Here is a 56,995-nt window from a genome sequence, read left to right as displayed (position 1 = left end):
CGGCTTACAGGCAGGCGAACACGTCTGGACTGCGGCATTCGGCTTCCTCATTACTGCCGTTGGCCTGCCGGTATTAACAGTAGTGGCGCTGGCAAAAGTTGGCGGCGGTGTTGACAGCCTCAGCACGCCAATCGGTAAAGTCGCTGGCGTACTGCTGGCAACGGTTTGTTACCTGGCGGTGGGGCCGCTTTTCGCTACGCCGCGTACAGCTACCGTTTCTTTTGAAGTGGGGATTGCGCCGCTGACGGGTGATTCCGCGCTGCCGCTGTTTATCTACAGCCTGGTCTATTTCGCTATCGTTATTCTGGTTTCGCTCTATCCGGGCAAGCTGCTGGATACCGTGGGCAACTTCCTTGCGCCGCTGAAAATTATCGCGCTGGTCATCCTGTCTGTTGCCGCGATTGTCTGGCCGGCGGGTTCTATCAGCACGGCGACTGAGGCTTATCAAAACGCTGCGTTTTCTAACGGTTTCGTTAACGGCTATCTGACCATGGATACGCTGGGCGCAATGGTGTTTGGTATCGTTATTGTTAACGCGGCGCGTTCTCGTGGCGTTACCGAAGCGCGCCTACTGACCCGTTATACCGTCTGGGCTGGCCTGATGGCGGGTGTTGGTCTGACTCTGCTGTATCTGGCGCTGTTCCGTCTGGGTTCAGACAGCGCGTCGCTGGTCGATCAGTCTGCAAACGGCGCTGCTATTCTGCATGCTTACGTTCAGCACACCTTTGGCGGCGGCGGTAGCTTCCTGCTGGCGGCGTTAATCTTCATCGCCTGCCTGGTAACGGCAGTTGGCCTGACCTGTGCTTGTGCAGAATTCTTTGCCCAGTACGTACCGCTCTCTTATCGTACGCTGGTGTTTATCCTCGGCGGCTTCTCGATGGTGGTTTCTAACCTCGGCTTAAGCCAGCTGATCCAGATCTCCGTACCGGTGCTGACCGCTATTTATCCGCCGTGTATCGCACTGGTTGTATTAAGTTTTACACGCTCATGGTGGCATAATTCGTCCCGCGTGATTGCTCCGCCGATGTTTATCAGCCTGCTTTTTGGTATTCTCGACGGGATCAAAGCATCTGCATTCAGCGATATCTTACCGTCCTGGGCGCAGCGTTTACCGCTGGCCGAACAAGGTCTGGCGTGGTTAATGCCAACAGTGGTGATGGTGGTTCTGGCCATTATCTGGGATCGCGCGGCAGGTCGTCAGGTGACCTCCAGCGCTCACTAAATCACTGAACATTTGTTTTAACCACGGGGCTGCGATGCCCCGTGGTTTTTTATTGTGTTGATGGGTTAGGAATTGATGGAAAGTAAGAACAAGCTAAAGCGTGGGCTAAGTACCCGCCACATACGCTTTATGGCACTGGGTTCAGCAATTGGCACCGGGCTGTTTTACGGTTCGGCAGACGCCATCAAAATGGCCGGTCCGAGCGTGTTGTTGGCCTATATTATCGGTGGTATCGCGGCGTATATCATTATGCGTGCGCTGGGGGAAATGTCGGTACATAACCCGGCCGCCAGCTCTTTCTCGCGTTATGCGCAGGAAAACCTCGGCCCGCTGGCAGGTTACATTACCGGCTGGACCTACTGCTTTGAAATCCTTATTGTCGCCATCGCCGATGTGACCGCTTTTGGTATCTATATGGGTGTCTGGTTCCCGACGGTGCCGCACTGGATTTGGGTACTGAGCGTGGTGCTGATCATTTGCGCCGTAAACCTGATGAGCGTGAAGGTATTCGGTGAGCTGGAATTCTGGTTCTCGTTCTTTAAAGTCGCCACCATCATCATCATGATTGTCGCCGGTTTCGGCATCATCATCTGGGGGATTGGCAACGGCGGGCAACCGACCGGTATTCATAACCTGTGGAGCAACGGCGGCTTCTTCAGTAACGGCTGGCTTGGCATGGTAATGTCGTTGCAAATGGTGATGTTTGCTTACGGTGGGATCGAAATTATCGGGATTACCGCCGGTGAAGCGAAAGATCCTGAGAAATCGATACCGCGTGCGATTAACTCCGTGCCGATGCGTATTCTGGTGTTCTACGTCGGTACGCTGTTCGTCATTATGTCTATCTACCCGTGGAATCAGGTTGGCACTGCCGGTAGCCCGTTCGTGCTGACGTTCCAGCATATGGGCATTACCTTTGCCGCCAGCATTCTTAACTTTGTTGTGCTGACTGCTTCGCTGTCGGCAATTAACAGTGATGTATTTGGCGTAGGCCGTATGCTCCACGGTATGGCAGAGCAGGGCAGCGCGCCGAAAATTTTCAGCAAAACGTCGCGTCGCGGTATTCCGTGGGTTACGGTGCTGGTGATGACTACCGCGCTGCTGTTTGCGGTGTATCTGAACTACATCATGCCGGAAAACGTCTTCCTGGTGATCGCTTCGCTGGCAACCTTCGCCACGGTGTGGGTGTGGATTATGATCCTGCTGTCGCAAATTGCCTTCCGTCGCCGTTTGCCGCCAGAAGAAGTTAAGGCGCTGAAATTTAAAGTGCCGGGTGGGGTAGCAACGACCATCGGCGGGCTGAGTTTCCTGCTCTTTATTATCGGGTTGATTGGTTATCACCCGGATACGCGTATCTCGCTGTATGTCGGTTTCGCGTGGATTGTTGTGCTGTTGATTGGCTGGATGTTTAAGCGTCGCCACGATCGTCAGCTGGCTGAAAACCAATAATACTTGCGTTCTGTAAGCCGGTTCAGGAGGAAATCCTGATCCGGCTATTCCGAAAGTTATCCGCCCCCGTCCTCCTCCCCCAAATATCCTTCAGATGATGAGTGATCCTGCATTAGGCTATGGCAAGGTGATCAGATTTTCATCACAGGGGAATTATGATGTTAAATGCATGGCACCTGCCGGTGCCCCCATTTGTTAAACAAAGCAAAGATCAACTGCTCATAACACTGTGGCTGACGGGCGAAGACCCACCGCAGCGCATTATGCTGCGTACAGAACACGATAACGAAGAAATGTCAGTACCAATGCATAAGCAGCGCAGTCAGCCGCAGCCAGGCGTCACCGCATGGCGTGCGGCGATTGATCTCTCCAGCGGACAACCCCGGCGGCGTTACAGTTTCAAACTGCTGTGGCACGATCGCCAGCGTTGGTTTACACCGCAGGGCTTCAGCCGAATGCCGCCGGCACGACTGGAGCAGTTTGCCGTCGATGTACCGGATATCGGCCCACAATGGGCTGCGGATCAGATTTTTTATCAGATCTTCCCTGATCGTTTTGCGCGTAGTCTTCCTCGTGAAGCTGAACAGGATCATGTCTATTACCATCATGCAGCCGGACAAGAGATCATCTTGCGTGACTGGGATGAACCGGTCACGGCGCAGGCGGGCGGATCAACGTTCTATGGCGGCGATCTGGACGGGATAAGCGAAAAACTGCCGTATCTGAAAAAGCTTGGCGTGACAGCGCTGTATCTCAATCCGGTGTTTAAAGCTCCCAGCGTACATAAATACGATACCGAGGATTATCGCCATGTCGATCCGCAGTTTGGCGGTGATGGGGCGTTGCTGCGTTTGCGACACAATACGCAGCAGCTGGGAATGCGGCTGGTGCTGGACGGCGTGTTTAACCACAGTGGCGATTCCCATGCCTGGTTTGACAGGCACAATCGTGGCACGGGGGGAGCTTGTCACAACCCCGAATCGCCCTGGCGCGACTGGTACTCGTTTAGTGATGATGGCACGGCGCTCGACTGGCTTGGCTATGCCAGCTTGCCGAAGCTGGATTATCAGTCGGAAAGTCTGGTGAATGAAATTTATCGCGGGGAAGACAGTATTGTCCGCCATTGGCTGAAAGCGCCGTGGAGTATGGACGGCTGGCGGCTGGATGTGGTGCATATGCTGGGGGAGGCGGGTGGGGCGCGCAATAATATGCAGCACGTTGCTGGGATCACCGAAGCGGCGAAAGAAACCCAGCCGGAAGCGTATATTGTCGGCGAACATTTTGGCGATGCACGGCAATGGTTACAGGCCGATGTGGAAGATGCCGCCATGAACTATCGTGGCTTCACATTCCCGTTGTGGGGATTTCTTGCCAATACCGATATCTCTTACGATCCGCAGCAAATTGATGCCCAAACCTGTATGGCCTGGATGGATAATTACCGCGCAGGGCTTTCTCATCAACAACAATTACGTATGTTTAATCAGCTCGACAGCCACGATACTGCGCGATTTAAAACGCTGCTCGGTCGGGATATTGCGCGCCTGCCGCTGGCGGTGGTCTGGCTGTTCACCTGGCCTGGTGTACCGTGCATTTATTACGGTGATGAAGTAGGACTGGATGGCAAAAACGATCCGTTTTGCCGTAAACCGTTCCCCTGGCAGGTGGAAAAGCAGGATACGGCGTTATTCGCGCTGTACCAGCGAATGATTGCGCTGCGTAAGAAAAGTCAGGCGCTACGTCATGGCGGCTGTCAGGTGCTGTATGCGGAAGATAACGTGGTGGTATTTGTCCGCGTGCTGAATCAGCAACGTGTACTGGTGGCAATCAACCGTGGCGAGGCCTGTGAAGTGGTGCTACCCGCGTCACCGTTTCTCAATGCCGTGCAATGGCAATGCAAAGAAGGGCATGGGCAACTGACTGACGGGATTCTGGCTTTGCCTGCCATTTCGGCTACGGTATGGATGAACTAACGTTTTATAACGCCTTGCGTGACGCCTGCGCCATCATCCGCGGATAAAACTGCCAGAAGCGGGTTTCGAGGGCGTCATAATGAGCGTCTAAATCGTACCAGGAGTCACGCAGGGCATCCAGACGTGGGCGGCGGCTTGCCATGCCGTTTAACACGTTCTGGATGAAATCCATATCGCGATAGCGCACCAGCCACTGCTCTGACCACAAGTAATTGTTCAGATTGATAAAACGTGGCGGTGAGTCCGGCAAAATCGTCATCACTTGCTCGCGGGCATAACAGACAAATTCCTGTAGCGGAAAGTCCGGCGACAGCTGCGACCAGTGGCGGGAAAGAAAGTGATCCCACATGACATCCAGCGTAATAGGCGCAACGCGGCGCGTTTCACTACGAAACCACTCCCGTGCTTCGCGGACTTCCGGCAGATTGTCAGTCAATACGTCGATACGTCGATGCATATGAATGCCAGCCACGACGTCGGGCGGAAAACTTTCTTCAGGATTTCCGCGTACGAAATCAGCCAGTAAATTGCCGGAAAGCGAGCTTTCCGCGAGATGGGCTAAATGCAGGTGAGCTAAAAAATTCATCGATTATATTCTATCCAAAAGGGGGTAAAGGTTGCAGGGAGAGCGCCCCGGCACTAGACTACCCGCCTCTTATTTTAGTCTGAGTCAGTGTCATGCGCGTTACCGATTTCTCCTTTGAATTGCCCGAATCCCTGATTGCCCACTATCCCATGCCTGAACGCAGTAGCTGTCGTTTACTGTCGCTGGACGGGCCGACGGGCGCGCTGACGCACGGTACTTTCACCGATTTACTTGATAAGCTCAACCCCGGCGATCTTCTGGTTTTTAATAATACCCGCGTGATCCCGGCGCGCCTGTTTGGGCGTAAAGCCAGCGGCGGCAAGATTGAAGTGCTGGTTGAACGGATGCTCGACGACAAACGCATTCTTGCGCATATTCGCGCCTCGAAAGCGCCAAAACCTGGCGCAGAACTGCTGCTGGGCGATGACGAAAGTATTAACGCAACAATGACCGCGCGCCACGGCGCACTGTTTGAAGTCGAATTTAATGATGAACGCTCGGTGCTGGATATTCTCAACAGCATCGGCCATATGCCGCTGCCGCCGTATATCGACCGTCCGGACGAAGACGCTGACCGCGAACTTTATCAAACCGTTTATAGCGAAAAACCGGGCGCGGTTGCAGCCCCGACCGCAGGTCTGCATTTTGACGAGCCTTTGCTGGAAAAATTGCGCGCCAAAGGCGTGGAGATGGCGTTTGTGACGTTGCACGTTGGTGCGGGCACCTTCCAGCCGGTGCGCGTCGACACCATTGAAGATCACATCATGCACTCGGAATACGCTGAAGTACCGCAGGATGTGGTAGACGCGGTACTGGCGGCGAAAGCGCGCGGTAACCGGGTGATTGCGGTTGGCACCACTTCAGTACGTTCGCTGGAAAGCGCGGCTCAGGCAGCGAAAAACGATCTCATTGAACCGTTCTTCGACGATACCCAAATCTTTATCTATCCGGGCTTCCAGTACAAAGTGGTCGATGCGCTGGTGACGAACTTCCACTTGCCAGAGTCGACGCTGATTATGCTGGTTTCGGCCTTTGCCGGTTATCAACACACCATGAACGCCTATAAAGCAGCGGTAGAAGAGAAATATCGCTTTTTTAGTTACGGTGATGCGATGTTTATCACGTACAATCCGCAGGCAATTAATGAGCGCGTCGGGGAGTAATTCCGCGGCGCTGGTTTAAAACGTTGGACTGTTTTTCTGACGTAGTGGAGAAAAAATGAAATTTGAACTGGACACCACCGACGGTCGCGCACGCCGTGGCCGCCTGGTCTTTGATCGTGGCGTAGTGGAAACGCCTTGTTTTATGCCTGTTGGCACCTACGGCACCGTAAAAGGGATGACGCCGGAAGAAGTTGAAGCCACTGGCGCGCAAATTATCCTCGGCAACACCTTCCACCTGTGGCTGCGCCCGGGCCAGGAAATCATGAAACTGCACGGCGATCTGCACGATTTTATGCAGTGGAAGGGGCCGATCCTCACCGACTCCGGCGGCTTCCAGGTCTTCAGCCTTGGCGATATTCGTAAAATCACCGAACAGGGCGTGCACTTCCGTAACCCGATCAACGGCGATCCGATTTTCCTCGATCCTGAAAAATCAATGGAGATTCAGTACGATCTTGGTTCGGATATCGTCATGATCTTTGATGAGTGTACGCCGTATCCTGCTGACTGGGATTACGCAAAACGCTCCATGGAGATGTCTCTGCGTTGGGCGAAGCGTAGCCGTGAGCGTTTTGACAGTCTCGGAAACAAAAATGCGCTGTTTGGTATCATCCAGGGCAGCGTTTACGAAGATTTACGTGATATTTCTGTTAAAGGTCTGGTAGATATCGGTTTTGATGGCTACGCTGTCGGCGGTCTGGCTGTGGGTGAGCCGAAAGCAGATATGCACCGCATTCTGGAGCATGTATGCCCGCAAATTCCGGCAGACAAACCGCGTTACCTGATGGGCGTTGGTAAACCAGAAGACCTGGTTGAAGGCGTACGTCGTGGTATCGATATGTTTGACTGCGTAATGCCAACCCGCAACGCCCGAAATGGTCATTTGTTCGTGACCGATGGCGTGGTGAAAATCCGCAATGCGAAGTATAAGAGCGATACTGGCCCACTCGATCCTGAGTGTGATTGCTACACCTGTCGCAATTATTCACGCGCTTACTTGCATCATCTTGACCGTTGCAACGAAATATTAGGCGCGCGACTCAACACCATTCATAACCTTCGTTACTACCAGCGTTTGATGGCGGGTTTACGCAAGGCTATTGAAGAGGGTAAATTAGAGAGCTTCGTAACTGATTTTTACCAGCGTCAGGGGCGAGAAGTACCACCTTTGAACGTTGATTAATATTAATAATGAGGGAAATTTAATGAGCTTTTTTATTTCTGATGCGGTAGCGGCAACGGGTGCACCGGCGCAAGGTAGCCCGATGTCTTTGATTTTGATGCTGGTGGTATTCGGTCTGATTTTCTATTTCATGATCCTGCGTCCACAGCAGAAGCGCACCAAAGAACACAAAAAGCTGATGGACTCCATTGCCAAAGGTGATGAAGTTCTGACGAACGGTGGCCTGGTTGGTCGCGTAACCAAAGTAGCGGAAAACGGCTACATTGCTATCGCGCTGAATGACACCACTGAAGTAGTTATTAAACGTGACTTCGTAGCTGCCGTCCTGCCGAAAGGCACCATGAAGGCGCTGTAATTAAAATTTTTCCCTAAGGGAATTGCCGTGTTAAACCGTTATCCTTTGTGGAAGTACGTCATGCTGATCGTGGTGATTGTCATCGGTCTGCTGTATGCGCTTCCCAACCTGTTTGGTGAGGATCCGGCTGTTCAGATCACTGGTGCGCGCGGAGTCGCCGCCAGTGAGCAAACGCTGATCCAGGTCCAGAAAACGTTACAAGAAGAAAAAATAACTGCTAAGTCTGTGGCACTGGAAGAGGGCGCTATTCTTGCGCGCTTCGACTCCACTGACACCCAGCTGCGCGCTCGTGAAGCATTAATGGGCGTTATGGGTGACAAATACGTCGTGGCGCTTAACCTTGCCCCGGCAACGCCGCGCTGGCTGGCAGCTATTCACGCTGAGCCGATGAAGCTCGGCCTTGACCTGCGTGGCGGCGTTCACTTCCTGATGGAAGTGGATATGGACACCGCGCTTGGCAAACTCCAGGAACAAAATATCGATAGCCTGCGCAGCGATCTGCGTGAAAAGGGCATCCCGTATACCACCGTTCGTAAAGAAAACAACTACGGCCTGAGCATTACTTTCCGCGATGCTAAAGCTCGTGATGAAGCCATTGCGTATCTGAGCAAGCGCCATCCGGACCTGGTGATTAGTAGCCAGGGCAGCAACCAGCTGCGTGCGGTAATGAGCGATGCTCGTCTGAGTGAAGCGCGTGAATATGCGGTGCAGCAGAACATCAATATCCTGCGTAACCGTGTAAACCAACTTGGCGTGGCGGAGCCGGTGGTTCAGCGTCAGGGTGCTGACCGTATCGTTGTTGAACTGCCAGGTATTCAGGACACTGCGCGTGCGAAAGAGATTCTGGGTGCGACGGCAACGCTGGAATTCCGTCTGGTAAACACCAACGTTGACCAGGCCGCTGCGGCATCCGGTCGCGTACCGGGCGACTCTGAAGTGAAACAGACCCGCGAAGGTCAGCCAGTTGTGCTGTACAAACGCGTAATTCTGACCGGTGACCATATCACCGACTCCACTTCCAGCCAGGACGAATACAACCAACCGCAGGTTAACATCTCGCTCGATAGCGCTGGTGGTAACATCATGTCTAACTTCACTAAGGACAACATCGGCAAACCGATGGCAACCCTGTTTGTGGAGTACAAAGACAGCGGTAAGAAAGATGCAAATGGTCGTGCGGTTCTGGTGAAACAGGAAGAGGTGATTAACATCGCCAACATCCAGTCTCGTCTGGGTAACAGCTTCCGTATCACCGGCATCAACAACCCGAACGAAGCCCGTCAGCTGTCACTGCTGCTGCGTGCCGGTGCGTTGATCGCGCCGATTCAGATTGTTGAAGAACGTACCATTGGCCCGACCCTGGGTATGCAGAACATTGAGCAGGGGCTGGAGGCTTGCCTTGCCGGTCTGCTGGTTTCTATTCTGTTCATGATCATCTTCTATAAGAAATTTGGTCTGATTGCGACCAGTGCTCTGATTGCCAACTTGATCTTGATCGTCGGCATTATGTCGCTGTTGCCAGGCGCAACGCTGAGTATGCCAGGTATCGCGGGTATCGTCTTAACACTTGCGGTAGCGGTCGATGCGAACGTACTTATCAACGAACGTATTAAAGAAGAGTTGAGCAACGGACGTACTGTTCAACAGGCAATTGATGAAGGTTATCGTGGCGCATTCAGTTCTATCTTCGATGCGAACATCACCACGCTGATTAAAGTCATCATCCTGTACGCAGTGGGTACCGGGGCAATTAAAGGGTTCGCGATTACTACCGGTATCGGTGTGGCGACGTCGATGTTTACCGCGATTGTCGGTACGCGTGCCATCGTAAACCTGCTATATGGCGGCAAGCGCGTCAAGAAGCTGTCAATCTGAGGAGTGCGATGTGGCACAGGAATATACTGTTGAACAACTAAACCATGGCCGTAAAGTCTATGACTTTATGCGCTGGGACTACTGGGCTTTCGGCATCTCTGGTCTGCTGTTAATCGCCGCTATCGTTATTATGGGCGTGCGCGGCTTTAACTGGGGGCTGGATTTCACCGGTGGTACGGTTATTGAAATTACGCTCGAAAAACCGGCTGAAATTGACGTAATGCGTGATGCATTGCAAAAAGCCGGTTTTGAAGAGCCGATGCTGCAAAACTTTGGTAGCAGCCATGACATCATGGTCCGTATGCCGCCTGCTGAAGGCGAAACCGGCGGTCAGGTGTTGGGCAGCCAGGTTCTGAAGGTGATTAACGAATCCACCAATCAGAATGCAGCAGTGAAGCGTATTGAGTTCGTCGGTCCGAGCGTGGGGGCAGACCTTGCGCAAACCGGTGCGATGGCGTTGATGGCAGCGCTGCTGTCTATCCTCGTGTACGTAGGTTTCCGCTTTGAGTGGCGACTGGCGGCAGGGGTGGTTATTGCGCTGGCGCACGACGTTATCATTACGCTGGGTATTTTGTCGTTATTCCATATCGAGATTGACCTGACCATTGTGGCATCGTTGATGTCGGTTATCGGTTACTCGCTTAACGACAGTATCGTGGTATCGGACCGTATTCGTGAAAACTTCCGCAAGATCCGTCGCGGTACGCCTTACGAAATCTTTAACGTGTCCTTGACCCAGACGCTGCACCGTACCTTGATCACATCCGGTACTACCTTGATGGTTATCCTGATGCTGTACCTCTTCGGTGGTCCGGTACTGGAAGGCTTCTCGCTGACCATGCTTATCGGTGTTTCCATCGGTACTGCATCTTCCATCTATGTGGCATCTGCGTTGGCTCTGAAACTGGGTATGAAGCGCGAACACATGTTGCAGCAGAAAGTGGAAAAAGAAGGGGCGGATCAGCCGTCAATTCTGCCGTAATCAAGTTCCCGTTGATGTTGAAAATCCCGGTCAGAAGATCGGGATTTTTTTGATGTATGGAGATTGCGAAAATCCCCGCATCTTGGGAAACTGCGCGTAACCCTACATTTCATCCAGGTAACTTTTCATGGCTATCATCCCAAAAAACTATGCGCGGTTAGAAAGCGGCTATCGCGAAAAAGCATTAAAAATCTATCCGTGGGTCTGCGGTCGCTGTTCCCGCGAGTTTGTTTATTCCAACCTGCGTGAACTTACCGTTCACCACATTGATCACGACCATACCAATAACCCGGAAGATGGCAGTAACTGGGAATTGTTGTGTCTCTATTGCCACGATCATGAGCATTCGAAATATACCGAAGCGGATCAGTATGGTACGACCGTTATCGCAGGGGAAGATGCGCAGAAAGATGTCGGTGAAGCGAAGTACAACCCATTCGCTGACCTGAAAGCGATGATGAACAAGAAGAAGTGATTAAAACGTAAAATTGCCTGATGCGCTACGCTTATCAGGCCTACGTTATTTCAGCAATATATTGAATTTACGTGCTTTTGTTGGCCGGACAAAGCGTTTACGCCGCATCCGGCATGAACAAAGCACACGTTGTTAACAATCAGAAATGCCGGGAATAAATCCCGGCATTTTCATAATCAGAAGTTGTAACCTACTACCAGGTAACCACCCCAGCCGGTAGAGCGAACGTTGAAGTTGCCGTTGCCGAAGTTCAGTTCTGCATCGTCGTTCCACTGACCACCGTCGTGCCAGTAACGAGCTACGACAGAGTAGTGCCAGTGATCGTAGTTCAGAGCCAGAATATGGCTGGAAGCGATAGAGTTATTAGTACGGGTCTTAATACCGTTGATTGCGTTACCGCTGTCATCCCCTAAATCGGAACCCCAGTCGAAGTTGGTGAAGCCGATGTAGCTCAGCTGACCGCCCCACAGATCGGTAATCGGCACAAAGTATTTAATTTTGAAACGGTAACCGTCCCACTCGTTTTCGTTCGCTGCGCCATAGTTCTGCCACTGGTATTTCGCATAGACGTTCATGGACAGGCTCATCGGCAGGCCAGTGTCGATATCGGTACCCAGACCCATGTACCAGGTGCTCTGGCGACCATCTTTATTACGACCCATGTCGTAAATGTAGTTGTTCGCGAAGTACCACTCTTTGAACGGACCGAAGCTAAGGTCAGTATTGGTCAGCTTGTCGATGGAGAAACGTGGTTCGATTTCCATAAACAGCGGAGAACCGTGGTTCCAGATACCTTTTGCATCGGAGTTACCGCCGAAGAATACCGGCGCATCCGCATAACCATAGAAGTCGAACCAGTCTTTTTTAGCGAATGCTTCGTACTCAAGGTAGGTATCGTTGCGGATCTGCGGTCCGAAACGGGTGTGATAGCTTCCGACAACGTTAACGCTCTGGTGCCACCAGTCGGAAAGATACTGCGGTTTGTCGTTTTCAGCTGCGTTGACAGTAAAAGACGAAGAGAGCGCCAGTACCGCACCGGCTGCCAGTAATGTTTTTTTCATATGTATGCCACTGTTTGAAAATCCCTTGCGGGAGTGAAAAAGGCGCAAATTGCGTTTCTAAATATTTCGTATACAGAGGAGCCTATTATAAAAATCATTGCTCACAAAAATATGTTTCGTTTCACAGTTCTATCATTTACGTAATCGATTGCGTTCACGTTTACACACATTCGGGCAGGGATTGTACTGACTTTCACCCTTGTTGCAAACTTTTACTATCAATCTGGGTGATGTAAGCGGAGTAACAAAATGACGGGGAAAGATGTTGCGGGACGCACAAAATTGCCCCGCAATACGTTTAATGCATAACAGGTTGAATGTCGTGGATACGTACAAAGCCTAATTGATCCACAGAAATCCCCTTTAACTGTAACGGAATATCAACATCGCTGGGGGCAAGGACGCTGGCAGGGGCATTAATCAATTGATTCTGCACATTGATTTCCTGAAAGTTGTCTATTGTTCCCTGAATTTGCCCATATTCAACAGTTCCGCTGAATGCGGGCAAGGGATCATTCGACTCGCCCTGAATACGTAGCGTCAGGGTGGTGCCATCTGTATCAGGCGTAATATTCACCAGCGACATACGTAAAGTACCGATCTGGCTTTCCAGTCTTGCCGGTGTTTTCGCTCCAGGCAGAAGGTAAACCCCACTGCTGGATTTTGCATTCAGCCTGTTTTGCTGAGTGATTTTGACTGTTTCTTGATTGAGTTGCGTCATCTCCTGGTTCAGCGTGCTGACGCTGTGTTTCATCTGTCGCACTTCACTTTGCTGCACACAGGCGCTAAGGCTGAACAGGCTTCCCAGCAGGAGCAGTCGAAAAACGTTAGTATTCATAGGTCGTCCCTTTCTCGTCGCAATTAGCCTAATGGTAGAGGGTAAAAGCAGCGAAAGCATCGATCCTTTATCTCAAAAGCGTTGCGCCTTTGTTGTATCGTCAGTTCAGGGTAAAATAGATTTCCGTTAACCACCTGGTCAGGACGCCGTATGCATTGCCCATTCTGTTTCGCCGTGGACACTAAGGTAATTGACTCTCGTCTCGTGGGCGAGGGTTCATCCGTACGCCGCCGTCGGCAGTGTCTGGTGTGTAATGAACGTTTCACCACCTTTGAAGTGGCGGAGCTGGTTATGCCGCGTGTTGTAAAAAGCAACGACGTGCGTGAACCGTTTAATGAAGAGAAATTGCGTAGCGGAATGCTGCGGGCGCTGGAAAAACGTCCGGTGAGTTCCGATGACGTCGAAATGGCAATCAATCATATTAAATCGCAGCTGCGCGCCACCGGTGAGCGCGAAGTGCCGAGCAAGATGATTGGCAATCTGGTGATGGAGCAATTGAAAAAGCTCGATAAAGTCGCCTATATCCGTTTTGCCTCTGTCTACCGCAGTTTCGAAGATATCAAAGAATTTGGCGAAGAGATCGCGCGCCTGGAGGACTAAGCCGTGCAGGACGAGTATTACATGGCGCGGGCGCTAAAGCTGGCGCAACGAGGACGTTTTACCACGCATCCCAACCCGAATGTCGGGTGCGTCATTGTCAAAGATGGCGAAATTGTCGGTGAAGGTTACCACCAACGTGCGGGTGAACCACATGCCGAAGTACACGCGTTGCGTATGGCGGGTGAAAAAGCCAAAGGTGCGACCGCCTATGTCACACTCGAACCCTGTAGCCATCATGGTCGTACGCCACCGTGCTGTGACGCACTCATCGCCGCTGGCGTAGCGCGCGTGGTTGCCTCGATGCAAGATCCTAACCCGCAGGTCGCTGGGCGTGGACTTTACCGTCTGCAACAGGCTGGCATTGACGTCAGCCACGGCCTGATGATGAGTGAAGCCGAGCAATTGAATAAAGGCTTTCTCAAGCGGATGCGCACCGGCTTTCCTTATATTCAGTTAAAACTTGGCGCATCGCTTGATGGTCGCACGGCGATGGCGAGCGGCGAAAGCCAGTGGATCACTTCGCCCCAGGCGCGGCGTGATGTACAACTACTGCGCGCGCAAAGTCATGCCATTTTAACCAGCAGCGCCACGGTGCTGGCGGATGATCCTGCCTTAACGGTGCGTTGGTCTGAACTGGATGAACAAACTCAGGCGCTCTATCCGCAACAAAATCTCCGTCAGCCGATACGTATTGTGATTGATAGCCAAAATCGCGTGACGCCGGTACATCGCATTGTGCAGCAGCCCGGCGAAACCTGGTTCGCGCGTACGCAGGAAGATTCTCGTGAGTGGCCGGAAACGGTGCGTACCTTGCTGATTCCAGCGCATAAAGGTCATCTGGATCTGGTTGTACTGATGATGCAACTGGGTAAACAGCAAATTAACAGCATCTGGGTGGAAGCGGGGCCAACGCTCGCTGGCGCATTGCTGCAGGCGGGTTTAGTCGATGAGCTGATTGTCTATATCGCACCTAAACTATTAGGCAGCGACGCCCGTGGATTATGCTCGCTGCCAGGGCTTGAGAAATTAGCCGACGCCCCCCAATTTAAATTCAAAGAGATACGTCATGTAGGCCCGGATGTTTGCCTGCATTTAGTAGGTGCATGATCTCCCGGCTCGAAAGGGAAGCAGCGCACGAAATATTATGCTAAAATCCGCCCCCCTGCGGGGCCATACTCGAACCCGAAGGAAGAAAATGAACATTATTGAAGCTAACGTTGCTACCCCGGACGCTCGCGTCGCCATCACCATCGCGCGTTTCAACAACTTTATCAATGACAGCCTGCTGGAAGGTGCAATTGACGCACTGAAACGTATCGGTCAGGTAAAAGATGAAAACATTACCGTTGTTTGGGTGCCTGGTGCCTATGAGCTGCCGCTGGCGGCGGGTGCACTGGCTAAAACCGGTAAATACGACGCGGTGATTGCGCTGGGTACGGTTATTCGTGGTGGCACTGCCCACTTTGAATATGTCGCTGGTGGTGCAAGCAACGGCCTGGCGCATGTTGCCCAGGACAGCGAAATTCCGGTTGCTTTTGGGGTTCTGACCACTGAAAGCATTGAACAAGCGATCGAACGTGCTGGCACCAAAGCTGGCAACAAAGGTGCAGAAGCTGCACTGACCGCGCTTGAAATGATTAATGTATTGAAAGCCATCAAGGCCTGAAATTAGTAAGGGGAAATCCGTGAAACCTGCTGCTCGTCGCCGCGCTCGTGAGTGTGCCGTCCAGGCGCTCTACTCCTGGCAGTTGTCCCAGAACGACATCGCTGATGTTGAATACCAGTTCCTGGCTGAACAGGATGTAAAAGACGTTGACGTCCTGTACTTCCGTGAGCTGCTGGCCGGGGTGGCGACTAATACCGCATACCTCGACGGACTGATGAAGCCATACCTGTCCCGCCTGCTGGAAGAACTGGGACAGGTAGAAAAAGCAGTACTGCGCATTGCGCTGTACGAACTGTCTAAACGTAGCGATGTGCCATACAAAGTGGCCATTAACGAAGCGATCGAACTGGCGAAATCGTTCGGCGCAGAAGACAGCCATAAGTTCGTCAACGGCGTACTCGATAAAGCAGCACCTGTGATTCGCCCTAACAAAAAGTGATATCCAGGCCGGTAGATTCACGGAAGACCGTTCCATGATCGCCGGCCTTTTCTTTTTTACCTGCTGAGGCATAACGTATGGCATGTGGCGAGTTCTCCCTGATTGCCCGTTATTTTGACCGTGTAAGAAGTTCTCGTCTTGATGTCGAACTGGGCATCGGCGACGATTGCGCACTTCTAAATATCCCCGAGAAACAGACCCTGGCGATCAGCACTGATACGCTGGTGGCGGGTAACCATTTCCTCCCTGATATCGATCCTGCTGATCTGGCTTATAAAGCACTGGCGGTGAACCTAAGCGATCTGGCAGCGATGGGGGCCGATCCGGCCTGGCTGACGCTGGCATTAACCTTACCGGACGTAGACGAAGCGTGGCTTGAGTCCTTCAGCGACAGTTTGTTTGATCTTCTCAATTATTACGATATGCAACTCATTGGCGGCGATACCACGCGTGGGCCATTATCAATGACGTTGGGTATCCACGGCTTTGTTCCGATGGGACGAGCCTTAACGCGCTCTGGGGCGAAACCGGGTGACTGGATCTATGTGACCGGTACACCGGGCGATAGCGCCGCCGGGCTGGCGATTTTGCAAAACCGTTTGCAGGTTGCCGATGCTAAAGATGCTGACTACTTGATCAAACGTCATCTCCGTCCATCGCCGCGTATTTTACAGGGGCAGGCACTGCGCGATCTGGCAAATTCAGCTATCGATCTCTCTGACGGTCTGATTTCCGATCTCGGGCATATCGTGAAAGCCAGCGACTGCGGCGCACGTATTGACCTGGCATTGCTGCCGTTTTCTGATGCGCTTTCTCGCCATGTTGAACCGGAACAGGCGCTGCGCTGGGCGCTCTCTGGCGGTGAAGATTACGAGTTGTGTTTCACGGTGCCGGAACTGAACCGTGGCGCGCTGGATGTTGCTCTCGGACACCTTGGCGTACCGTTTACCTGTATCGGGCAAATGACCGCCGATATCGAAGGGCTTTGTTTTATTCGTGACGGCGAACCTGTCACGTTTGACTGGAAAGGATATGACCATTTTGCCACGCCATAAAGATGTCGCGAAAAGTCGCCTGAAGATGAGTAATCCGTGGCATCTGCTTGCTGTCGGATTCGGAAGTGGATTAAGCCCGATCGTTCCTGGGACGATGGGCTCGCTGGCAGCGATTCCGTTCTGGTATCTGATGACCTTTTTGCCCTGGCAGCTCTACTCGCTGGTGGTGATGCTGGGGATCTGTATCGGCGTCTATCTTTGTCATCAGACCGCAAAAGATATGGGCGTGCACGATCACGGCAGCATTGTCTGGGACGAATTTATTGGTATGTGGATCACGCTCATGGCGCTGCCGACCAATGACTGGCAGTGGGTTGCCGCCGGGTTTGTGATTTTCCGTATTCTGGATATGTGGAAACCGTGGCCGATCCGCTGGTTTGATCGCAATGTGCATGGCGGCATGGGGATCATGATAGATGATATTGTCGCCGGGGTGATCTCCGCTGGCATCCTGTACTTTATTGGTCATCACTGGCCGCTGGGCATTCTGTCGTAGTTGTGCACCGATGCCTGATGTGACGCTTGTTGCGTCTCATCAGGCCTGGACTCTTATTTAAATCCTACTACCGGATGCGGTTTATACGGCGTTTCCAGTTCGGCAATCTGTTCCGGCTTCAAAGTGATATCCACCGCGTTCAATAGCTCATCAAGCTGTTCTTCCCGCGATGTACCGATAATCGGTGCGGCAATGCCCGGTTTACTCAACAACCAGGCCAGCGCAACTTGTGCTCGTGTTGCACCGAGTTCTTCACTGACGCCCGTTAACCGCTCTGCGATCTGCGCGTCATTTTCATCGCTTTCTTTATAGAGATTTTTCCCCACCTCATCAGACACCAGTCGTGCGGTAGTTTCTCCCCACGGACGCGTTAGTCGCCCCCGCGCCAGCGGGCTCCACGGAATCACCGCCACGCCCTCCTGATAACACAGTGGCAGCATCTCGCGCTCTTCTTCGCGATAAATCAGATTGTAGTGATCCTGCATACTGACAAACTGCGCCCAGCCATGCTGTTTTTGGAGTTCCAGTGCCTGAGCAAACTGCGAAGCGTGCATTGATGACGCGCCGATATAACGCGCTTTCCCGGCTTTTACCACGTCGTTCAGGGCTTCCAGCGTCTCTTCGATCGGCGTGTTGTAATCCCAGCGATGAATTTGCAGGATATCGACATAATCCATGCCGAGACGGCGCAGGCTGTCGTCGATAGAGCGCAATATTTGCGCACGGGATAATCCTTCCGGCAAATCACCAACGCGATGGAATACTTTGGTGGCAACGACCACGTCTTCACGACGGGCGAAATCCCGCAGTGCGCGACCGACGATCTCTTCGCTGCTGCCATCGGAATAGCTATTGGCGGTGTCAAAGAAATTTATGCCGCCTTCCAGCGCGCGTTTAATTATGGGACGGCTGCTTTCTTCCGGCAGTGTCCATGCGTGATTACCACGATCTGGCTCGCCAAAGGTCATACAGCCGAGGCAAAGTCGGGAAACGCGAAGGTCGGTTTTTCCTAAGGGGTTGTATTGCATGCTGCCACTCCTGCCATACTCGTCATACTTCAAGTTGCATGTGCTGCGGCTGCATTCGTTCACCCCAGTCACTTACTTATGTAAGCTCCTGGGGCTTCACTCGTTTGCCGCCTTCCTGCAACTCGAATTATTTAGAGTCTATGAATAATTTGTTAAGCATAGCAGGAGTGGAGTAGGGATTATGCCAGCCAGGCCTTGATTTTGGCTTCCATACCGGCGGCATCGAGGCCGAGTTCGGCGCGCATTTCTTCCTGAGTTCCTTGCGGAATAAAGAAGTCCGGCAGACCAATGTTCAGCACGGGTACTGGTTTACGATGGGCCATCAGCACTTCGTTCACTCCGCTACCTGCGCCGCCCATAATGGCGTTTTCTTCTACGGTGACCAGCGCTTCATGGCTGGCGGCCATTTCCAGAATTAACGCTTCATCAAGCGGTTTCACAAAACGCATATCGACCAGCGTGGCGTTCAGCGATTCAGCGACTTTCGCCGCGTCTGGCATCAGCGTACCAAAGTTAAGGATCGCCAGTTTCTCGCCACGACGCTTCACAATGCCTTTGCCAATTGGCAGTTTTTCCAGCGGCGTCAGCTCCACGCCTACCGCGTTGCCACGCGGGTAGCGCACCGCTGACGGGCCATCGTTATAGTGATAGCCGGTATAGAGCATCTGGCGACATTCGTTTTCATCGCTCGGGGTCATAATGACCATTTCCGGTATGCAGCGCAGGTAAGAGAGATCAAAAGCACCCTGATGGGTTTGACCGTCAGCACCAACAATGCCCGCGCGGTCGATGGCGAACAGGACCGGGAGTTTTTGAATTGCCACGTCATGCAGCACCTGATCATAGGCGCGTTGCAGGAAGGTGGAGTAGATCGCGACAATGGGTTTGTATCCACCAATGGCCAGTCCCGCAGCAAAGGTCACTGCGTGTTGCTCGGCAATCGCTACATCAAAATAGCGATCCGGGAATTTACGAGAAAACTCGACCATACCGGAACCTTCACGCATCGCCGGAGTAATCGCCATCAGCTTGTTGTCTTTCGCTGCCGTTTCGCACAACCAGTCGCCAAAGATTTTTGAATAGCTCGGCAAACCGCCGCTACTTTTCGGCAAACAACCGCTGGAGGGATCAAATTTAGGCACGGCGTGGAAAGTGATTGGGTCTTTTTCTGCCGGTTCATAACCACGACCTTTTTTGGTCATGATATGCAGGAACTGCGGGCCTTTCAGGTCACGCATGTTCTTCAGCGTGGTGATAAGCCCCAGCACATCGTGACCGTCAACCGGGCCGATGTAGTTAAAGCCCAGCTCTTCAAACAACGTGCCAGGGACTACCATGCCTTTAATATGTTCTTCGGTACGTTTGAGTAGCTCTTTAATGGGTGGCACGCCAGAGAAAACTTTTTTCCCGCCTTCGCGCAGTGAAGAGTAAAGCTTACCGGAAAGCAGCTGCGCCAGATGGTTGTTGAGCGCGCCGACATTTTCGGAAATCGACATTTCGTTGTCGTTGAGGACCACCAGCATATCAGGACGGATATCGCCCGCGTGATTCATCGCTTCAAACGCCATGCCTGCGGTAATCGCGCCATCGCCGATTACACAGACGGTACGGCGATTTTTGCCTTCTTTCTCGGCAGCAACCGCAATACCAATTCCGGCACTGATGGAGGTTGATGAATGCCCGACGCTTAATACGTCATATTCGCTTTCGCCGCGCCACGGGAACGGGTGCAGGCCGCCTTTCTGACGGATGGTGCCGATTTTGTCGCGGCGTCCGGTCAAAATTTTATGCGGATAAGCCTGATGCCCCACATCCCAAATCAATTGGTCAAACGGGGTGTTGTAGACATAGTGCAGCGCCACGGTCAGTTCGACCGTGCCCAGCCCGGAGGCGAAGTGCCCGCTGGAACGGCTCACGCTGTCGAGTAAATAGCGGCGCAGTTCGTCGCAGAGTTTCGGTAAACTCTCTTTCGGCAACAGTCGTAACTCCTGGGTGGAGTCGACCAGTGCCAGGGTCGGGTATTTGGCAATATCAAAACTCATCAGGGGCCTATTAATACTTATTGTTTATTTATTACGCTGGATGATGTAGTCCGCTAGCGCTTCCAGTGCCGAGGTATCGAGTGATTGTTCAGCCAGTTGTTTCAGCGACTGACGGGCATCGTCGATCAGATCCCGGGCTTTCTTCCGGGCTTGCTCAAGACCCAGAAGTGCAGGGTAGGTACTTTTACCAAGTTGCTGGTCGGCACCCTGGCGTTTTCCCAACGTTGCAGTATCTCCTACCACATCCAGGATGTCATCCTGAACCTGGAAGGCAAGGCCGATGCTCTCTGCGTACTTGTCGAGTACTGGCAGAGCACGACGCCCTTTATCTCCGGCGCTTAATGCGCCAAGGCGAACGGCGGCGCGAATCAATGCGCCGGTTTTATGACGATGAATACGCTCAAGCGCGTCCAGAGGTACGTGTTTGCCTTCCGCGTCTAAATCCAACGCCTGACCACCACACATTCCGGCAATACCGCTGGCGCTCGCCAGTTCAGAAATCATCGAAATTCTGTCGCGATCCGACACTTCCGGCATATCAGCATCGCTTAAAATCGAGAACGCCAGCGTTTGTAAAGCGTCGCCAGCGAGAATCGCGTTCGCTTCGCCAAACTTCACATGGCAGGTCGGCAAACCGCGACGCAGATCGTCATCATCCATCGCCGGTAAATCATCATGAATTAATGAGTAAGCGTGGATACACTCTACGGCAGCAGCGGGTGCGTCCAGCGTGTTTGTGCTAACGCCGAACATATGACCGGTGGCATAAACCAGAAAAGGTCGCAGGCGCTTACCACCTAATAATGCGCCATACTGCATGGTTTCGACCACGGGAGTGTTCTGAAAGGGCAGTGGGGCGATAAAACGGCTCAGCGCCTGGTTGGCCTGCTTAACGCAGGCTTCGAGTTGCTGCGGAAAGTCCATTACTCATTGTCCGGTGTAAAAGGGGTTAGAGAGGCGTCTTCATTGTCAGACAGCAGAATTTGTACGCGCTGTTCAGCTTGTTGTAATTTGGCCTGCCCCTGACGTGCCAGCTGCACGCCGCGTTCGAACTCGTTCAGCGCCTCTTCCAGCGGCAGGTCGCCACTTTCCAGACGGGTTACAATCTGTTCCAGCTCGCTCAGCGCCTTTTCAAAGCTGGCGGGAGCCTCATTTTTCTTCGGCATAATGAATGTCTGACTCTCAATATTTTTCGCCCCGTCATGGTAACGGACTCAGGGCAAATAGCAAATAACGCGCAATGGTAAGGTGATGTGCGCAGCAAAGCGATGTTAGTGGTATACTTCCGCGCCTGGATGCAGCCGCAGGTGTGGGCTGCTGTATTTTTCCCTATACAAGTCGCTTAAGGCTTGCCAACGAACCATTGCCGCCATGAAGTTTATCATTAAATTGTTCCCGGAAATCACCATCAAAAGCCAATCTGTGCGCTTGCGCTTTATAAAAATCCTTACCGGGAACATTCGTAACGTTTTAAAGCACTATGATGAGACGCTCGCTGTCGTCCGCCACTGGGATAACATCGAAGTTCGCGCAAAAGATGAAAACCAGCGTCTGGCTATTCGCGACGCCCTGACCCGTATTCCGGGTATCCACCATATTCTCGAAGTCGAAGACGTGCCGTTTACCGACATGCACGATATTTTCGAGAAAGCGTTGGTTCAGTATCGCGATCAGCTGGAAGGCAAAACCTTCTGCGTACGCGTGAAGCGCCGTGGCAAACATGATTTTAGCTCGATTGATGTGGAACGTTACGTCGGCGGCGGTTTAAATCAGCATATTGAGTCCGCGCGCGTGAAGCTGACCAATCCGGAAGTGACTGTCCATCTGGAAGTGGAAGACGATCGTCTCCTGCTGATTAAAGGCCGCTACGAAGGTATTGGCGGTTTCCCGATCGGCACCCAGGAAGATGTGCTGTCGCTCATTTCCGGTGGTTTCGACTCCGGTGTTTCCAGTTATATGTTGATGCGTCGCGGCTGCCGCGTGCATTACTGCTTCTTTAACCTCGGCGGCGCGGCGCATGAAATTGGCGTGCGTCAGGTGGCGCATTATCTGTGGAATCGTTTTGGCAGCTCCCACCGCGTGCGTTTTGTCGCTATTAATTTCGAACCGGTCGTCGGGGAAATTCTCGAGAAAATCGACGACGGTCAGATGGGCGTTATCCTCAAACGTATGATGGTGCGTGCCGCGTCTAAAGTGGCTGAACGTTACGGCGTACAGGCGCTGGTCACCGGCGAAGCGCTCGGCCAGGTGTCCAGTCAGACGCTGACCAACCTGCGCCTGATTGATAACGTCTCTGATACGCTGATCCTGCGTCCGCTGATTTCTTACGACAAAGAGCACATCATCAACCTGGCCCGCCAGATTGGCACTGAAGACTTTGCTCGCACGATGCCGGAATATTGTGGCGTGATCTCCAAAAGCCCGACGGTGAAAGCGGTTAAATCGAAGATTGAAGCGGAAGAAGAGAAGTTCGACTTCAGCATTCTCGATAAAGTGGTTGAGGAGGCGAATAACGTTGATATCCGCGAAATCGCCCAGCAGACCGAGCAGGAAGTGGTGGAAGTGGAAACCGTCAATGGCTTCGGCCCGAACGACGTGATCCTCGATATCCGTTCTATCGATGAACAGGAAGATAAGCCACTGAAAGTCGAAGGGATTGATGTGGTTTCTCTGCCGTTCTATAAACTGAGCACCAAATTTGGCGATCTCGACCAGAACAAAACTTGGCTGCTGTGGTGTGAGCGCGGGGTGATGAGCCGTCTGCAGGCGCTCTATCTGCGCGAGCAGGGCTTTAACAATGTGAAGGTATATCGCCCGTAATTTGTGGTTTTTACGTCGCATCTGGTCAGATGCGACGTTTGCCGCATCCGACACTACTCGTAATAATTATAAATCCCTGCCGCCATCACCAGTTGTGATGCCACTTCATGGGCTTTTTCACGCCCAACCAACAGGTCGATAATTTTCAGACCAAAGTCGATAGCTGTACCCGGCCCCTGGCTGGTCAGCAATTTTACCCGTGCATCCCAGACGACGCGCTTGTCCAGCCATTGTTCGGCGGGAATTTTGTCTTTCAGCGTCGGGAAGCCGGTCATATTACCAATCGGGAAGATATCGTGCGGCACCAGCACGGTGGCTGGCGCGGCGCAAATAGCCGCGACGATACGCCCGGAACGGTGGAACTGTTTAACGGTTTCAACCAGCAGAGTGCTATCGCGAAAACACTCCGCGCCTTTAATGCCACCAGGCAGCACGATCACGTCATATTCGCCATCAGCCACTTCGACCAGCGGCGCATCCGCCAGCAGCTTCACGCCGCGCGAGCAGGTAATCGCCAGGTTACCATCGCTGGCGACGCTGGCAGTGGTGACTTTGATACCGCCGCGAACCAGCAGATCGATAGTGGTGACGGCTTCAGTCTCTTCACTACCAGGGGCGAGGCAAACCAGTGCCGATGCGCTCATATTCACTCTCCTTTCTTTTTACCATTTCAAACAGGCGGGTGTTTTCCGGTACGGCAATCCCATGCGCGCGGGCGCGGCGTAAGAGAAAACCATTGATATAGTCGATTTCAGTGTGGCGCAGCGCGCGGATATCCTGCAACATCGACGAGATATTTTCCGCTGTGGCATCAATCACCTGCATCACGTAATCACGCAAATCTTCTGCTGAAGTATGATGCCCTTCGCGTTCGATCACCGCCGCGACTTCTTCGCATATCTGCATAATTTCTTGCGGATGATGACGTAATTCACCGTTCGGGCAATTCCAGATGGCAGTCAGTGGATTAATCACGCAGTTGACTGCCAGCTTGCGCCACAGCTCGGCGCGAATATTGTTATGCCAGGCAACGTCAGGCAACACGGTTTGCAAAATATCCGCCAGATAACTGTAATCCCCGTCCTGTTGCCGTGCCGGGCCAATATGCGTGATACCGTTTGCCACATGAATAATGACATTGCCGTCGCGGCGGGCTGCATGGGTGGTGGTGCCCATCAGTAATGGCTGCTGAATGTTTTGCAACTCTTCGATGGTGCCCATGCCGTTGTGAATTAACAGTATTGGCGTAGTTACAGGCAGTGTGGACGCGAGGCTTTTGACGGCATCGGAAACCTGCCATGCTTTCAGCGTCACCAGGAGCAGATCGCTGGTGGCGAGAAAATCGGGATCGTTGGCGGTCAGCGATTCGTTAAATATCGAACCATCTGTCTCAACCAGATTCACGCTACAATAAGGTTGCGGTACGCGCAGCCAGCCCTGAACTTCATGACCCTGTTTGCAAAGTGCTGTAAGCCATAATTGCCCTAAGGCACCGCATCCCAATACGGTAATTTTCATTGTTCCTCCTCACCCGCAACCACTCCGGGTGTTCAATAAGGCTATCCCTTAATTGTGCATGCTGTTGCGACTATGCACAATTAAGGGATACGTCCTGGTGCAGGACTGTCGGTTATTTAACTTTGCGGGTATTATGCTTCGCATCAAAAATGAAGGGAGAGGAAAAGATGCCATCTTTCGATATTGTCTCTGAAGTTGATCTTCAGGAAGCACGTAACGCGGTCGATAACGCGAGCCGCGAAGTGGAGTCCCGTTTTGACTTCCGTAACGTTGAAGCCTCATTTGAGCTGAACGACGCCAGCAAAACCATCAAAGTGTTGAGCGAGTCCGATTTCCAGGTCAATCAGTTGCTGGATATTCTGCGTGCCAAGCTGCTGAAGCGCGGCATTGAAGGCAGTTCGCTGGATGTACCGGAGAATATCGTTCATAGCGGTAAAACCTGGTTTGTGGAAGCGAAACTGAAACAGGGCATTGAGAGCGCGACCCAGAAGAAAATCGTCAAGATGATCAAAGACAGCAAACTGAAAGTGCAGGCGCAAATTCAGGGCGATGAAATCCGCGTAACGGGCAAATCTCGTGATGATTTGCAGGCTGTCATGGCGATGGTACGTGGTGGCGATCTCGGTCAGCCGTTCCAGTTCAAAAACTTCCGCGATTAATCGCGACTATGTGCGTTTTGTTCATGTCAGATGCGGCATGAACGCCTGATTCGGCCTACAAAGGTTTGTAATTCAGAAACTTTGTAGGCCTGATAAGCGTAGCGCAGCAGGCAATTCGCCGCGTTTTTTATGCCTGACGAATTGCCTGTTCTATCTCAAAGCGATTCGTCACTTTGCTGTCGATTTTCACATAAGCTGAATGTTCTTCTTCTGCAATCAACACTTCTTTGATGCCTTCAGTTTCTAGCAAACGCACTTTTAACGCCTCGTTTGCGGCAATGTTCGCCGGGATTTCAATGCGCAAACTGCTGACATACGGCGGTTCTTTCATGGTACTGGTGACTGTCAGCCACACTGCGGCCAGCATTGCGCCAGCGAGAAATACCCCCTGACCGTCAAACATGCCGTTAATCCAGCCGCCCAGCGAACCGCCAATCGCCACGCCAAGAAACTGGCTGGTGGAGTAAACACCCATCGCCGTACCTTTGTAACCTGCTGGCGACTCTTTACTGATAAGTGAGGGCAGGAGGGCTTCCATCAAATTAAACGCCACAAAGAAAAGCTGCACGCCGACCACCAGTTGCCAGAACTGCGTTTGCGCGTTCCACAACACAATTTCCGCAACCACGATCAACCCGACGCAGAAGACAAAGACTTGCTTCATTTTGCGCTTAACTTCAGCGTAGATAATGAAAGGCACGACCGAGCCAAAGGCGATTAGCATTGTCGCCAGATAGACCTTCCAGTGTTCAGCCGCCGGGAACCCTGCATCAGCCAGTTGTCCGGGCAGGGCAACAAACGTCGACATCAGCAAAATATGCAGACACATAATGCCAAAGTTGAGTTTCAGCAGCCGCGGTTCCGCCAGCACTTTACTGAAACTGCCTTTCACCATTCCGGACTCACGATTAAGTACGTGAGTGCTACTGTTGGGCACAACCCAAATGGTCAACGCAATGCCGGTCGTTGCCAGAATAGCGATCATCCAGAACAGCGCGTGCAGCCCAAGTTTGTGAGTGATGATCGGGCCAAGCACCATCGCAATGGCAAAGGTAATGCCAAAGCTCACGCCGATAAACGCCATTGCTTTGGTACGGTTTTGTTCGCGCGTGAGATCGGAAAGCAGCGCCATAACGGCAGCGGCAATCGCACCGGAGCCTTGTAGCGCCCGGCCCAGAATAATTCCCCAGATGGAGTCAGAAAGCGCAGCGATAACGCTACCGGCGGCAAACACCGCCAGCCCACCGACAATTAATGGTTTGCGACCAATGCGGTCGGAAAGCAGGCCAAACGGAATCTGAAAAACGGCCTGAGTCAGACCATAAATACCAATGGCAATACCGATTAATGCTTCGCTGGCACCTTGCAGAGCCATGCCATACGTGGTCAGAACCGGCAGAACCATAAACATGCCCAGCATGCGCAACGAGAAAACGGTTCCTAAACCCCAGGTCGCGCGCCGCTCACCTGGCGTCATTTTATAATCGTTCATTACCACCTCTGTTTTAAATTCGCGACTAGTGTAAAGCGGCAAACGAATGGGGTAAACATGCGGATTTTTTAGTAAATATTTCGAGAGGGATATGTTTCTAATGCTAAGAAAAAAGGTGCCGTAGCACCTTTTTAACTGAGAGGTTTTGTTACCACACAGCAGCCAGCAGCGTATGCGAGTCCGGTACCATAAAATCAACGGACATCATCACCGAGAGGGCAGTGATGGCGATGATAGAGAAGCCGAACAGCTTGCGCGCCCAGATTCTGTCATCAGCAACTTTATAACCGCGCAGAGCCATACCTAACCACCAGACGCTAACCGCCGCGGCGACCACCAGATATTTATATCCAGCGTAACCGCCAAGAGAGAGCATCAGCGTGGCAACGGCAAAGGCGATGATATACAGCGTGATGTGATTCTTCGCCACCGAAATGCCTTTTACCACTGGCAATACCGGAATGTTTGCCGCCTGGTAATCCTTAAAGCGGAAAATGGCGATGGCATAGGAGTGAGGCATCTGCCACAGGCTGAAGATAGCCAGCAGGATCGCTGCGCCGCTATCGAACTCGCCGGTTACTGCACAGTAGCCAATCACCGGCGGCGCAGCGCCGGAGAGCGAACCAATCAATGTGCCGTAGACTGAGTGGCGTTTCATGTACAGGCTATAGACGCCGACATAAACCACAAAGCCCATCACCCCCAGCCAGCAGGCCAGCGGATTCGCGCCAAACCACAGCAGCATAAAGCCAGCAATACCCAGCAAGGTGGCGTACACCAGCGAGACAGCAGGAGAGATCAGGCCTTTAACCAGCACCCGATTCTTCGTCCTTTCCATCTTTCTGTCGATATCCCTGTCGATGTAGTTGTTAAACACACAACCCGACGCCACAACCAGTGACACCCCAACCAGCGTGTAGATAAACAGGGGATAATCAATGCTGCCCTTTGAGGCCAGCAGGAATCCCCCAATCACCGAGATCAGGTTGCCAAAGATGATGCCTGGTTTCGTTACTTGCAGGTATTGCTTAAACATCATAACCGCCGCTCTTAGTGCATCATCATGTTGTAGTTGAGGTTCCACATAATCCAGATGGAGCCTACAACCAGGATAGCGATGATTAGCACGGTGAAGACAAACGCCGTCATGTTCCAGCCTTCATCTGATTTGGTATTCATGTGCAGGAAGCACACCAGATGCACCAGAACCTGTACCACTGCCATTGCCAGGATTGTTCCCAGAATTACGGCCGGAGAGGCAGCCCCTGTCATCACCATCCAGAACGGAATCACCGTCAGAATGATCGACAGGATAAAGCCTGTCATGTAGGTTTTTACGCTGCCATGGGACGCGCCGCTGTGATCGGTAGAATGACTCATTACATCGCCCCCATCAGATAAACAACAGTGAACACACAGATCCAAACCACATCCAGGAAGTGCCAGAACAGGCTCAGGCACATGATGCGGGTACGGTTAGTGCTGGTCAGGCCGCGACGAGCGATTTGTACCATCAGCACCGCCATCCAGATAAGACCGGAAGTGACGTGCAGACCGTGCGTGCCGACCAGCGCAAAGAACGCTGACAGGAAGCCGCTGCGATCCGGACCCATGCCGTTAACAATCAGGTGATGGAATTCGTAGATTTCCATCCCGATAAATCCGGCACCAAACAACCAGGTCAACGCCAGCCAGGAGATAACCTGGCTTTTGTTGTTTTTGTACATGGCGATAGCCGCCATGCCGTAGGTGATGGAGCTGAACAACAGCAAGAAAGTTTCAACCAGAACGAACGGCAGTTCGAAAATGTCCTTACCTGTCGGGCCGCCTGCGGTGCCGTTCACCAGAACGGCATAGGTAGCAAACAAGATTGAGAACAGAATGCAGTCGCTCATCAGGTAGATCCAAAATCCGAAGATTTTGGTTCCGCCTGCATCGTGGTGCCCGTGTTCGTGCGCGTGGGCAGTCGCGTGCGTCAAAGTATCAGTTGCCATTTTTCAGCCCTGCCTTAGTAATCTCATCGAAATGCTGGTTTTCCAGTTTTTCGATTTCTGCCACCGGCACGTAGTAATCCACGTCCTCGTCGAAGCTTTTCACGATCCATGTGATGATCATGCCTGCGAAGCCAACAATCGCCAGCCACCAGATATGCCAGATCATGGCGAAACCGAAGATGGTGGAGAAAGCTGCAATGACGATACCTGCACCGCTGTTTTTCGGCATATGAATTTCTTCATAGTGGTCAGGCTTTTTATACGCTTCGCCTTTCTCTTTCATTTCCCAGAATGCATCACGCTCGTGAACGTGCGGCACAACGGCAAAGTTATAGAACGGAGGCGGGGAAGAGGTTGCCCACTCCAGCGTACGGCCACCCCACGGGTCGCCAGTCAGGTCACGGTTCTGGTCGCGGTCGCGAATAGAAACGTACATCTGAATAACGAGGCAGAGAATACCCAGCGCAATCAGTACTGCACCGCTGGCTGCAATCATCAGCATGGTGTGGAACTGCGGGTCAATCTGCTGGCTCAAACGACGGGTCATGCCCATGAAGCCCAGCGCATACAGCGGCATAAAGGCAACGAAGAAGCCGATGATCCAGAACCAGAACGCGCGTTTACCCCAGGTTTCGTTCAGTTTGAAACCGAACGCTTTAGGCCACCAGTAGGTCATCCCTGCGAAGCAGCCGAAGACCACGCCGCCGATGATCACGTTATGGAAGTGCGCAATCAGGAACAGGCTGTTATGCAGAACGAAGTCCGCGCCCGGTACTGCCAGCAGCACGCCAGTCATCCCGCCCACCGAGAAAGTGACGATAAAACCGATGGTCCACAGCATCGCAGAATGGAACACGATGCGGCCCTGATACATGGTGAACAGCCAGTTGAAGATCTTCACCCCGGTCGGGATGGCGATAATCATTGTGGTGATACCAAAGAAGGCGTTTACGTTCGCGCCCGCACCCATCGTAAAGAAGTGGTGCAGCCAAACGATGAACGACAGCACGGTGATACAGACGGTTGCCCATACCAGCGAGGTATAACCAAACAGACGTTTACGCGAGAAGGTTGCCGCAATTTCGGAGAACACACCGAAAACAGGCAGGATCAGGATGTAAACTTCCGGGTGGCCCCAGGCCCAAATCAGGTTGATGTACATCATCATGTTGCCACCCATATCGTTGGTAAAGAAATGGGTGCCCAGATAGCGATCCAGGGTCAACAACGCGACGGTAACCGTCAGAATTGGGAAGGAAGCAATAATCAGTACGTTCGCGCACAGTGATGCCCAGGTAAATACTGGCATCTTGAACATGGTCATGCCCGGTGCGCGCATCTTCAGAATGGTAACGAAGAAGTTGATACCGGTAAGCGTCGTACCTATACCGGATAGCTGGAGACTCCATATCCAGTAATCGACACCGACTCCCGGACTGTACTCTATTCCCGATAGCGGTGGATAGGCCAGCCAGCCGGTCTGCGCAAATTCGCCCACGCCGAGAGAAACGTTAACCAGAATCACACCAACAACAGTAAACCAGAAGCTTAAGTTGTTGAGGAACGGGAACGCAACGTCACGCGCGCCGATCTGCAGCGGAACCACCAGGTTCATCAGACCGATAACGAAAGGCATCGCCACGAAGAAGATCATAATCACGCCGTGCGCGGTGAAGATCTGATCGTAGTGGTGAGGTGGCAGGAAGCCCGCTTCGCCCGCCGAGGCAAGAGCCTGCTGGCTACGCATCATAATGGCGTCAGCAAAACCACGCAGCAACATCACAATCGCCACGATGATATACATGATACCGAGGCGTTTATGGTCGACGGAGGTCAGCCACTCTTTCCACAGGTAGGTCCACTTACCGAAGTAAGTGATCAGGCCAACGAGCGCCAGACCTCCCAAAATAATGCCAGCGATCGTAACCATGACGATAGGTTCATGGAACGGGACTGCATCAAGTGATAATTTTCCGAACATCTTTATTCTTCCTCAACCCCTTTAATGGGCGGATTCCGCGTGGCTCATGTCCATGCCTTCCATACCTTCGTGTGCACTGTGCTCACCTTCTGGCTGGGTCATGTCCATGCTCTTACCGTGAGCCATAAACTTGTTAATCACATCGGCAAACAAGTCTGGTTTCACGTTGGAGAAATATTCCACCTGGTTGTATTCGCTAGGCGCGGCCAGTTTTTCGAACGCAGCCATGTCAGACATGGTGTTCGGCGACTGTTTCGCTTTTGCGACCCATTGGTCGAATTCGGCGCGATCCGGTGTTGCAATAGCTTTGAACTTCATGCCTGAGAAGCCCGGCCCGCTGTAGCTGGCGGAGATACCGTCATAAGTACCGGGTTCGTTGGCGATCAGATGCAGGCGAGTCTGCATACCGGCCATGGCATAAATCTGGCTACCCAGACGCGGAATGAAGAAGGAGTTCATCACGGAGTTGGAGGTCACTTTGAAGTACACCGGAGTGTTCGCCGGGAAAGCGATTTCATTCACGGTAGCAATGCCCTGTTCCGGGTAGATGAAGAACCATTTCCAGTCCATGGAAACCACTTCGATGGTAATGGGCTTCTCGTCGTGTGCCAGCGGCTTGCTAGGCTCAAGAGCGTGAGTGGTTTTCCAGGTCAGTACCGCAAGGAAGATGATGATTAAGATAGGTACCGTCCAGACCACAGCTTCCACTTTATTGGAGTGTGACCAGTTCGGGCTGTACTTAGCATCTTTATTGCTCGCACGATACTTCCAGGCGAAACCAACAGCCATCAAGATTGCGGGAATAACGACAATCAACATCAGGCCAAATGCCGTCAGTATCAGTGAACGTTGCTCCAGACCAATCTGTCCTTTGGGATCTAACAGCGCAGAATTACAGCCACTGAGCAATACAGTGCCTGCAAATAATGACAACCATCCCAAACTTTTATTGTATTTCCTGAGTCTCATTTAACGACCTCAATTCCACGGGATCTGGTGGCGTTTAAAGTGTGTGGGCATTTTACGGGAAGGTTACATTACTGTAAACATGATTAAATTCCTGTTACTTGGATTTGGCTGTCAGGTCACATATGTTGCAAAACATATCAAGTTGATTTTAAGAAGCTGTTGCAAAAGGGCGTTATAACGAAAGGGGAGTGCAGAAGGAGTTTGGATGGGCAATTGGTATAACCAATCTGGAATAAAACAATTGTTTAACAAATAATTATCATTATGGTGACAATTGGGTGGGGGAAAATAAAGACTCATTAGCTGAATCGTGTAAGAAAAAATAGAATTCATAAATTGCGTCAATAATTTCCAAACGCTAAGCCGCACAAAAGAACAAATATTATTAAGCGATACTGATGTTTATTTAGCCGTAATAATTACGGCGAGTGATTACTACAGCTAAATAATATTTACAGATTACGTCAGATGCGTTTTTCGTAGCGCCAGATAATCCAGCAAACCACCAAGCACGACGCCAGAAAGGGCGACTAAAACCCCGACTTCCAGCAGAGCAGGCAGGAAAGAGAAGTGCGTCAAATCCAGCGCGTCCATCGTCAACAGCAGTAACCACACGGCCAACAGGCTGACGCCCGCCGCCAGTGTCCACATGGCAAAGGCATAACCTGCCGGATATTCGGTACGGGAGATAAAGTTGTCATTTACTCGTGTATATTCAAGCGTCTGGCGGCAAACCAGCAGCAAAATAAGCCCCGGTACGGCAGCGGCGACGGAGAATAGATAGAATGTCGACCAGCCGTGTGCTTCAACAAACCAACCCGCCACGGGGCCGACATAAACTCGTCCTACAGCGGAAAGCGCTGAGAGCAGGGCAAATTGAGTTGCGGAAAATGACTTATTACACAGCGTCATTAACAGCGCGACAAAGGCTGATGTGCCCATCCCGCCACAGAGGTTTTCGAAAAAGACGGCTGCGCCCATGCTGTAGAGATGCTTATCAGTAATCGACAGCAGCCAGTAACCAGCGTTAGACGCACCTTGTAAAATGCCGAAAATCAGCAGCGCCCGGAACAGCGACAGGCGCTGCATCAAAATCCCACCGTACAATGCGCCCACAATGGTCGCCAGTAAGCCAAGCGTTTTGTTAACCACGCCTACTTCACCCGCATCAAACCCGACGCCGCGAATCAAAAACGTGGTTGTCAGGCTCATGGCGAATGCGTCGCCCAGCTTATACAGCACGATAAGAAGCAAAATAAGCCAGGCATTATTGCGACCAAAGAAATCTCGCAGAGGTGCAACAACCGCTTGTTCCAGCGTTTTTGGCACAGGAATGGTGTCGGTCGGTTCTGGTGCAAGCAACGTCGCGATAATACAAGGGATCAACAGCGCCGCCATCAACCAGTACATGCCCTGCCAGCCCAGCCATTTATCTGCCAGCCACAGGGCTAAGCCGCCGGAAACCAGCATCCCTAAACGGTAACCCAGCACGCTGATTGCCGCGCCCGCACCACGTTCTTCTGCCGGGAGCACATCGGTTTTCCACGCATCGAAGACAATATCCTGAGAGGCCGAGCAAAAAGCGATCACCACCGCCAGCGTCGCCATCCAGCGGAGTTGGGTGCCTGGTTCGAGAAAACCCATCGCCGCAATGGCGACTAATAACAGGATTTGCGTGGCGAGCAGCCAACCGCGCCGCCGCCCAAAAAATGGGGGCGTGTAGCGGTCCATCAGCGGTGACCAGAGGAATTTAAAAACGTAAGCCTGGCCTACCAGAGAGAAGAAACCAATGGTTTTGAGATCAATATTCTCGACCGTCATCCAGGCCTGTAAGGTACCGGATGTCAGGGCGAGCGGTAGCCCGGAAGCAAAACCCAGGATCAGCAATATGGCTGAACGCGGCTGTTGAAAAATACGTAAATATTGACTGGACATGGGCGTCTACAGGCCCGGCTTGCACCGGGCCAGAGGGCAGAAATTAACGCGCGTTCTGCTTGATGAATTCGTGGATGCTGGTGTCCTGAGACATATCAGCGATGGTATCGGTCAGCACACTGTTAACCGCATCGGCGATATTTTTGTTGGAGGCCTGGAACGCACCTTCAACGTTGTAGCTGGCACGATAGTTTTTGGTCATTTTGTTGCCATTCTGCGCGGTAGCGATGATGGCGATATCCGCTTTGGTCGCGATGTTGTAGCGCACGTTGCCCTGGGACACGTCAGCATACAGTTGGCTAACGATGATTTGCAGATTAACCGGGCCATTCGGACCAACCATGTAACCACGCGCGGTCATCTGTTTTTCCAGCACTTCTTGCAGCAGGAAACGCAGATCGCGGGAGGCGGTCAGGGTAACGATTTGATTATCGCGGGTGACTTTTGCCAGCGCCTGATCGGTACGCTGATCGGCACCATTAATGCTTACGGTGACGCCCATCAGGCTTGGATCCTGCTGTGGCAGTGTAATCGTCGGGGAAACTTCAATAGTTGTTGGCGGTTTTGCGCATCCTGCAAGCATAAACAGAGCAACTAACGGGAAGAGGATTTTTTTGAACATGTTCGGGCTCTCAGAGACTCTTAAGCGTGTTTGGTAAAAATTCCCGCCATCATAACATTGCCAACGGCGAGGGGAAGTGGGTAAGGCATGTAAATTCATCATGTTGACGAAATAATCGCCCCTGGTAAAAGAAACACTGATGCGAGGCCTGTGTTTCAATCTTTAAATCAGTAAACTTCATACGCTTGACGGAAAAACCAGGACGAAACCTAAATATTTGTTGTTAAGCTGCAATGGAAACGGTAAAAGCGGCTAGTATTTAAAGGGATGGATGACATCTCAGCGTTGTCGGAGGAGATATTTCATGATGATACGTGAGCGGATAGAAGAAAAATTAAGGGCGGCGTTCCAACCCGTATTCCTCGAAGTAGTGGATGAAAGCTATCGTCACAATGTCCCAGCCGGCTCTGAAAGCCATTTTAAAGTTGTGCTGGTCAGCGATCGTTTTACGGGTGAACGTTTTCTGAATCGTCATCGAATGATTTACAGTACTTTAGCGGAGGAACTCTCTACTACCGTTCATGCGCTGGCTCTGCATACTTACACTATTAAGGAGTGGGAAGGGTTGCAGGACACCGTCTTTGCCTCTCCTCCCTGTCGTGGAGCAGGAAGCATCGCGTAAAAACGCATTTGCAACTGTCGGCGCTTTTCCAGTATGTTGCTAAAGATTTTATGAAAAACGGCCTGCGGGCCGTTTTGTTTTGTCTGGATTTTGCGCTTTTTGCCCAGCATTCAGACGAAAATTGCCCGGGAATTGTGAAAAAATACGCGACAGCGCGCAATAACCGTTCTCGACTCATAAAAGTGATGCCGCTATAATGCCGCGTCCTATTTGAATGCTTTCGGGATGATTCTGGTAACAGGGAATGTGATTGATTATAAGAACATCCCGGTTCCGCGAAGCCAACAACCTGTGCTTGCGGGGTAAGAGTTGACCGAGCACTGTGATTTTTTGAGGTAACAAGATGCAAGTTTCAGTTGAAACCACTCAAGGCCTTGGCCGCCGTGTAACGATTACTATCGCTGCTGACAGCATCGAGACCGCTGTTAAAAGCGAGCTGGTCAACGTTGCGAAAAAAGTACGTATTGACGGCTTCCGCAAAGGCAAAGTGCCAATGAATATCGTTGCTCAGCGTTATGGCGCGTCTGTACGCCAGGACGTTCTGGGTGACCTGATGAGCCGTAACTTCATTGACGCCATCATTAAAGAAAAAATCAATCCGGCTGGCGCACCGACTTATGTTCCGGGCGAATACAAGCTGGGTGAAGACTTCACTTACTCTGTAGAGTTTGAAGTTTATCCGGAAGTTGAACTGCAGGGTCTGGAAGCGATCGAAGTTGAAAAACCGATCGTTGAAGTGACCGACGCTGACGTTGACGGCATGCTGGATACTCTGCGTAAACAGCAGGCGACCTGGAAAGAAAAAGACGGCGCTGTTGAAGCAGAAGACCGCGTAACCATCGACTTCACCGGTTCTGTAGACGGCGAAGAGTTCGAAGGCGGTAAAGCGTCTGATTTCGTACTGGCGATGGGCCAGGGTCGTATGATCCCGGGCTTTGAAGACGGTATCAAAGGCCACAAAGCTGGCGAAGAGTTCACCATCGACGTGACCTTCCCGGAAGAATACCACGCAGAAAACCTGAAAGGTAAAGCAGCGAAATTCGCTATCAACCTGAAGAAAGTTGAAGAGCGTGAACTGCCGGAACTGACTGCAGAATTCATCAAACGTTTCGGCGTTGAAGATGGTTCCGTAGAAGGTCTGCGCGCTGAAGTGCGTAAAAACATGGAGCGCGAGCTGAAGAGCGCCATCCGTAACCGCGTTAAGTCTCAGGCGATCGAAGGTCTGGTAAAAGCTAACGACATCGACGTACCGGCTGCGCTGATCGACAGCGAAATCGACGTTCTGCGTCGCCAGGCTGCACAGCGTTTCGGTGGCAACGAAAAACAAGCTCTGGAACTGCCGCGCGAACTGTTCGAAGAACAGGCTAAACGCCGCGTAGTTGTTGGCCTGCTGCTGGGCGAAGTTATCCGCACCAACGAGCTGAAAGCTGACGAAGAGCGCGTGAAAGGCCTGATCGAAGAGATGGCTTCTGCGTACGAAGATCCGAAAGAAGTTATCGAGTTCTACAGCAAAAACAAAGAACTGATGGACAACATGCGCAATGTTGCTCTGGAAGAACAGGCTGTTGAAGCTGTACTGGCGAAAGCGAAAGTGACTGAAAAAGAAACCACTTTCAACGAGCTGATGAACCAGCAGGCGTAATTTACGCAGCATAACGCGCTAAATTCGCACAAAGGCCCGTCACCGCCAGGTGGTGGGCTTTTTTTTGTCATGAATTTTGCATGGAACCGTGCGAAAAGCCTCTTTCGGTGTTAGCGTAACAACAAAAGATTGTTATGCTTGAAATATGGTGATGCCGTACCCATAACACAGGGACTAGCTGATAATCCGTCCATAAGGTTACAATCGGTACAGCAGGTTTTTTCAATTTTATCCAGGAGACGGAAATGTCATACAGCGGCGAACGAGATAACTTTGCACCCCATATGGCGCTGGTGCCGATGGTCATTGAACAGACCTCACGCGGTGAGCGCTCTTTTGATATCTATTCTCGTCTACTTAAGGAACGCGTCATTTTTCTGACTGGCCAGGTTGAAGACCACATGGCTAACCTGATTGTGGCGCAGATGCTGTTCCTGGAAGCGGAAAACCCAGAAAAAGATATCTATCTGTACATTAACTCCCCAGGCGGGGTGATCACTGCCGGGATGTCTATCTATGACACCATGCAGTTTATCAAGCCTGATGTCAGCACCATCTGTATGGGCCAGGCGGCCTCGATGGGCGCTTTCTTGCTGACCGCAGGGGCAAAAGGTAAACGTTTTTGCCTGCCGAATTCGCGCGTGATGATTCACCAACCGTTGGGCGGCTACCAGGGCCAGGCGACCGATATCGAAATTCATGCCCGTGAAATTCTGAAAGTTAAAGGGCGCATGAATGAACTTATGGCGCTTCATACGGGTCAATCATTAGAACAGATTGAACGTGATACCGAGCGCGATCGCTTCCTTTCCGCCCCTGAAGCGGTGGAATACGGTCTGGTCGATTCGATTCTGACCCATCGTAATTGATGCCAGAGGCGCAACTGTGCCGCTATACTTATCCAGGGCGGCACAACGCTGTAAGCGGCTTGCGCCTGAGAATGGCATTTGCGTCGTCGTGTGCGGCACAAAGAACAAAGAAGAGGTTTTGACCCATGACAGATAAACGCAAAGATGGCTCAGGCAAATTGCTGTATTGCTCTTTTTGCGGCAAAAGCCAGCATGAAGTGCGCAAGCTGATTGCCGGTCCATCCGTGTATATCTGCGACGAATGTGTTGATTTATGTAACGACATCATTCGCGAAGAGATTAAAGAAGTTGCACCGCATCGTGAACGCAGTGCGCTACCGACGCCGCATGAAATTCGCAACCACCTGGACGATTACGTTATCGGCCAGGAACAGGCGAAAAAAGTGCTGGCGGTCGCGGTATACAACCATTACAAACGTCTGCGCAACGGCGATACCAGCAATGGCGTCGAGTTGGGCAAAAGTAACATTCTGCTGATCGGTCCGACCGGTTCCGGTAAAACGCTGCTGGCTGAAACGCTGGCGCGCCTGCTGGATGTTCCGTTCACCATGGCCGACGCGACTACACTGACCGAAGCCGGTTATGTGGGTGAAGACGTTGAAAACATCATTCAGAAGCTGTTGCAGAAATGCGACTACGATGTCCAGAAAGCACAGCGTGGTATTGTCTACATCGATGAAATCGACAAGATTTCTCGTAAGTCAGACAACCCGTCCATTACCCGAGACGTTTCCGGTGAAGGCGTACAGCAGGCACTGTTGAAACTGATCGAAGGTACGGTAGCTGCTGTTCCACCGCAAGGTGGGCGTAAACATCCGCAGCAGGAATTCTTGCAGGTTGATACCTCTAAGATCCTGTTTATTTGTGGCGGTGCGTTTGCCGGTCTGGATAAAGTGATTTCCCATCGTGTAGAAACCGGCTCCGGCATTGGTTTTGGCGCGACGGTAAAAGCGAAGTCCGACAAAGCAAGCGAAGGCGAGCTGCTGGCGCAGGTTGAACCGGAAGATCTGATCAAGTTTGGTCTGATCCCTGAGTTCATTGGTCGTCTGCCGGTTGTCGCAACGTTGAATGAACTGAGCGAAGAAGCTCTGATTCAGATCCTCAAAGAGCCGAAAAACGCCCTGACCAAGCAGTATCAGGCGCTGTTTAATCTGGAAGGCGTGGATCTGGAATTCCGTGACGAGGCGCTGGATGCTATCGCTAAGAAAGCGATGGCGCGTAAAACCGGTGCCCGTGGCCTGCGTTCCATCGTAGAAGCCGCACTGCTCGATACCATGTACGATCTGCCGTCCATGGAAGACGTCGAAAAAGTGGTTATCGACGAGTCGGTAATTGATGGTCAAAGCAAACCGTTGCTGATTTATGGCAAGCCGGAAGCGCAACAGGCATCTGGTGAATAATTAACCATTCCCATACAATTAGTTAACCAAAAAGGGGGGATTTTATCTCCCCTTTAATTTTTCCTCTATTCTCGGCGTTGAATGTGGGGGAAACATCCCCATATACTGACGTACATGTTAATAGATGGCGTGAAGCACAGTCGTGTCATCTGATTACCTGGCGGAAATTAAACTAAGAGAGAGCTCTATGAATCCTGAGCGTTCTGAACGCATTGAAATCCCCGTATTGCCGCTGCGCGATGTGGTGGTTTATCCGCACATGGTCATCCCCTTATTTGTCGGGCGGGAAAAATCTATCCGTTGTCTGGAAGCGGCGATGGACCATGATAAAAAAATTATGCTGGTCGCGCAGAAAGAAGCTTCAACGGATGAGCCGGGTGTAAACGATCTTTTCACCGTCGGGACCGTGGCCTCTATATTGCAGATGCTGAAGCTGCCTGACGGCACCGTCAAAGTGCTGGTCGAGGGGTTACAGCGCGCGCGTATTTCTGCGCTCTCTGACAATGGCGAACACTTTTCTGCGAAGGCGGAGTATCTGGAGTCGCCGACCATTGATGAGCGAGAACAGGAAGTGCTGGTGCGTACTGCAATCAGCCAGTTCGAAGGCTACATCAAGCTGAACAAAAAAATCCCACCAGAAGTGCTGACGTCGTTGAATAGCATCGACGATCCGGCGCGTCTGGCGGATACCATTGCTGCACATATGCCGCTGAAACTGGCTGACAAACAGTCCGTTCTGGAGATGTCCGACGTTAACGAACGTCTGGAATATCTGATGGCAATGATGGAATCGGAAATCGATCTGCTGCAGGTTGAGAAACGCATTCGCAACCGCGTTAAAAAGCAGATGGAGAAATCCCAGCGTGAGTACTATCTGAACGAGCAAATGAAAGCTATTCAGAAAGAACTCGGTGAAATGGACGACGCGCCGGACGAAAACGAAGCCCTGAAGCGCAAAATCGACGCGGCGAAGATGCCGAAAGAAGCAAAAGAGAAAGCGGAAGCAGAGTTGCAGAAGCTGAAAATGATGTCTCCGATGTCGGCAGAAGCGACCGTAGTGCGTGGTTATATCGACTGGATGGTACAGGTGCCGTGGAATGCGCGTAGCAAGGTCAAAAAAGACCTGCGTCAGGCGCAGGAAATCCTTGATACCGACCATTATGGTCTGGAGCGCGTGAAAGATCGAATCCTTGAGTATCTTGCGGTTCAAAGCCGTGTCAACAAAATCAAGGGACCGATCCTCTGCCTGGTAGGGCCGCCGGGGGTAGGTAAAACCTCTCTTGGTCAGTCCATTGCCAAAGCCACCGGGCGTAAATATGTCCGTATGGCGCTGGGCGGCGTGCGTGATGAAGCGGAAATCCGTGGTCACCGCCGTACTTACATCGGTTCTATGCCGGGTAAACTGATCCAGAAAATGGCGAAAGTGGGCGTGAAAAACCCGCTGTTCCTGCTCGATGAGATCGACAAAATGTCTTCTGACATGCGTGGCGATCCGGCCTCTGCACTGCTTGAAGTGCTGGATCCAGAGCAGAACGTAGCGTTCAGCGACCACTACCTGGAAGTGGATTACGATCTCAGCGACGTGATGTTTGTCGCGACGTCGAACTCCATGAACATTCCGGCACCGCTGCTGGATCGTATGGAAGTGATTCGCCTCTCCGGTTATACCGAAGATGAAAAACTGAACATCGCCAAACGTCACCTGCTGCCGAAGCAGATTGAACGTAATGCACTGAAAAAAGGTGAGCTGACCGTCGACGATAGCGCCATTATCGGCATTATTCGTTACTACACCCGTGAGGCGGGCGTGCGTGGTCTGGAGCGTGAAATCTCCAAACTGTGTCGCAAAGCGGTTAAGCAGTTACTGCTCGATAAGTCATTAAAACATATCGAAATTAACGGCGATAACCTGCATGACTATCTCGGTGTTCAGCGTTTCGACTATGGTCGCGCGGATAACGAAAACCGTGTCGGTCAGGTAACCGGTCTGGCGTGGACGGAAGTGGGCGGTGACTTGCTGACCATTGAAACCGCATGTGTTCCGGGTAAAGGCAAACTGACCTATACCGGTTCGCTCGGCGAAGTGATGCAGGAGTCCATTCAGGCGGCGTTAACGGTGGTTCGTGCGCGTGCGGAAAAACTGGGGATCAACCCTGATTTTTACGAAAAACGCGACATCCACGTCCACGTACCGGAAGGTGCGACGCCGAAAGATGGTCCGAGTGCCGGTATTGCTATGTGCACCGCGCTGGTTTCTTGCCTGACCGGTAACCCGGTTCGTGCCGATGTGGCAATGACCGGTGAGATCACTCTGCGTGGTCAGGTACTGCCGATCGGTGGTTTGAAAGAAAAACTCCTGGCAGCGCATCGCGGCGGGATTAAAACAGTGTTAATTCCGTTCGAAAATAAACGCGATCTGGAAGAGATTCCTGACAACGTAATTGCCGATCTGGACATTCATCCTGTGAAGCGCATTGAGGAAGTTCTGACTCTGGCGCTGCAAAATGAACCGTCTGGCATGCAGGTTGTGACTGCAAAATAGTGACCTCGCGCAAAATGCACTAATAAAAACAGGGCTGGCAGGCTAATTCGGGCTTGCCAGCCTTTTTTTGTCTCGCTAAGTTAGATGGCGGATCGGGCTTGCCCTTATTAAGGGGTGTTGTAAGGGGATGGCTGGCCTGATATAACTGCTGCGCGTTCGTACCTTGAAGGATTCAAGTGCGATATAAATTATAAAGAGGAAGAGAAGAGTGAATAAATCTCAATTGATCGACAAGATTGCTGCAGGGGCTGATATCTCTAAAGCTGCGGCTGGCCGTGCGTTAGATGCTATTATTGCTTCCGTAACTGAATCTCTGAAAGAAGGGGATGATGTAGCACTGGTAGGTTTTGGTACTTTTGCCGTTAAAGAGCGTGCTGCCCGTACTGGCCGCAACCCGCAGACCGGTAAAGAGATCACCATCGCTGCTGCTAAAGTACCGAGCTTCCGTGCAGGTAAAGCACTGAAAGACGCGGTAAACTAAGCGTTGTCCCCAGTGGGGATGTGACGAAGTTCAAGGGCGCATCTACTGATGTGCCTTTTTTATTTGTATTCGGTGACTTTCTGCGTCTTGTGGGCTGACAATTGCCCCCGTTTCTTGTCACAATAGGCCTTTGCGCGCATCGATACGTTGCGTGAGGTACACAGTCATCTACAGCGGAGTGTTGTTACACCATGATGGACAGCTTACGCACGGCTGCAAACAGTCTCGTGCTCAAGATTATTTTCGGTATCATTATCGTGTCGTTCATATTGACCGGCGTGAGTGGTTACCTGATTGGCGGAGGCAATAACTACGCCGCAAAAGTGAATGACCAGAAAATCAGCCGTGGGCAATTCGAGAACGCCTTCAACAGCGAGCGTAATCGCATGCAGCAACAGCTGGGCGATCAATACTCCGAGCTGGCAGCGAACGAAGGCTATATGAAAACCCTGCGTCAACAGGTGCTGAATCGTCTGATCGACGAGGCGCTGCTGGATCAGTACGCACGTGAGCTGAAACTGGGTATCAGCGATGAGCAGGTTAAACAGGCGATTTTCGCGACCCCAGCCTTCCAGGTTGACGGCAAATTTGATAACAGCCGCTATAACGGTATCCTCAACCAGATGGGGATGACCGCCGATCAGTACGCCCAGGCGCTGCGTAACCAGCTCACTACCCAACAGCTGATTAACGGCGTTGCCGGTACCGATTTTATGCTGAAAGGTGAAACCGACGAGCTGGCGGCACTGGTCGCGCAACAACGCGTGGTGCGTGAGGCGACTATCGATGTTAACGCGCTGGCGGCGAAGCAGCCTGTGACCGAACAGGAGATTGCCAGCTACTACGAACAAAACAAAAACAATTTCATGACGCCGGAACAATTCCGCGTGAGTTACATCAAGCTGGATGCCGCAACGATGCAGCAACCGGTTAGCGATGCGGATATCCAGAGCTACTACGACCAGCATCAGGATCAATTCACCCAGCCGCAGCGTACCCGCTACAGCATCATCCAGACCAAAACTGAAGATGAAGCGAAAGCGGTACTTGATGAGCTGAATAAAGGCGGTGATTTTGCTGCATTAGCCAAAGAAAAATCTGCCGATATTATCTCTGCTCGTAACGGCGGCGATATGGGTTGGTTAGAAGATGCCACTATCCCGGACGAACTGAAAAATGCTGGTCTGAAAGAAAAAGGCCAACTGTCTGGTGTCATCAAATCTTCGGTCGGTTTCCTGATTGTACGTCTGGACGACATTCAGCCAGCGAAAGTGAAATCGTTAGACGAAGTACGTGACGACATTGCGGCGAAAGTGAAACACGAAAAAGCCCTCGATGCATACTACGCGCTGCAGCAGAAAGTGAGCGATGCGGCAAGCAACGACACCGAGTCTCTGGCCGGTGCAGAGCAAGCTGCCGGCGTTAAAGCCACTCAGACGGGTTGGTTCAGCAAAGATAACCTGCCGGAAGAGTTGAACTTCAAGCCGGTTGCCGACGCTATCTTTAACGGCGGTCTGGTAGGTGAAAACGGCGCGCCGGGCATCAACTCTGACATCATCACCGTAGACGGCGACCGCGCATTCGTGCTGCGCATCAGCGAGCACAAACCGGAAGCGGTGAAACCGTTGGCAGATGTTCAGGAACAAGTTAAGGCACTGGTTCAGCACAACAAAGCTGAACAACAGGCGAAAGTGGATGCTGAGAAACTGCTGGTTGATTTGAAAGCCGGCAAAGGTGCGGAAGCTATGCAGGCTGCCGGTCTGAAATTTGGCGAGCCGAAAACCTTAAGCCGTTCCGGTCGTGACCCGATTAGCCAGGCGGCGTTTGCACTGCCACTGCCAGCGAAAGACAAACCGAGCTACGGTATGGCGACCGATATGCAAGGTAATGTGGTTCTGCTGGCGCTGGATGAAGTGAAACAAGGTTCAATGCCGGAAGATCAGAAAAAAGCGATGGTGCAGGGTATCACCCAGAACAACGCACAAATCGTCTTTGAAGCTCTGATGAGTAACCTGCGTAAAGAGGCGAAAATCAAAATTGGCGATGCGCTGGAACAGCAATAATCCTGAAGCCGCCTCGCAAAAAAATGCGTTGCAGCTGTAACAAGAAAAGGTCGCTTTCGCGGCCTTTTCCATTTCTGAACATTGCCATTTGTTTACTGTTTTCACTGCCGTTAAGGTGATTCCACTGTTAACAAACAAGGAGAAAACAGTATGAAACACGGAATTAAAGCACTGCTCATTACCCTGTCCCTGGCCTGTGCCGGAATGTCTCATAGCGCGCTGGCGGCAGCTTCTGTGGCGAAACCGACAACGGTAGAAACCAAAGCGGAAGCTCCTGCAGCACAAAGTAAAGCAGCAGTACCGGCGAAAGCCAGTGACGAAGAAGGCACCCGGGTCAGCATTAATAATGCCAGCGCGGAAGAGCTAGCCCGCGCGATGAATGGCGTTGGCCTGAAGAAAGCGCAGGCGATTGTCAGTTATCGCGAAGAGTACGGTCCGTTTAAAACGGTGGAGGATCTAAAGCAGGTGCCGGGGATGGGCAATTCGCTGGTGGAACGTAATCTGGCGGTATTAACCCTGTAATTAATTTGCATAGTGGCAATTTTTTGCCAGACTGAAGAGGTCATACCAGTTATGACCTCTGTACTTATAACAACAACGTAAGGTTATTGCGCTATGCAAACACAAATCAAAGTTCGTGGATATCATCTCGACGTTTACCAGCACGTCAACAACGCCCGCTACCTTGAATTTCTCGAAGAAGCCCGCTGGGATGGGTTGGAAAATAGCGACAGTTTTCAGTGGATGACGGCCCATAACATCGCCTTCGTCGTGGTCAATATCAATATTAACTATCGTCGCCCAGCGGTATTAAGTGATCTGTTAACTATTACCAGTCAGTTGCAGCAATTAAACGGTAAAAGCGGCATCTTAAGCCAGGTCATTACACTGGAGCCGGAAGGGCAGGTGGTAGCGGATGCGCTTATTACGTTTGTTTGTATTGATCTTAAAACGCAGAAAGCATTAGCTCTGGAAGGGGAATTGCGCGAAAAGCTGGAGCAGATGGTTAAGTAAACGTTTTGTGGTGCCGGATGCTCAAGCCGCATCCGGCGACACCCGGAATAATTACCTCAACCCGGTTTTCTGCTTCATCGCTGCCATCACCGTCGGTTTATCGGCCAGATAATGATTCAAACCGTTGGCGCGTAAATTACATGCCGCACAATGACCGCAACCGTCGCCTTTAATGCCGTTATAGCAGGTCAACGTTTCGTTACGGACTAAATCCAGTTTGCCGTAATAATCTGCCAGCGCCCAGGTTTCCGCTTTATCAATCCACATCAGCGGCGTTTCAAAACGAATATCTTTCGCCATGCCCAAACTGACGGCATGGTTTAGTGCTTTCACAAACTCATCGCGGCAATCCGGGTAGCCGGAGAAATCCGTTTCACAGACGCCGGTAATTACGGCTTCTGCTTTTACCTGATACGCATATATTGCCGCCAGCGTCAGGAACAAAATATTACGCCCTGGGACAAACGTATTCGGGATGCCATCGGCTTCAGGTTCATAATCAGGCACCGGAATGCTGTCACGTGTCAGGCTGCTGACCGCCAGCTCGTTGAGCAGCGTTACATCAAGAACCTTATGCGCGCGTGCTCCCAGTTTCAGCGCCAGTTCGCGTGCCACGTCGATTTCTGCGCGATGTCGCTGACCGTAATCGAACGTCACGCAATGGACTTCATCATATTGTTGTAATGCCTGCACCAGACAGGTGGTGGAATCCTGGCCTCCACTGAACACAACGACAGCACGTTTCATAGATAATCCTGCTTGAACAATAAAAGCGTTATGGTAACGCCTGCGATTAACCCGGACCAGCTATTCATTGCGACGGCGCGGGAAGCCAGGCTTCGGTAAATTCAAACCAGCCGCGCGGTGTCAGTCGCACACCGTTCACGCCGGGAGGGGCACTAATGCGATAGTGATAGTTGAACAGCGGCGTCAGCGACGCGTCTGCCATTAACTGGCTAAAAACCGCTTTCAGGGCATTAAATCGGTTTTCCTCATCAGGCATTACTTGCACCGCGTCCAGCGTCGATTGCAGATGTGCATATGCTGGAGCGTCGAAAACATGTGGCCACAGTGGATCGCAACGTAGCCATTGCTCCAGAGTATATTCCGGTGCTTCGCCAATTAATCTGTCGCCCATCATGAGGTCTGCGTGTGCCAGTAGGGTCGTGTCGTCCCAGTTTTTTGCGTTATGAAAAATAATTGTGAGTTCACAGCCTTCCGCTGACAGTGTCGCCTGTAGGCGTTCTGCCATGGTATGAAGTTCTATCGGTAGGTGATAAACCAGCGTCAAGGTTTTCGGTAGTTTGACTTCATCCGGTACTTGCCAGTGCGGAATAGTCCAGCCTGGCAGTAATGCATGACTGGCGGTGATCAGGTTTTCTCCGACTTCTAACGTTTGTAATAAACCGGATTGATGAATAATGGAGATCACTTTTCGCGCCTGCCAGAGGGAGAGTCGGGGACTTTTGCGCAACGTTAAATAGCAAAAACCTAAACTGATGCCACTACTGACCTGGCTGACCCGTTGCAGCTCCTCCGGTTTGCCGATGGTGATTTGCACGGGATGCCGACAACTGGTTCCCAAATCTTTTTCGAAAAGCGGCGGAGTTATCCAGTACTCAACCGCTTTAAGCAGCGGATGACGCAAATGGTAATAATCATGGCTCTCCAGGCGCACCAGCTCCGCTGTGAATTGTGTTAAGCGAAAAGGACCAGTGCCGATCAGTGGGAATTGCGGATGCACCAGATGGCTGCAATAGCTCGCCAGCCGGTGCGCAAGCCAGTAATCGGGGCGATGTAAAAAGAAGGTCAGACACTGCGGATGGGTGACTTCAATACGCTTCACGCTAATAAATAATTGATCCAGTGCTGGCAGTTGTAACAGCATCAATAATCGCTGGTGTAAGTGTGAGGCTTTTACTGCATCGCCGTTATGCCAGTGTAGGGTTGAACGAAGATAAAAGTCCCAGCGTAACCCGTCAGTAGAGGTTTCCCAGTGATGCGCTAAATCGCCAATCGGGCGCTGAGTATTATTATCGAAGCGGGTCAGGCCGGAAAATATCTGCCCGGCGAGATGCTGCTCGGCACGGCCGGGCAAAAAGCCTGGTTGTAGCGGTTCGAGCGGGCGATAGTAGGGAATACGCAACGTGGGTGTATCGTTTTGCCATTGTCCGCCCATAAACGGCTGTAACAGAGTGCGCAGCTCACCTGGGGCCAGTTGCGCCAGCTCCAGCACATCTTGCTGCTTTCCGGTTTCCAGTGCCTGTTCCATCATCGCATTGCGTAGCGATTCCGGCGTGACCAGAAAGCGTAATTGTCCGCGCTTTCCGCGTCCTGACTGCGCCTGCCACTCCAGCCATCCCGCCTCCTGTGCCTGACGCAACAGCGTACGAACATGGCGTTCGCTGCAAAAACAGCGTTCGGCCAGTTCGCTGACGGTGACGGTTTGCGGCTTTCCGGCTGAAGGTTGCCACAGACGTTGATACTGGTTAAGACGGTTGAGCAATCGCATATAAACCCGGAACAATATTATTTCACTATTCACTATTACTTCCGTATATATCAGGTGATACTCAATCACCATTAACCGTGTCACAGAGTGGAGAAAGAAATGGCTCGTCTGGCAGCATTTGATATGGATGGCACTTTATTGATGCCTGACCATCATTTAGGTGAGAAAACCCTCTCTACTTTGGCGCGACTGCGTGAACGCGACATTACCCTCACTTTTGCCACGGGGCGTCATGCGCTGGAGATGCAGCATATTCTCGGGGCGCTATCGCTGGATGCATATTTGATTACCGGCAACGGAACGCGCGTGCATTCTCTGGAAGGTGAACTTTTACATCGTGATGATTTACCTGCGGATGTCGCGGAGCTGGTGCTGTATCAGCAATGGGATACCCGAGCCAGCATGCATATCTTCAATGACGACGGTTGGTTTACCGGGAAAGAGATCCCTGCGTTGTTGCAGGCATTTGTCTATAGCGGTTTTCGTTATCAGATAATCGATGTCAAAAAAATGCCACTCGGCAGCGTCACCAAGATCTGCTTCTGTGGCGATCACGACGATCTTACACGCTTGCAGATCCAGCTATACGAAGCATTAGGCGAGCGTGCACATTTGTGTTTTTCCGCCACGGATTGCCTCGAAGTGCTGCCGGTGGGCTGCAATAAAGGCGCTGCATTGACGGTGCTGACCCAACATTTAGGTTTATCGTTGCGCGATTGCATGGCCTTTGGTGATGCGATGAACGATCGCGAAATGTTAGGCAGCGTCGGTAGCGGATTTATTATGGGCAATGCGATGCCGCAACTGCGCGCGGAGCTCCCGCATTTACCGGTGATTGGACATTGCCGAAATCAGGCTGTCTCTCACTATTTGACGCACTGGCTGGACTATCCACATCTACCTTATTCCCCCGAATAACGAGATCCCTTCCAGCACCGGGCAATTGCCCGGTTTTTTTTGCGTTGAATTTGTCATTTTGTGCCGTGGTGTTTAAACCGCACAGAATAAATTGTCGTGATTTCACCTTTAAAATAGAATTAAAAGAGAAAAAAATTCTCTGTGGAAGGGCTATGTTAGATAAAATTGACCGTAAGCTGCTGGCCTTACTGCAGCAGGATTGCACCCTCTCTTTGCAGGCACTGGCTGAAGCCGTTAATCTGACAACCACCCCTTGCTGGAAGCGCCTGAAACGGCTGGAGGACGACGGTATCCTTATCGGCAAAGTCGCCCTGCTGGATCCGGAAAAAATAGGCCTCGGCCTGACCGCTTTTGTGCTGATAAAAACGCAACATCACAGCAGCGAATGGTATTGCCGCTTTGTCACGGTGGTTACCGAAATGCCAGAAGTGCTGGGGTTCTGGCGCATGGCTGGTGAATACGATTATCTGATGCGCGTCCAGGTTGCCGACATGAAACGCTACGACGAGTTTTATAAGCGTCTGGTAAACAGCGTGCCGGGGCTGTCGGACGTCACTTCCAGCTTCGCGATGGAACAGATTAAATACACCACTTCTTTACCCATCGAATAAATATCCAGAATCAGGTCAGGACACAACGCGTGCGATTATTTGCTCAATTAAGCTGGTATTTCCGTCGGGAATGGCGTCGCTATCTCGGGGCTGTCGCCTTGCTTGTCATTATCGCGATGCTGCAACTGGTTCCACCAAAAGTGGTTGGTATTGTTGTCGATGGCGTGACAGAACAACACTTTACTACCGGGCAGATCCTGATGTGGATCGCCACCATGGTGCTGATTGCCGTTGTGGTTTATCTCCTGCGTTACGTCTGGCGCGTATTGCTGTTTGGTGCGTCTTATCAACTGGCTGTTGAACTGCGTGAAGATTATTACCGTCAGCTAAGCCGGCAGCATCCTGAGTTTTACCTGCGTCATCGCACGGGTGACCTCATGGCTCGTGCGACTAATGACGTCGATCGCGTCGTGTTTGCCGCCGGAGAAGGGGTGCTGACGCTGGTGGATTCACTGGTAATGGGCTGCGCTGTGTTGATTATGATGTCTACGCAAATTAGCTGGCAGTTGACCTTATTTGCCCTGTTACCGATGCCAGTGATGGCGATCATGATTAAGCGCAACGGCGATGCTTTGCATGAACGCTTTAAGCTGGCACAGGCGGCGTTTTCCAGTCTTAATGACCGCACCCAGGAAAGCCTCACCAGTATCCGCATGATCAAAGCCTTTGGTCTGGAAGATCGCCAGTCGGCGTTATTTGCCGCGGATGCCGAAGATACCGGCAAAAAAAACATGCGGGTGGCGCGTATTGATGCTCGTTTCGACCCGACCATCTATATCGCGATTGGTATGGCGAACTTGCTGGCGATTGGCGGCGGTAGTTGGATGGTGGTGCAGGGCAGTTTAACGCTGGGCCAGCTCACCAGTTTTATGATGTATTTAGGTCTGATGATTTGGCCAATGCTGGCGCTGGCATGGATGTTTAACATTGTGGAACGTGGTAGTGCTGCGTACAGCCGTATTCGCGCGATGCTGGCGGAAGCGCCGGTGGTGAACGATGGTAGCGAACCCGTGCCGGAAGGGCGTGGCGAACTGGATGTAAATATTCACCAGTTCACGTATCCGCAGACTGACCATCCTGCGCTGGAAAACGTTAATTTCGCCCTGAAACCCGGTCAGATGCTGGGTATCTGCGGGCCGACTGGTTCCGGCAAAAGTACCCTGTTGTCGCTCATTCAGCGTCATTTCGACGTCAGCGAGGGGGATATTCGCTTTCATGATATTCCTCTGACGAAGTTACAACTCGATAGCTGGCGTAGCCGCCTGGCGGTAGTTAGCCAGACGCCATTCCTTTTTTCTGACACTGTGGCGAATAACATCGCGCTGGGTTGCCCGAATGCCACCCAGCAAGAGATTGAGCATGTCGCGCGGTTAGCCAGCGTACATGACGATATTTTGCGTCTACCGCAAGGTTACGATACAGAGGTGGGCGAGCGCGGTGTGATGCTTTCCGGCGGGCAAAAACAGCGTATCTCCATTGCTCGTGCGTTATTAGTCAACGCGGAAATCCTCATCCTTGATGATGCGCTTTCGGCGGTGGACGGACGCACTGAGCACCAGATCCTGCATAACCTGCGTCAGTGGGGGCAGGGAAGAACGGTAATCATCAGTGCCCATCGCCTTTCTGCACTGACGGAAGCCAGTGAAATTATTGTGATGCAGCACGGACATATCGCCCAGCGTGGCAATCATGATGTGCTGGCACAACAAAGCGGCTGGTATCGCGATATGTATCGCTATCAACAACTGGAGGCGGCGCTCGACGACGCTCCGGAAAATCGCGAGGAGGCCGTCGATGCGTAGTTTTAGCCAACTGTGGCCGACTCTCAAGCGCCTGTTAGCGTACGGTTCACCGTGGCGTAAACCGCTGGGGATTGCGGTCCTGATGATGTGGGTTGCGGCGGCGGCAGAAGTCAGTGGGCCGCTGCTTATCAGCTATTTTATCGACAATATGGTAGCGAAAAATAACCTGCCGTTGAAAGTGGTTGCAGGGCTGGCTGCGGCGTATGTTGGGCTGCAACTGTTTGCCGCCGGGCTACATTACGCGCAGTCGCTGCTGTTTAATCGGGCGGCAGTAGGCGTAGTGCAACAGTTGCGTACCGACGTGATGGATGCTGCGTTACGCCAGCCATTAAGCGAGTTTGATACCCAACCCGTCGGGCAGGTGATTTCCCGCGTCACTAATGACACTGAAGTGATCCGCGATCTCTACGTTACCGTAGTGGCAACTGTCCTGCGCAGTGCCGCGCTGGTGGGCGCGATGCTGGTGGCGATGTTCAGCCTCGACTGGCGAATGGCACTGGTGGCGATAATGATTTTCCCGGTGGTGCTGGTGGTAATGGTGATATACCAGCGTTACAGCACGCCGATTGTCCGTCGTGTGCGCGCCTATCTGGCGGATATCAACGACGGCTTTAACGAAATCATCAATGGCATGAGCGTTATCCAGCAGTTTCGTCAGCAGGCGCGATTTGGCGAACGTATGGGGGAGGCCAGTCGTTCACACTATATGGCGAGGATGCAAACCCTGCGCCTCGACGGTTTTCTGCTGCGTCCGCTGCTGAGTCTGTTTTCATCGCTCATTCTTTGTGGCTTGTTGATGCTGTTTGGCTTCTCCGCCAGCGGCACCATTGAAGTGGGCGTGCTGTATGCGTTTATCAGCTATCTTGGGCGACTTAACGAACCATTAATCGAACTGACCACGCAACAGGCGATGCTGCAACAGGCTGTTGTTGCTGGTGAGCGCGTGTTTGAACTGATGGACGGACCGCGCCAGCAATATGGCAATGATGATCGCCCGTTACAGAGTGGCACCATCGAAGTCGATAACGTGTCATTTGCTTATCGCGATGACAATCTGGTGCTAAAGAACATTAATCTCTCTGTGCCTTCGCGCAATTTTGTGGCGCTGGTCGGGCATACCGGCAGTGGCAAAAGCACCCTCGCCAGTTTATTGATGGGCTATTACCCGCTAACGGAAGGTGAGATTCGCCTTGATGGTCGTCCATTAAGTTCGCTAAGTCACAGCGCGCTGCGCCAGGGCGTGGCAATGGTGCAGCAAGATCCGGTGGTGCTGGCGGATACCTTCCTCGCCAACGTGACGCTGGGGCGGGATATCTCCGAAGAACGCGTCTGGCAGGCGCTGGAAACCGTGCAACTGGCGGAGCTGGCGCGTAGCATGAGCGACGGTATTTACACGCCGCTGGGCGAGCAGGGGAATAATCTCTCAGTTGGGCAAAAGCAACTGCTGGCACTGGCGCGCGTGCTGGTCGAGACGCCGCAAATCCTGATCCTTGATGAGGCAACCGCCAGCATTGACTCCGGTACTGAACAGGCGATTCAACATGCTCTGGCGGCGGTGCGTGAACATACCACGCTGGTAGTGATTGCTCACCGCTTATCGACCATTGTTGATGCCGACACCATTCTGGTGCTTCATCGTGGGCAAGCCGTGGAGCAGGGCACTCACCAGCAACTGCTGGCGGCCCAGGGACGCTACTGGCAGATGTATCAACTGCAACTTGCGGGCGAAGAGCTGGCAGCCAGCGTGCGTGAAGAGGAATCATTGAGCGCCTGAATAGCGCAATATTTCATCGTTGGTGCAAAAATGTAACGCACTGTGCACTGTCATAGTGCGTTTTCATTTTCAAACTTCTTAACTTCCTGCTCTCTTTCTCGTTTTTCATTTCTGGCACACCGCTTGCAATACCTTCTTCGTGTAGCAGAACCATTACCGAATTCTGACCGGAGGGGATCTATGAAGCTGGTGACCGTGATAATCAAACCATTCAAGCTGGAAGACGTTCGTGAAGCGTTATCTTCCATTGGTATTCAGGGCCTGACCGTCACCGAAGTGAAAGGTTTCGGGCGTCAGAAAGGGCATGCCGAGCTGTACCGGGGGGCGGAATACAGCGTCAATTTCCTGCCAAAAGTAAAAATTGATGTGGCGATTGCTGATGACCAACTCGATGAAGTGATCGATATCGTCAGTAAGGCGGCTTACACCGGAAAAATTGGCGACGGCAAAATCTTCGTCGCTGAATTGCAACGCGTCATTCGTATTCGTACCGGCGAAGCCGACGAAGCGGCGCTGTAATCTCTGGCACACAGCAACAGGAACGAAAAATGAAGATAGCGACGATAAAAACTGGGCTTGCTTCACTGGCGATGCTTCCGGGACTGGTAATGGCTGCACCTGCGGTGGCCGATAAAGCCGACAATGCGTTTATGATGATTTGTACTGCGCTGGTGCTGTTTATGACTATTCCGGGGATTGCCCTGTTTTACGGTGGGTTGATTCGCGGCAAAAACGTGCTGTCGATGCTGACGCAGGTGACGGTGACATTTGCACTGGTCTGTATTCTCTGGGTGGTTTACGGTTACTCGCTGGCGTTTGGTGAGGGCAACAACTTCTTCGGCAACATTAACTGGTTGATGCTGAAAAACATCGAACTGACGGCGGTGATGGGCAGCATTTATCAGTATATCCACGTGGCGTTTCAGGGATCGTTTGCCTGCATTACCGTCGGCTTGATAGTTGGGGCGCTGGCGGAACGAATCCGCTTCTCAGCAGTGTTGATTTTCGTGGTGGTATGGCTGACGCTCTCTTACATTCCGATTGCGCATATGGTGTGGGGCGGTGGTTTGCTGGCTTCTCACGGTGCGCTGGATTTCGCGGGTGGCACCGTGGTGCACATTAACGCCGCAATCGCCGGTCTGGTGGGCGCGTATCTGATAGGAAAACGCGTGGGCTTCGGTAAAGAGGCGTTTAAACCGCACAACCTGCCGATGGTCTTCACCGGGACTGCCATTCTCTATATAGGTTGGTTTGGCTTTAACGCCGGGTCAGCGGGCACGGCGAATGAAATCGCGGCACTGGCATTTGTGAATACTGTGGTCGCAACGGCGGCGGCAATTCTTGGCTGGATCTTCGGTGAATGGGCGCTGCGTGGTAAGCCTTCACTGCTGGGGGCGTGTTCTGGCGCGATTGCCGGTCTGGTCGGCGTGACGCCAGCCTGCGGCTACATTGGGGTTGGCGGCGCGTTGATTATCGGCGTGGTAGCTGGTCTGGCGGGCTTGTGGGGCGTTACCATGCTCAAACGCTTGCTGCGGGTGGATGATCCCTGCGATGTCTTCGGTGTGCACGGCGTTTGTGGCATTGTCGGCTGTATCATGACCGGGATTTTTGCCGCCAGCTCGCTGGGCGGCGTGGGCTTCGCTGAAGGTGTGACGATGGGGCATCAGTTGCTGGTACAGCTGGAAAGCATCGCCATTACGATCGTCTGGTCCGGTGTTGTGGCATTTATCGGCTACAAATTGGCGGATCTGACGGTTGGTCTGCGTGTACCGGAAGAGCAGGAGCGAGAAGGGCTGGATGTCAACAGCCACGGCGAGAATGCCTATAACGCGTAACAAGCACTGCAAAAAACAGCCGGACGGTTTTCACCTCCGGCTATTTTTTTAATTGTGATTACGCATCACCCCTTCCTGAACGGTCGAGGCAACCAGTACGCCGTCTTGGGTATAAAACTCACCGCGCACAAAGCCACGTGCGCTGGACGCCGAGGTGCTCTCCACGCTATACAGCAGCCATTCATTCAAATTAAACGGGCGATGGAACCACATGGAATGGTCAATGGTGGCAATCTGAATCCCCGGTTCGAGAAAACCGATGCCGTGCGGCTGTAGAGCTACCGGCAGGAAGTTAAGATCAGAAGCGTAACCGAGCAGATACTGATGAACGCGCAGGTCATCCGGCACGCTACCATTTGCGCGGATCCACACCTGACGATGTGGTTCTGCGACGTGACCTTTCAGTGGGTTATGAAACTCCACCGGACGGACTTCCAGCGGACGATCGCAGATGAATTTATCTTTCAGCACTGGCGGCAGCAGGTGCGCCAGCGATTGGGCGATTTGCGTTTCCGAAGGTAGGCCATCAGGCGCTGGCGCGGACGGCATTGTTTTTTGATGTTCGAAACCCGCTTCTGGTGCCTGGAAAGAGGCAGTCATATAAAAAATCGGTTTGCCGTTTTGAATAGCAGCAACCCGGCGGGCGCTGAAGCTGTTACCGTCACGCAGCGTTTCGACATCATAAATAATCGGCTTCTTACTATCGCCAGGGCGAAGAAAGTAGCTGTGAAACGAATGTACCAGCCGCTCTTCAGGGACGGTCTCTTTTGCAGCATACAAGGCCTGACCCACGACCTGGCCGCCAAACACCTGGCGTAAACCTAAATCTTCACTCTGGCCGCGAAAGAGTCCTTCCTCAATTTTTTCCAGATTTAACAATGTCAGTAAATTTTTTAGCGCCTGACTCATATAACTCTCCAGTAACAAAGCTGCCGCAGCAAGCCAAAGTGAGTTGAGTATAACGCAAATTTGCTACTGGTCCGATGGGTGCAATGGTCTGAATTACGGGCTAATTACAGGCAGAAATGCGTGATGTGTGCCACACTTGTTGACGTTACTATTTTGTTAACCACTCTTCCGGCGAGGAAAGTTAGCCCGCTGGTGCATTGATAATAAGGAGAAATGAATGAAACTCGTGCACATGGCCAGTGGTTTAGCGGTTGCGATTGCGTTGGCGGCTTGCGCAGATAAAAGCGCGGATATTCAGACGCCAGCACCGGCTGCAAATACGTCTATTTCAGCAACACAACAACCAGCTATCCAGCAACCGAATGTCTCCGGTACCGTCTGGATCCGTCAGAAAGTCGCACTGCCGCCTGATGCTGTGCTGACCGTGACACTTTCTGACGCGTCGTTAGCCGATGCACCGTCAAAAGTGCTGGCGCAGAAAGCGGTGCGTACTGAAGGTAAACAGTCACCATTCAGCTTTGTTCTGCCATTTAACCCGGCAGATGTTCAGCCGAACGCGCGTATTCTGTTGAGTGCGGCGATTACCGTGAATGACAAACTGGTATTTATCACCGATACCGTTCAGCCGGTGATCAACCAGGGCGGAACTAAAGCCGACCTGACATTGGTGCCGGTACAGCAAACCGCCGTGCCGGTTCAGGCCAGCGGTGGCGCAACGACTACCGTACCTTCGACTTCACCAACTCAGGTGAATCCGTCTTCGGCAGTTCCAGCTCCTACGCAATATTAAGCGACGTTAACCCTCTCCGCCCGGAGAGGGTTAGTAGTTCCAGCGATAACGCTGCAAGTCGATTTGCCCGCTTCCCGATACCATCACACCTTCTGCCAGTAATGCCTGTCGCTGACGCTGTAAATCCGGTCCGGTTAGCGAAATTGTGCCGTGGCGATTAACCACCCGGTGCCAGGGTAAGGTGCTGCCTTCAGGGAGACGCTTTAACACACCGCCCACCTGGCGCGCGGCGCGGGGCGATCCCGCCAGTTTCGCCACATCACCGTAAGTGGTGACATAGCCTTCGGGAATAGCGGCGACGATTTGCCAGACGCGTTGGGGAAATGAATCTTCTTTTTCCATCTTTTCTTCCTGAGGTAATTTTTCAGCATAATCTGGAAAAACGCCCGAGTGAAGTCGCATTGCGCAAGAAACCAGCATCTGGCACACGATGGGTTGCAATTAGCCGGGGCAGCAGTGATAATGCGCCTGCGCGTTGGTTCTCAACGCTCTCAATGGGGGCTCTGTTGGTTCTCCCGCAACGCTACTCTGTTTACCAGGTCAGGTCCGGAAGGAAGCAGCCAAGGCAGATGACGCGTGTGCCGGGATGTAGCTGGCAGGGCCCCCACCCAATTCAGGGTAAGTACTTGATAGATAATGTCTAAAGTACTGAAATCTCTCCCCCATAGCCTTAGTGGTACAAACACTGTGTATCACCAGTAGGCTACATGATGTCCCTTATGCTCTCCCGTCA

At 52.1% G+C, this 56,995-nt stretch carries 54 protein-coding genes and 1 other RNA gene (1 of these 55 cut by a window edge); 34 read left to right on the top strand and 21 right to left on the bottom strand.

The features are described from left to right. From brnQ to malZ, 3 genes are all read left to right on the top strand, one after another. Positions 1-1,222 carry the 3' portion of a branched-chain amino acid transporter carrier protein BrnQ gene (brnQ, locus tag RTW80_RS06355; protein WP_000149639.1) on the top strand. 98 nt of this gene lie to the left of the window's left edge, so 1,222 of the gene's 1,320 nt are visible here — the last part of the coding sequence; its start codon lies beyond the left edge, outside the window; its stop codon occupies positions 1,220-1,222. 75 nt (positions 1,223-1,297) lie between these two features. Continuing rightward, positions 1,298-2,671, top strand: coding sequence for a proline-specific permease ProY (proY, locus tag RTW80_RS06350; protein WP_312718687.1), 1,374 nt, complete (start codon positions 1,298-1,300; stop codon positions 2,669-2,671). 155 nt (positions 2,672-2,826) lie between these two features. Further along, positions 2,827-4,644, top strand: coding sequence for a maltodextrin glucosidase (gene malZ / locus RTW80_RS06345; RefSeq protein ID WP_001300528.1), 1,818 nt, complete (start codon positions 2,827-2,829; stop codon positions 4,642-4,644). 4 nt (positions 4,645-4,648) lie between these two features. On the opposite strand, the gene acpH is transcribed toward malZ, so the two are convergent. After that, positions 4,649-5,230, bottom strand: coding sequence for an ACP phosphodiesterase (acpH, locus tag RTW80_RS06340; RefSeq protein ID WP_001009885.1), 582 nt, complete (start codon positions 5,228-5,230; stop codon positions 4,649-4,651). 92 nt (positions 5,231-5,322) lie between these two features. On the opposite strand from acpH, the gene queA reads away from it, so the two are divergent. The 6 genes from queA to yajD all read left to right on the top strand — a co-directional run bounded on the left by queA (position 5,323) and on the right by yajD (position 11,263). Beyond that, positions 5,323-6,393: a tRNA preQ1(34) S-adenosylmethionine ribosyltransferase-isomerase QueA gene (gene queA / locus RTW80_RS06335; protein WP_001266503.1), complete on the top strand. Its 1,071-nt coding sequence runs from the start codon at positions 5,323-5,325 to the stop codon at positions 6,391-6,393. A 55-nt stretch (positions 6,394-6,448) separates the two neighbouring features. Next, on the top strand, positions 6,449-7,576 hold the full coding sequence (gene tgt / locus RTW80_RS06330; RefSeq protein WP_000667319.1) for a tRNA guanosine(34) transglycosylase Tgt: 1,128 nt from the start codon (positions 6,449-6,451) through the stop codon (positions 7,574-7,576). Between the two features lie 22 nt (positions 7,577-7,598). Continuing rightward, positions 7,599-7,931, top strand: coding sequence for a preprotein translocase subunit YajC (gene yajC, locus RTW80_RS06325; protein WP_000007629.1), 333 nt, complete (start codon positions 7,599-7,601; stop codon positions 7,929-7,931). 27 nt (positions 7,932-7,958) lie between these two features. Beyond that, positions 7,959-9,806 (top strand): protein translocase subunit SecD, encoded by a 1,848-nt coding sequence (secD, locus tag RTW80_RS06320; RefSeq protein ID WP_000934822.1) that lies wholly within the window; start codon positions 7,959-7,961, stop codon positions 9,804-9,806. 10 nt (positions 9,807-9,816) lie between these two features. Beyond that, positions 9,817-10,788 carry a protein translocase subunit SecF gene (gene secF, locus RTW80_RS06315; protein ID WP_000046637.1) on the top strand — a complete coding sequence of 324 codons (972 nt, stop codon included), beginning with the start codon at positions 9,817-9,819 and terminating at the stop codon, positions 10,786-10,788. Positions 10,789-10,915: 127 nt separating this feature from the next. Then, a complete protein-coding gene (gene yajD / locus RTW80_RS06310; protein WP_000974813.1) occupies positions 10,916-11,263 on the top strand; it encodes an HNH nuclease YajD in 348 nt (115 codons plus the stop codon). A gap of 176 nt (positions 11,264-11,439) precedes the next feature. Here yajD and tsx read toward each other — a convergent pair whose 3' ends face one another. Both tsx and RTW80_RS06300 read right to left on the bottom strand, forming a co-directional pair. Further along, the gene (tsx, locus tag RTW80_RS06305; protein WP_001295328.1) at positions 11,440-12,324 is read right to left on the bottom strand and encodes a nucleoside-specific channel-forming protein Tsx; all 885 of its coding nucleotides are present in this window, start codon (positions 12,322-12,324) and stop codon (positions 11,440-11,442) included. A gap of 298 nt (positions 12,325-12,622) precedes the next feature. Next, positions 12,623-13,162: a DUF3251 domain-containing protein gene (locus RTW80_RS06300; RefSeq protein ID WP_001301329.1), complete on the bottom strand. Its 540-nt coding sequence runs from the start codon at positions 13,160-13,162 to the stop codon at positions 12,623-12,625. Between the two features lie 150 nt (positions 13,163-13,312). On the opposite strand from RTW80_RS06300, the gene nrdR reads away from it, so the two are divergent. The 6 genes from nrdR to pgpA all read left to right on the top strand — a co-directional run bounded on the left by nrdR (position 13,313) and on the right by pgpA (position 17,418). Beyond that, positions 13,313-13,762, top strand: coding sequence for a transcriptional regulator NrdR (gene nrdR / locus RTW80_RS06295; RefSeq protein ID WP_000543535.1), 450 nt, complete (start codon positions 13,313-13,315; stop codon positions 13,760-13,762). Between the two features lie 3 nt (positions 13,763-13,765). After that, positions 13,766-14,869 carry a bifunctional diaminohydroxyphosphoribosylaminopyrimidine deaminase/5-amino-6-(5-phosphoribosylamino)uracil reductase RibD gene (ribD, locus tag RTW80_RS06290; protein WP_001150456.1) on the top strand — a complete coding sequence of 368 codons (1,104 nt, stop codon included), beginning with the start codon at positions 13,766-13,768 and terminating at the stop codon, positions 14,867-14,869. 88 nt (positions 14,870-14,957) lie between these two features. Beyond that, on the top strand, positions 14,958-15,428 hold the full coding sequence (gene ribE, locus RTW80_RS06285; RefSeq protein ID WP_001021161.1) for a 6,7-dimethyl-8-ribityllumazine synthase: 471 nt from the start codon (positions 14,958-14,960) through the stop codon (positions 15,426-15,428). Positions 15,429-15,447: 19 nt separating this feature from the next. Then, entirely contained in the window at positions 15,448-15,867 is a 420-nt protein-coding gene (gene nusB, locus RTW80_RS06280) for a transcription antitermination factor NusB (protein WP_000801125.1), read from the top strand. Positions 15,868-15,944: 77 nt separating this feature from the next. Then, positions 15,945-16,922, top strand: coding sequence for a thiamine-phosphate kinase (thiL, locus tag RTW80_RS06275; protein WP_000742107.1), 978 nt, complete (start codon positions 15,945-15,947; stop codon positions 16,920-16,922). After that, positions 16,900-17,418 (top strand): phosphatidylglycerophosphatase A, encoded by a 519-nt coding sequence (gene pgpA / locus RTW80_RS06270; RefSeq protein WP_000154044.1) that lies wholly within the window; start codon positions 16,900-16,902, stop codon positions 17,416-17,418. Before thiL ends, pgpA begins: the two co-directional genes overlap by 23 nt. Before the next feature lie 53 nt (positions 17,419-17,471). On the opposite strand, the gene yajO is transcribed toward pgpA, so the two are convergent. The 4 genes from yajO to xseB all read right to left on the bottom strand — a co-directional run bounded on the left by yajO (position 17,472) and on the right by xseB (position 21,654). Continuing rightward, positions 17,472-18,446: a 1-deoxyxylulose-5-phosphate synthase YajO gene (gene yajO / locus RTW80_RS06265; RefSeq protein WP_001199800.1), complete on the bottom strand. Its 975-nt coding sequence runs from the start codon at positions 18,444-18,446 to the stop codon at positions 17,472-17,474. A 179-nt stretch (positions 18,447-18,625) separates the two neighbouring features. Beyond that, positions 18,626-20,488, bottom strand: coding sequence for a 1-deoxy-D-xylulose-5-phosphate synthase (dxs, locus tag RTW80_RS06260; RefSeq protein WP_000006806.1), 1,863 nt, complete (start codon positions 20,486-20,488; stop codon positions 18,626-18,628). A 24-nt stretch (positions 20,489-20,512) separates the two neighbouring features. After that, positions 20,513-21,412 carry a (2E,6E)-farnesyl diphosphate synthase gene (ispA, locus tag RTW80_RS06255; RefSeq protein ID WP_000347217.1) on the bottom strand — a complete coding sequence of 300 codons (900 nt, stop codon included), beginning with the start codon at positions 21,410-21,412 and terminating at the stop codon, positions 20,513-20,515. Beyond that, the gene (gene xseB / locus RTW80_RS06250) at positions 21,412-21,654 is read right to left on the bottom strand and encodes an exodeoxyribonuclease VII small subunit (protein ID WP_001124935.1); all 243 of its coding nucleotides are present in this window, start codon (positions 21,652-21,654) and stop codon (positions 21,412-21,414) included. Before xseB ends, ispA begins: the two co-directional genes overlap by 1 nt. Positions 21,655-21,859: 205 nt before the next feature. Here xseB and thiI point away from each other — a divergent pair, with 205 nt between their 5' ends. Then, positions 21,860-23,308: a tRNA uracil 4-sulfurtransferase ThiI gene (gene thiI / locus RTW80_RS06245; protein WP_000668682.1), complete on the top strand. Its 1,449-nt coding sequence runs from the start codon at positions 21,860-21,862 to the stop codon at positions 23,306-23,308. Positions 23,309-23,361: 53 nt separating this feature from the next. Here the strand turns inward: thiI and yajL are convergent, their stop codons facing one another. Further along, a complete protein-coding gene (gene yajL, locus RTW80_RS06240) occupies positions 23,362-23,952 on the bottom strand; it encodes a protein deglycase YajL (RefSeq protein ID WP_001276305.1) in 591 nt (196 codons plus the stop codon). Then, the gene (gene panE / locus RTW80_RS06235; RefSeq protein ID WP_000705865.1) at positions 23,915-24,826 is read right to left on the bottom strand and encodes a 2-dehydropantoate 2-reductase; all 912 of its coding nucleotides are present in this window, start codon (positions 24,824-24,826) and stop codon (positions 23,915-23,917) included. Before panE ends, yajL begins: the two co-directional genes overlap by 38 nt. Before the next feature lie 167 nt (positions 24,827-24,993). On the opposite strand from panE, the gene yajQ reads away from it, so the two are divergent. Then, a complete protein-coding gene (yajQ, locus tag RTW80_RS06230) occupies positions 24,994-25,485 on the top strand; it encodes a nucleotide binding protein YajQ (RefSeq protein ID WP_001138904.1) in 492 nt (163 codons plus the stop codon). Between the two features lie 127 nt (positions 25,486-25,612). On the opposite strand, the gene RTW80_RS06225 is transcribed toward yajQ, so the two are convergent. The 8 genes from RTW80_RS06225 to RTW80_RS06190 all read right to left on the bottom strand — a co-directional run bounded on the left by RTW80_RS06225 (position 25,613) and on the right by RTW80_RS06190 (position 34,478). After that, positions 25,613-26,977 carry an MFS transporter gene (locus RTW80_RS06225; RefSeq protein WP_001741301.1) on the bottom strand — a complete coding sequence of 455 codons (1,365 nt, stop codon included), beginning with the start codon at positions 26,975-26,977 and terminating at the stop codon, positions 25,613-25,615. Positions 26,978-27,125: 148 nt separating this feature from the next. Beyond that, entirely contained in the window at positions 27,126-28,016 is an 891-nt protein-coding gene (gene cyoE / locus RTW80_RS06220; protein ID WP_000971336.1) for a heme o synthase, read from the bottom strand. An 11-nt stretch (positions 28,017-28,027) separates the two neighbouring features. Beyond that, positions 28,028-28,357 (bottom strand): cytochrome o ubiquinol oxidase subunit IV, encoded by a 330-nt coding sequence (locus RTW80_RS06215; protein WP_000019869.1) that lies wholly within the window; start codon positions 28,355-28,357, stop codon positions 28,028-28,030. After that, positions 28,357-28,971 carry a cytochrome o ubiquinol oxidase subunit III gene (locus tag RTW80_RS06210; protein WP_000179819.1) on the bottom strand — a complete coding sequence of 205 codons (615 nt, stop codon included), beginning with the start codon at positions 28,969-28,971 and terminating at the stop codon, positions 28,357-28,359. The genes RTW80_RS06215 and RTW80_RS06210 overlap by 1 nt, the downstream gene beginning before the upstream one ends. Beyond that, positions 28,961-30,952, bottom strand: coding sequence for a cytochrome o ubiquinol oxidase subunit I (gene cyoB / locus RTW80_RS06205; RefSeq protein WP_000467180.1), 1,992 nt, complete (start codon positions 30,950-30,952; stop codon positions 28,961-28,963). The genes RTW80_RS06210 and cyoB overlap by 11 nt, the downstream gene beginning before the upstream one ends. 21 nt (positions 30,953-30,973) lie before the next feature. Continuing rightward, positions 30,974-31,921, bottom strand: a complete 948-nt coding sequence (cyoA, locus tag RTW80_RS06200; RefSeq protein WP_001239441.1) for a cytochrome o ubiquinol oxidase subunit II — start codon at positions 31,919-31,921, stop codon at positions 30,974-30,976. A gap of 459 nt (positions 31,922-32,380) precedes the next feature. After that, positions 32,381-33,856 (bottom strand): muropeptide MFS transporter AmpG, encoded by a 1,476-nt coding sequence (gene ampG / locus RTW80_RS06195; protein WP_063119218.1) that lies wholly within the window; start codon positions 33,854-33,856, stop codon positions 32,381-32,383. A gap of 43 nt (positions 33,857-33,899) precedes the next feature. Further along, on the bottom strand, positions 33,900-34,478 hold the full coding sequence (locus RTW80_RS06190) for a lipoprotein (RefSeq protein ID WP_001295326.1): 579 nt from the start codon (positions 34,476-34,478) through the stop codon (positions 33,900-33,902). A 304-nt stretch (positions 34,479-34,782) separates the two neighbouring features. Between RTW80_RS06190 and bolA the strand changes: the two genes are divergently transcribed. From bolA to fadM, 9 genes are all read left to right on the top strand, one after another. Further along, positions 34,783-35,100, top strand: a complete 318-nt coding sequence (bolA, locus tag RTW80_RS06185) for a transcriptional regulator BolA (protein WP_000973448.1) — start codon at positions 34,783-34,785, stop codon at positions 35,098-35,100. A gap of 343 nt (positions 35,101-35,443) precedes the next feature. Then, positions 35,444-36,742: a trigger factor gene (gene tig, locus RTW80_RS06180; protein ID WP_001198386.1), complete on the top strand. Its 1,299-nt coding sequence runs from the start codon at positions 35,444-35,446 to the stop codon at positions 36,740-36,742. A gap of 245 nt (positions 36,743-36,987) precedes the next feature. Then, entirely contained in the window at positions 36,988-37,611 is a 624-nt protein-coding gene (clpP, locus tag RTW80_RS06175; RefSeq protein WP_000122253.1) for an ATP-dependent Clp endopeptidase proteolytic subunit ClpP, read from the top strand. A 125-nt stretch (positions 37,612-37,736) separates the two neighbouring features. Then, a complete protein-coding gene (clpX, locus tag RTW80_RS06170) occupies positions 37,737-39,011 on the top strand; it encodes an ATP-dependent protease ATP-binding subunit ClpX (RefSeq protein ID WP_000130305.1) in 1,275 nt (424 codons plus the stop codon). 187 nt (positions 39,012-39,198) lie between these two features. Further along, positions 39,199-41,553: an endopeptidase La gene (gene lon, locus RTW80_RS06165; RefSeq protein WP_001295325.1), complete on the top strand. Its 2,355-nt coding sequence runs from the start codon at positions 39,199-39,201 to the stop codon at positions 41,551-41,553. A 190-nt stretch (positions 41,554-41,743) separates the two neighbouring features. Beyond that, the gene (hupB, locus tag RTW80_RS06160; protein ID WP_254892905.1) at positions 41,744-42,034 is read left to right on the top strand and encodes a nucleoid-associated protein HU-beta; all 291 of its coding nucleotides are present in this window, start codon (positions 41,744-41,746) and stop codon (positions 42,032-42,034) included. A gap of 191 nt (positions 42,035-42,225) precedes the next feature. Further along, complete coding sequence (gene ppiD / locus RTW80_RS06155) at positions 42,226-44,097, top strand: peptidylprolyl isomerase (RefSeq protein WP_000969414.1); 1,872 nt, start codon at positions 42,226-42,228, stop codon at positions 44,095-44,097. 150 nt (positions 44,098-44,247) lie between these two features. Then, complete coding sequence (locus RTW80_RS06150; protein ID WP_000680314.1) at positions 44,248-44,619, top strand: helix-hairpin-helix domain-containing protein; 372 nt, start codon at positions 44,248-44,250, stop codon at positions 44,617-44,619. 93 nt (positions 44,620-44,712) lie between these two features. Further along, positions 44,713-45,111: a long-chain acyl-CoA thioesterase FadM gene (gene fadM, locus RTW80_RS06145; protein WP_001194534.1), complete on the top strand. Its 399-nt coding sequence runs from the start codon at positions 44,713-44,715 to the stop codon at positions 45,109-45,111. Between the two features lie 51 nt (positions 45,112-45,162). Here fadM and queC read toward each other — a convergent pair whose 3' ends face one another. Next, positions 45,163-45,858 carry a 7-cyano-7-deazaguanine synthase QueC gene (gene queC, locus RTW80_RS06140; protein WP_000817229.1) on the bottom strand — a complete coding sequence of 232 codons (696 nt, stop codon included), beginning with the start codon at positions 45,856-45,858 and terminating at the stop codon, positions 45,163-45,165. Between the two features lie 64 nt (positions 45,859-45,922). Further along, positions 45,923-47,623, bottom strand: coding sequence for an SgrR family transcriptional regulator (locus RTW80_RS06135; RefSeq protein ID WP_032247495.1), 1,701 nt, complete (start codon positions 47,621-47,623; stop codon positions 45,923-45,925). Between the two features lie 99 nt (positions 47,624-47,722). Here RTW80_RS06135 and cof point away from each other — a divergent pair, with 99 nt between their 5' ends. From cof to amtB, 6 genes are all read left to right on the top strand, one after another. After that, positions 47,723-48,541 carry an HMP-PP phosphatase gene (cof, locus tag RTW80_RS06130; RefSeq protein ID WP_000113027.1) on the top strand — a complete coding sequence of 273 codons (819 nt, stop codon included), beginning with the start codon at positions 47,723-47,725 and terminating at the stop codon, positions 48,539-48,541. A 152-nt stretch (positions 48,542-48,693) separates the two neighbouring features. Beyond that, a complete protein-coding gene (gene decR / locus RTW80_RS06125) occupies positions 48,694-49,152 on the top strand; it encodes a DNA-binding transcriptional regulator DecR (protein WP_000884589.1) in 459 nt (152 codons plus the stop codon). A gap of 29 nt (positions 49,153-49,181) precedes the next feature. Next, positions 49,182-50,954, top strand: a complete 1,773-nt coding sequence (locus RTW80_RS06120; RefSeq protein ID WP_001235611.1) for a SmdA family multidrug ABC transporter permease/ATP-binding protein — start codon at positions 49,182-49,184, stop codon at positions 50,952-50,954. Next, a complete protein-coding gene (locus RTW80_RS06115) occupies positions 50,947-52,728 on the top strand; it encodes a SmdB family multidrug efflux ABC transporter permease/ATP-binding protein (RefSeq protein ID WP_001256201.1) in 1,782 nt (593 codons plus the stop codon). The genes RTW80_RS06120 and RTW80_RS06115 overlap by 8 nt, the downstream gene beginning before the upstream one ends. A 180-nt stretch (positions 52,729-52,908) precedes the next feature. After that, positions 52,909-53,247, top strand: a complete 339-nt coding sequence (gene glnK / locus RTW80_RS06110) for a P-II family nitrogen regulator (protein WP_000780338.1) — start codon at positions 52,909-52,911, stop codon at positions 53,245-53,247. Positions 53,248-53,276: 29 nt separating this feature from the next. Next, entirely contained in the window at positions 53,277-54,563 is a 1,287-nt protein-coding gene (gene amtB / locus RTW80_RS06105; RefSeq protein WP_000685029.1) for an ammonium transporter AmtB, read from the top strand. Positions 54,564-54,611: 48 nt separating this feature from the next. Here the strand turns inward: amtB and tesB are convergent, their stop codons facing one another. Further along, positions 54,612-55,472: an acyl-CoA thioesterase II gene (tesB, locus tag RTW80_RS06100; RefSeq protein WP_000075876.1), complete on the bottom strand. Its 861-nt coding sequence runs from the start codon at positions 55,470-55,472 to the stop codon at positions 54,612-54,614. 217 nt (positions 55,473-55,689) lie between these two features. Here tesB and RTW80_RS06095 point away from each other — a divergent pair, with 217 nt between their 5' ends. After that, a complete protein-coding gene (locus RTW80_RS06095; RefSeq protein WP_000779831.1) occupies positions 55,690-56,262 on the top strand; it encodes a YbaY family lipoprotein in 573 nt (190 codons plus the stop codon). A 30-nt stretch (positions 56,263-56,292) separates the two neighbouring features. On the opposite strand, the gene RTW80_RS06090 is transcribed toward RTW80_RS06095, so the two are convergent. After that, a complete protein-coding gene (locus RTW80_RS06090) occupies positions 56,293-56,604 on the bottom strand; it encodes an MGMT family protein (protein WP_000409911.1) in 312 nt (103 codons plus the stop codon). A 162-nt stretch (positions 56,605-56,766) separates the two neighbouring features. On the opposite strand from RTW80_RS06090, the gene ffs reads away from it, so the two are divergent. After that, positions 56,767-56,863: signal recognition particle sRNA small type (gene ffs / locus RTW80_RS06085), an RNA gene on the top strand. Positions 56,864-56,995 lie beyond the last annotated feature (132 nt).

Source organism: Escherichia sp. AM3, from assembly GCF_032029835.1.
Classification (GTDB): domain Bacteria; phylum Pseudomonadota; class Gammaproteobacteria; order Enterobacterales; family Enterobacteriaceae; genus Escherichia; species Escherichia coli.
This window is presented reverse-complemented; position numbering and strand designations above follow the sequence as displayed.

Excerpts from the sequence above, each read along its gene's own strand:
- proY (WP_312718687.1), top strand. The coding sequence starts at position 1,298 with ATGGAAAGTAAGAACAAGCTAAAGCGTGGGCTAAGTACCCGCCACATA.
- malZ (WP_001300528.1), top strand. The coding sequence starts at position 2,827 with ATGATGTTAAATGCATGGCACCTGCCGGTGCCCCCATTTGTTAAACAA.
- acpH (WP_001009885.1), bottom strand. The coding sequence starts at position 5,230 with ATGAATTTTTTAGCTCACCTGCATTTAGCCCATCTCGCGGAAAGCTCG.
- queA (WP_001266503.1), top strand. The coding sequence starts at position 5,323 with ATGCGCGTTACCGATTTCTCCTTTGAATTGCCCGAATCCCTGATTGCC.
- tgt (WP_000667319.1), top strand. The coding sequence starts at position 6,449 with ATGAAATTTGAACTGGACACCACCGACGGTCGCGCACGCCGTGGCCGC.
- yajC (WP_000007629.1), top strand. The coding sequence starts at position 7,599 with ATGAGCTTTTTTATTTCTGATGCGGTAGCGGCAACGGGTGCACCGGCG.
- yajD (WP_000974813.1), top strand. The coding sequence starts at position 10,916 with ATGGCTATCATCCCAAAAAACTATGCGCGGTTAGAAAGCGGCTATCGC.
- tsx (WP_001295328.1), bottom strand. The coding sequence starts at position 12,324 with ATGAAAAAAACATTACTGGCAGCCGGTGCGGTACTGGCGCTCTCTTCG.
- RTW80_RS06300 (WP_001301329.1), bottom strand. The coding sequence starts at position 13,162 with ATGAATACTAACGTTTTTCGACTGCTCCTGCTGGGAAGCCTGTTCAGC.
- nrdR (WP_000543535.1), top strand. The coding sequence starts at position 13,313 with ATGCATTGCCCATTCTGTTTCGCCGTGGACACTAAGGTAATTGACTCT.
- ribE (WP_001021161.1), top strand. The coding sequence starts at position 14,958 with ATGAACATTATTGAAGCTAACGTTGCTACCCCGGACGCTCGCGTCGCC.
- thiL (WP_000742107.1), top strand. The coding sequence starts at position 15,945 with ATGGCATGTGGCGAGTTCTCCCTGATTGCCCGTTATTTTGACCGTGTA.
- pgpA (WP_000154044.1), top strand. The coding sequence starts at position 16,900 with ATGACCATTTTGCCACGCCATAAAGATGTCGCGAAAAGTCGCCTGAAG.
- yajO (WP_001199800.1), bottom strand. The coding sequence starts at position 18,446 with ATGCAATACAACCCCTTAGGAAAAACCGACCTTCGCGTTTCCCGACTT.
- dxs (WP_000006806.1), bottom strand. The coding sequence starts at position 20,488 with ATGAGTTTTGATATTGCCAAATACCCGACCCTGGCACTGGTCGACTCC.
- ispA (WP_000347217.1), bottom strand. The coding sequence starts at position 21,412 with ATGGACTTTCCGCAGCAACTCGAAGCCTGCGTTAAGCAGGCCAACCAG.
- xseB (WP_001124935.1), bottom strand. The coding sequence starts at position 21,654 with ATGCCGAAGAAAAATGAGGCTCCCGCCAGCTTTGAAAAGGCGCTGAGC.
- thiI (WP_000668682.1), top strand. The coding sequence starts at position 21,860 with ATGAAGTTTATCATTAAATTGTTCCCGGAAATCACCATCAAAAGCCAA.
- yajL (WP_001276305.1), bottom strand. The coding sequence starts at position 23,952 with ATGAGCGCATCGGCACTGGTTTGCCTCGCCCCTGGTAGTGAAGAGACT.
- panE (WP_000705865.1), bottom strand. The coding sequence starts at position 24,826 with ATGAAAATTACCGTATTGGGATGCGGTGCCTTAGGGCAATTATGGCTT.
- yajQ (WP_001138904.1), top strand. The coding sequence starts at position 24,994 with ATGCCATCTTTCGATATTGTCTCTGAAGTTGATCTTCAGGAAGCACGT.
- RTW80_RS06225 (WP_001741301.1), bottom strand. The coding sequence starts at position 26,977 with ATGAACGATTATAAAATGACGCCAGGTGAGCGGCGCGCGACCTGGGGT.
- cyoE (WP_000971336.1), bottom strand. The coding sequence starts at position 28,016 with ATGATGTTTAAGCAATACCTGCAAGTAACGAAACCAGGCATCATCTTT.
- RTW80_RS06215 (WP_000019869.1), bottom strand. The coding sequence starts at position 28,357 with ATGAGTCATTCTACCGATCACAGCGGCGCGTCCCATGGCAGCGTAAAA.
- RTW80_RS06210 (WP_000179819.1), bottom strand. The coding sequence starts at position 28,971 with ATGGCAACTGATACTTTGACGCACGCGACTGCCCACGCGCACGAACAC.
- cyoB (WP_000467180.1), bottom strand. The coding sequence starts at position 30,952 with ATGTTCGGAAAATTATCACTTGATGCAGTCCCGTTCCATGAACCTATC.
- cyoA (WP_001239441.1), bottom strand. The coding sequence starts at position 31,921 with ATGAGACTCAGGAAATACAATAAAAGTTTGGGATGGTTGTCATTATTT.
- ampG (WP_063119218.1), bottom strand. The coding sequence starts at position 33,856 with ATGTCCAGTCAATATTTACGTATTTTTCAACAGCCGCGTTCAGCCATA.
- RTW80_RS06190 (WP_001295326.1), bottom strand. The coding sequence starts at position 34,478 with ATGTTCAAAAAAATCCTCTTCCCGTTAGTTGCTCTGTTTATGCTTGCA.
- bolA (WP_000973448.1), top strand. The coding sequence starts at position 34,783 with ATGATGATACGTGAGCGGATAGAAGAAAAATTAAGGGCGGCGTTCCAA.
- tig (WP_001198386.1), top strand. The coding sequence starts at position 35,444 with ATGCAAGTTTCAGTTGAAACCACTCAAGGCCTTGGCCGCCGTGTAACG.
- clpP (WP_000122253.1), top strand. The coding sequence starts at position 36,988 with ATGTCATACAGCGGCGAACGAGATAACTTTGCACCCCATATGGCGCTG.
- clpX (WP_000130305.1), top strand. The coding sequence starts at position 37,737 with ATGACAGATAAACGCAAAGATGGCTCAGGCAAATTGCTGTATTGCTCT.
- lon (WP_001295325.1), top strand. The coding sequence starts at position 39,199 with ATGAATCCTGAGCGTTCTGAACGCATTGAAATCCCCGTATTGCCGCTG.
- ppiD (WP_000969414.1), top strand. The coding sequence starts at position 42,226 with ATGATGGACAGCTTACGCACGGCTGCAAACAGTCTCGTGCTCAAGATT.
- RTW80_RS06150 (WP_000680314.1), top strand. The coding sequence starts at position 44,248 with ATGAAACACGGAATTAAAGCACTGCTCATTACCCTGTCCCTGGCCTGT.
- fadM (WP_001194534.1), top strand. The coding sequence starts at position 44,713 with ATGCAAACACAAATCAAAGTTCGTGGATATCATCTCGACGTTTACCAG.
- queC (WP_000817229.1), bottom strand. The coding sequence starts at position 45,858 with ATGAAACGTGCTGTCGTTGTGTTCAGTGGAGGCCAGGATTCCACCACC.
- RTW80_RS06135 (WP_032247495.1), bottom strand. The coding sequence starts at position 47,623 with ATGCGATTGCTCAACCGTCTTAACCAGTATCAACGTCTGTGGCAACCT.
- cof (WP_000113027.1), top strand. The coding sequence starts at position 47,723 with ATGGCTCGTCTGGCAGCATTTGATATGGATGGCACTTTATTGATGCCT.
- decR (WP_000884589.1), top strand. The coding sequence starts at position 48,694 with ATGTTAGATAAAATTGACCGTAAGCTGCTGGCCTTACTGCAGCAGGAT.
- RTW80_RS06115 (WP_001256201.1), top strand. The coding sequence starts at position 50,947 with ATGCGTAGTTTTAGCCAACTGTGGCCGACTCTCAAGCGCCTGTTAGCG.
- glnK (WP_000780338.1), top strand. The coding sequence starts at position 52,909 with ATGAAGCTGGTGACCGTGATAATCAAACCATTCAAGCTGGAAGACGTT.
- amtB (WP_000685029.1), top strand. The coding sequence starts at position 53,277 with ATGAAGATAGCGACGATAAAAACTGGGCTTGCTTCACTGGCGATGCTT.
- tesB (WP_000075876.1), bottom strand. The coding sequence starts at position 55,472 with ATGAGTCAGGCGCTAAAAAATTTACTGACATTGTTAAATCTGGAAAAA.
- RTW80_RS06095 (WP_000779831.1), top strand. The coding sequence starts at position 55,690 with ATGAAACTCGTGCACATGGCCAGTGGTTTAGCGGTTGCGATTGCGTTG.
- RTW80_RS06090 (WP_000409911.1), bottom strand. The coding sequence starts at position 56,604 with ATGGAAAAAGAAGATTCATTTCCCCAACGCGTCTGGCAAATCGTCGCC.